We start from the raw sequence: 55,205 nt of genomic DNA on the forward strand, positions 1-55,205 counted from the left end.
GAGGTGTTGAATTCGGCCAAGACACTGTCGAGCGAAAGCACCCGCCTTCGCGCCGAACTCGACCGCTTCATGGCGAATATCAGGGCAGCGTAGCTCTCCGCGACGCGTCAGATCCTCCGCAGCCATCGACACTCCGGCGCGGCCGTTTTGCGCGAATGTGTCGTCTTTCTGACGTGAGCCATGCGTCAACTCCTTGCGGCCCCGTCGGAAACGGACGGCCCTCGGTGCTGTTCATGTGGGAACCTGCTGTTGCCGCAGACGTTGTCGCGGGTGGCAGGCGGAACGCCGCACCCGCATGATTGGATCGACCCCGTCCACGTCTTGCGACATTCGGGGCTGATCGCATTGGTCAAACGCAACAACGCGATGGAATTGCAGCAAAGCCCAGCGCTGAACCTTGGCCCTGTCGTCTCCGCGGTGGCAGCGGCCGATCGCATCGTCGAGACCAGCATTCCTGCGCGGCTCGATGCGCTACCGTGGAGGGGATTTCACACCCGCGTCGTGCTGGCGCTCGGCATCACCTGGATCCTCGACGGGCTTGAGGTGACGCTCGCCGGGGCGCTCTCAGGCGCGCTGAAGCAGAGCCCGTCGCTGCATTTCTCCAATCTCGATCTCGGCATCGCCAATTCCGCCTACCTTGCCGGCGCCGTGCTCGGCGCGCTCGGCTTCGGCTGGCTCACCGACCGCATCGGCCGCAAGAAGCTGTTCTTCATCACCCTCGCGCTGTATCTCACCGCGACCGCCGCAACCGCGCTGTCCTGGAACGTCGCCAGCTACGCCCTGTTCCGTTTTCTTACCGGAGCCGGCATCGGCGGCGAATACACCGCGATCAACTCGACCATCCAGGAATTGGTCCCGGCGCGCTATCGCGGCTGGACCGATCTCGTCATCAACGGCAGTTTCTGGATCGGCGCCGCGATGGGCGCCGTGGCGGCCATCGTCCTGCTTGATCCCGCAACGATCGGACCCGATCTCGGCTGGCGTCTCGCCTATCTCATCGGCGCCACCATCGGGCTCGTCGTGCTGCTGATGCGGATGTGGATCCCGGAAAGCCCGCGCTGGCTGATGATCCATGGCCGGCCCGAGCAGGCCCACGATATCGTCGACGAGATCGAGCGCTCGGTGCTCGGACACGACCAGAACGCAAGCGACAGGCGCTTCGCAAGGATTCGCATCAAGATGCGTGACCACACCCCGATCAGCGAGGTCGTGCATACGCTGTTCTTCACCTATCGCCAGCGCACGCTGGTTGGGCTGACCTTGATGGTCGCGCAGGCGTTCTTCTACAACGCGATCTTCTTCACCTTTGCGCTGGTTCTGATCGACTTCTACGGCATCAGTGCCGATCACGTCGGCTGGTACCTGCTGCCTTTCGCTGCCGGTAACTTCCTCGGTCCGCTGCTGCTCGGCCACCTGTTTGATACGCTCGGTCGCCGGGCCATGATCATGTTCACCTATGGCGTGTCGGGCCTGCTGCTGGCGCTGTCGGGTTATCTGTTCTCGATCGGTGCGCTCACCGCGCAGGGACAGACCATCGCCTGGATGGTGATCTTCTTCTTTGCCTCGCCGGCAGCGAGCGCGGCCTATCTCACCGTCAGCGAGAGCTTTCCGCTGGAGGTCCGCGCGCTGGCGATCGCGGTGTTCTATGCGGTCGGCACCGGCATCGGCGGCGTGATCGGGCCCGCGCTGTTCGGCGCACTGATCGACACCGGATCACGCACCAGCGTATTTGCCGGTTACCTGCTGGGAGCATTCCTGATGATCGCGGCCGCGATCGTGGCGTGGCGCTACGCCATCTCCGCGGAGCGCAAATCGCTCGAAGAAATCGCCCGGCCGCTCGCCTTCATGGAGTAGACTATGACATCTGAACTGGCGGAAATGGCATTGGACCAGAAGCGCATCATGCCCGATGGCGACGAGGCGCCCGACGCAGTCCCGGTGCCGCATGCGCTCGTGCCGCATCTCGACGAGATCGCGATCCTGCTCGACGTCGACGGCACGCTGCTCGAGTTGATGCCGACGCCACGCGAGGTCTGGGTGCCGCCGGGCCTGTCTGAAACGCTCCAGCGGCTGGTGGAGCGCACGTCCGGTGCGCTGGCGCTGGTCAGCGGCCGGTCGCTCAACGACATCGACCTGATCTTCGCGCCTGACGTATTTCGCGCCGTCGCCGGTCATGGCGCGGAGATGCGCCTGTCCGTCGGCAATGAAGCCGACGACGTGCATGCTCCGCCGATGGACAAGGAGCTGAAGCGGCGGCTCGCGGCCATCGCAAAGCTCAGCCCGGGCATTCTGCTCGAGGACAAGGGCTATTCGCTGGCGCTGCATTACCGCCTCGCGCCACATGCGGAGAAGGCGATCTACGAAGCCGTCTCGCTGATCCGCGCCGATCTGCCCAATGCACCGATCGAGGTGCTGCCCGGCAAGTTCGTCTGCGAGATCAAGCATTCCGGCTTCACCAAGGCGACCGGCGTGCGCGAATTGATGACGCATGAACCATTCAGGGGGCGCCGCCCGATCTTTATCGGCGACGACGTCACCGACGAAACCGTATTCGCGATCATGCCCGACATGAGCGGCCTCTCCTTCTCGGTCGGCCGCCGTGCCATGGGCGTCAACGGTCACTTCGACGCGCCCAGCGATGTGCGCGCGTTTCTTGCGCGCCTGCTTGACGATCCAAGGTAAAAGCAAGGCGGCGCCACTGACGGGACACAATGCGGCTCGCCCGGTTCCGTTGCGCCTGCAATTCATGCTGCGCAAACAGCCGCAAAAACTGTGTTCTCCATTGAAATTCGTGGGTTCCGCCGGCGAAACCAGTTCCAACGCGCGCGCCCGATTTTGGTTTCATTTGGTTGGAACGATGGTCAGGAACCATATTGATGAACATCAGTTAAACAGGGTGGAATGAACAGGAGGGGACGACCTGTGAACTTGATCGTCGTTTCGAACCGCGTGGCCCGCAGCAAACCCAACGAACCGATGACGGGGGGCCTCGCTGCGGCGTTGCTCCCGGTGGTGGAGCATTCGGGCGCGATCTGGGTGGGTTCCTCCGGCCGCGTGCGGGACGGCCATCAGAAGGAACCGTTTGCGGAGATCGAGGCGCTCGGCTCGGGTGCGATCGCGACGCTGGATCTGCCGGCCGCGCATTACGGCGGCTATTATGAAGGTTTTGCCAATTCGGCGCTGTGGCCGGCACTGCATTCGCGCAGCGACCTGATCCGCGTCTCGCGCGACGATTATGTCAGCTATCGTGAGGTGAACGCCTTCATGGCGCGCGCCTTGATGCGGTTCCGAAAGGCCGGGACGGCATTCTGGGTGCAGGATTATCATTTCCTCGCGCTCGGCGCGGAGCTGCGCGATCTCGGCGTCGATGATCCGATCGGCTTCTTCCTGCACACGCCCTGGCCGGTGGCCGCGGTGATGCAGGGCGTGCCCAACCATCGCGAGCTGATTACGGCGATGCTGGCTTACGATCTTCTCGGCTTCCAGACCGAAGAGGATTGCCAGAATTTCGTCGGCTATGCTGCCACTGAGCTCGGCCTGTCCGTCGAGGACGGGGTCGTCATCTCACAGCACGGACGCACGCGTTGCGAAGTGTTTCCGATCGGCATCGATGCGGAGAAGTTTGCACAATATGCGGCGAAATCGGTCTCGCATCCCGACGTGTCGCGGCTGCGCCGCAGCCTCAACGGCGAGCGGCTCGCGATCGGCGTCGACCGGCTCGACTATTCCAAGGGCCTCGTCAACCGCATCAGCGCGTTCGACCGGCTCTGGACCGAGCATCCGCAGTTTGCGCGCAGCATCTCGCTGTTACAGATCGCCAATCCCTCGCGCGGCGCCATCGAAGCCTATGGCAATCTCCAGAACGAAGTTGCGCGCCTCGTCACGGACGTCAACGGTCGCCATGGCGAGGTCGACTGGACCCCGATCCGCTACCTCAACAAGGGTTTCAGCCAGGCCGTGCTCGCAGGTCTTTATCGCACGGCGCAGATCGGCGTGGTGACGCCACTGCACGACGGCATGAACCTGGTCGCGAAGGAATATGTCGCCGCGCAAAACCCGGCCGATCCCGGCGTGCTGGTGCTGTCAAAGTTTGCGGGTGCCGCCAACGAGCTCGATGCCGCGCTGCTCGTCAATCCGCACGACATCGACGGCATGGCCCGCGCGATCGCGATCGCAGCCGCGATGCCGCTCACCGAGCGCAAGATGCGCTGGGAAGCGATGATGAAGACATTGCGCGGCCATACCATCCAGCAATGGTCCGCCGATTTTGTCGCCAGGCTCGAGAAGTGCCGCATCGAAAAGGCCGCGGTCGCACCGCTTGCCGCTCAGCCGCCGCAAGCGTTGCGTTGGCTCAAATCGGCGATCTCGGGCGTGCGGTTGACTAGTCTCTGATTTAGTCTTGGACCCTTCTCCTTCGTCTTGTTCTTGCGGGGAGAGGGGCGCGGGGCTGTTTCCGAAAAAAGTGAGAAAGACGGCGCCCTCAATAACAATACGACACGCCGTCCAGAATCGCGCAGCGCCGCTTGTTCGGCGCGTTGGGGTCATCCATCGGAACCATGCCGTTGCCTTGGCCGACGAAGACGCCGGGCCCGACATGGACCGAACTCTTGTTGCCGATGATCACGCTCTGGTGCGGCGTGGTGCTGGAGCGCGTGCCGTCCGGCCAGAGGATTGCATCGCCCGACAGCACCCCGCGCCGTCCGTCGTCGCAGCTCACATCGACCCCTTGGCGCGTGCAGATTTGCGCGGCGGCGGACCCAACGAAGCCGGCGCCAAGGGCCGAAATCAGGCTCAGCGCGGCGGTGGTGTTGCGGATGGTCATGGCGTCCCCAGGGGATGGTTTGGCGGCCTCTTGTGAATCGTCGCAGCAGAGCCGCCTCCGGTTCAGCCAGCGGGTTCGCCAAGTCCATTGCGCCGGCCGGATATTTACCTGTCAACATAATGACTTAGGGAAAATTCGCCCCGATTTACCCGCGATCCCTTGCAAAATCACCAGCGTCCCTTCAAGAGAGGGCGCTCCGGAGAGATGGCCGAGTGGCTTAAGGCGCACGCTTGGAAAGCGTGTGTGCGGGAAACCGTACCGTGGGTTCGAATCCCACTCTCTCCGCCATCAGCCTCATTTCGCCATTTTCCGTCCCCCCCGCGCTTCAGCGCGGAACGCGGTCGTGTCGATCTCAGCGAGGAAGCCATGAGGGCTGCGCAGGCGGCGGATTAGTTTGATTCAAGTTTTAGCCAATTCCCCAACAACCATTAGGGTTACTTCCTCGATCTCTAGACGAATTATTGCCCGCTTTACCACCCGCCTCTAACACGGGGACGGCGGACAACGCACATCCTCATCCAGGCCAATAAGTGCGGCCCGCCCCACGCGGAGGTGGACGATGCGCAACGAGACGATCGCTATTCACGCCGGCTACGAACCCGAAGCCACCACGCACGCGGTGGCCGTGCCGATCTACCAGACAGCAGCCTATGCCTTCGACAGCGCCGATCATGGCGCGGCGCTGTTCAATCTCGAGGCCGAGGGATATCGTTACAGCCGCATCGCCAATCCGACCAGCGCGGTGCTGGAGAAGCGCATCAGTGAGCTCGAAGGCGGCGTCGGCGCGCTCGCGGTTGCAACCGGCCAGGCCGCATTGCATTTCGCCTTCGTCAACGTCGCCGATCACGGCGGCAATATCGTTTCCGTGCCGCAGCTCTACGGCACCACGCACACGCTGCTCTCTCACATCCTGCCGCGCCAGGGCATCACTGGCCGCTTTGCCGAGAGCGACAAGCCCGAGGCGATCGAAAAACTCATCGACGAGAATACGCGCGCTGTGTTCGCCGAGACCATCGGCAACCCCGCCGGCAATGTCTGCGACATCGAGGCGCTGGCGAAGATCGCACATGCGCATGGCGTGCCGCTGATCGTCGACAACACCGTCGCAACGCCGATCCTGCTCAAGCCCTTCGACCACGGTGCAGATATCGCCGTGCATTCGCTGACCAAGTTTCTGGGCGGCCACGGCACCACGCTCGGCGGCGCCATCGTCGATTCCGGGAATTTCCCCTGGGCGAAGCACGCCGACCGCTTCCCCGGCTACAACAAGCCGGACGCGTCCTATCACGGCCTCGTCTACGCCGAGCGCTTCGGCAAGACCGCCTATATCGAGCGCGCGCGCAGCATCTATCAGCGCACCATGGGCTCGGTGCTGTCGCCGTTCAACGCCTTCCTGCTGCTTCAGGGCATCGAGACCGTGGCGCTGCGCATGGAGCGTCACTGCGAGAACGCCAGAAAGGTCGCGGAATTCCTGCGTGCGGATCCGCGCGTGGCCTGGGTCAACTACACCGGGTTCCCGGATAGCCCCTATTATCCGCTGGTCCAGAAATATCTCGACGGCAATGCCTCCTCGCTGTTCACTTTCGGCATCAAGGGCGGGATGGAAGCGGGCAAGAGCTTCTACGATGCGCTGAAGCTGATCACGCGTCTCGTCAATATCGGCGATGCCAAGTCGCTGGCGTGCCATCCGGCGTCGACCACGCACCGCCAGATGTCGGCGGAGCAGCAGCGCACCGCCGGCGTGTTGCCGGAGACGATTCGCCTCTCGATCGGCATCGAGCATGCGGCCGACATCATCGAGGACATCGACCAGGCGCTGGAAAAGGCCTGTTCGACCGCGCGTCTTCAGGCCGCGGAGTAGGCGACCGCCCCGATGAGCATCTTGATCGACAGGGATCAAGGTATCTCGAGCCCGGCCTTGGTGCCGGCCGAAGTCGAGCTCGCGCGCGACCACAGCCGCGGCGAGCTTACCATCGGCTTGATCAACAACATGCCCGACCCGGCGTTGAAGGCCACCGAGCGGCAGTTCATGAAGCTGCTCCAGGCCGCGGCGGGGCCGCGCCGCATCCGTTTCCATTGCTTCTCCCTGCCGTCGGTCATGCGCTCGCCCGAAGCGAAGTGGCACGTCGAGAGCGAATATTCCGATCTCTCCGATCTCAAGCGTCAAAAATTCGACGGGCTGATCGTGACCGGGGCCGAGCCGGTCGCGCCCGAGCTCGAGCAGGAGCCGTATTGGCGCGACCTCACCGACCTCATTGACTGGGCCAGGACCAACACGCGCTCGACGATCTGGTCATGCCTCGCCGCGCACGCGGCGGTGCTGCATCTCGATCGGATCGAACGGCAGCGGCTGCCGGCGAAATGCCACGGCATCTTCGACTGCGACGCCGTGACGAACGATACGCTGACGCGCGGGGCGCCGGCGCCCCTGAGGATCTCGCACTCGCGCCTGAACGAAGTCAGGGAGCGCGACCTCGCGCAGGCCGGCTATCAGGTGCTGACACGTTCGGCCCTGGCCGGCGTCGACATCTTCGTCCGCCAATATGCCAGCCGCTTCGTGTTCCTCCAGGGCCATCCCGAATATGACGCGCTGTCGCTCCAGCGCGAATATTTGCGTGACATCGGCCGCTTTCTTGCGCGTGAGCGGGAGGCTTACCCGCACCTGCCCGTGAGCTATTTTGACGCAGCAACTGAAGAGAGACTTGCGCGATTCGAGAAGTGCGCGAGGCACCAGCGCCATCCCGCGCTCACCAACGAATTGCCCGCGCTGAATTTGCGCGCCGATATCGCGGCCGGCAGCGCGGCGGCAGTGCTGTTTCGCAACTGGTTGCGCGATCTTGCGGCGGACACCAAGGCGCCGCTGCTCGCGCGCTAGCTGAAGAGCGCGGGTTCCGCGTTAGGATTAACCAGGTGTGAAGCTTGCCTCATCCGGCGCACGAATGCTTCAGTAGCGCCGCACCGAAAGACAGGGAATGCAATCGTGTGGTCGGTACTCCAGCAGCGCGTGAGCAATCGTCTGTCCCGGCATTTCCGCGGCGTACCGCACCGTTTGGCGGCGCATGCGCCGATGGTGAGCTTCACCTTCGATGACGCCCCCGACAGCGCCGCAGGCGTGGGCGCGTCACTGCTGGAAGAGCATGGCGGGCGCGGCACGTTTTATCTCGCCGGCAGCCTGATCGATCAGCCGGGAGATCACTGGCACGGCCTGTCCAACGACGCGATCGTGGGGCTGCATCGCAGCGGCCACGAGATTGCCTGCCACACCTTCTCGCATCTGCGCGCCGTCGATCTCGACCAGGCCGCCATGGCGCGCGAGATCGAGCAGAACCGGAACTACTTCCATCGCCTCGATCCCTCGATCAGGCTGGAGAATTTTGCTTATCCGTATGGCCTCGCCTCGGTCTCGCGCAAGCCGCAGCTCGCGAAGATCTTTCGCTCCGCGCGCGGCATCCTTCCCGGCGTCAATCGCGATGTCATCGACCTGCAGTTCTTGCGCGCATCGCCCCTCGTCCATTGCGAGATCGATACGGCAGGCGTGGATCGCTATTTCGACGAAGCGACCGCAAGCGGCGGCTGGCTGATCTTCTATGGTCACGACGTCGTCGACCAGCCGAGCCCTTATGGCTGTACGCCGACCTTGCTCCGCCACGCGCTTGAGGCGGCCGAGACGCGCAACATGCCGATCGTGACGGTTGCGGAGGCCTTGCGAAGGATTGGGGCGTAGACCGCCGCCTTGCCGCGCAAACAGTCTTGCCATGCCCGCGCGGTCATGCGACTGGCGTTGTGACGAATCTCACGGCCCGGTCCAGTTCCGCCCATGTCCGCTCCCTCCACCGCTTCGCTGCCTGCCTCAGTCGATGGCCGCGACGCGCTGTCGGTGCTGCATTCGGTGTTTGGCCTGCCGGGCTTTCGCGGCGCGCAGGGCGAGATCATCCGGCATGTCACCGACGGCGGCAATTGCCTGGTGCTGATGCCGACCGGCGGCGGCAAGTCTCTGTGCTACCAATTGCCGGCTCTGTTGCGTCAAGGCTGCGGCATCGTGGTGTCGCCCTTGATCGCGCTGATGCGCGACCAGGTCGCGGGCCTGATCGAGGCCGGAGTCAATGCTGCCGCGCTGAATTCCTCGCTGACGCCGCAAGAGGCCTCCGACATCGAGCGCCGCCTGATCGCCGGAGATCTCGACCTGCTGTATGTCGCGCCGGAACGGTTGGTCACGCCGCGCTGCCTGTCGATGCTGGCGCAGGCGAAGGTGGCGCTGTTTGCGATCGACGAAGCGCACTGCGTTTCGCAATGGGGCCACGATTTCCGGCCCGAATATGTCGGCCTCTCCATCATCGCCGAGCGCTTTCCCGACGTCCCGCGCATCGCGCTGACGGCGACCGCCGACGAGTTGACGCGCAAGGAAATTGTCGAGCGGCTGCGCCTCGCAGGCAGCCCGCAATTCGTCTCGAGCTTCGACCGGCCCAACATTCGCTACGAGATCGTCGACAAGCGCAACGCGGTGTCGCAGCTGAAGGAGTTCATCCGGGAGCGCCATGCGGGCGACGCTGGCGTGGTCTACTGCCTGTCGCGCAATCGCGTCGAGGAGGTCGCCGCTGCGCTCGACGACGCCGGCATCGCGGCGCTGCCCTATCACGCCGGGCTCGATGGCGGCGTGCGCTCGCGCAACCAGGACCGCTTCCTCAACGAGGACGGCATCGTCATCGTCGCGACCGTCGCCTTCGGCATGGGCATCGACAAGCCGGACGTGCGCTTCGTCGCCCATCTCGACCTGCCCAAGAGCATCGAGTCCTACTACCAGGAGACCGGTCGGGCCGGACGCGACGGCAAGCCATCGGCGGCCTGGATGGCCTACGGCCTCTCGGACATCGTGCAGCAGCGCCGCATGATCGACGAGTCCACCGCATCGGACGAGTTCAAGCGGGTCTCGATCGGCAAGCTCGATGCACTGGTGGGGCTCGCGGAAACCGCGCAGTGCCGGCGCAAGCGGCTGCTCGGCTATTTCGGCGAGACCATGCATGGCGAGAGTTGCGGCAATTGCGACAACTGCCTGACCCCGCCGCGGATGCGCGACGGCAAGGTGCTGGCGCAAAAGTTGCTCTCGTGCGCCTATCGCACCGGGCAGCGTTTTGGTGCCATGCACCTGATCGACGTGCTGATCGGACGCTTGACCGAGAAGGTGACGCAGTTCGGCCACGACAAGCTCTCGGTGTTCGGCATCGGGCGCGAGCTGAACGAAAAGCAGTGGCGCACCGTGCTGCGGCAGCTGGTGGCGATGGGGTACTTGCAGAGCGACAGCGAGGCCTTTGGCGCGCTGAAGCTGACGGAGTCCTCGCGCGGCGTGCTGCGCGGCGAGACCGAGGTGTGGTTGCGCGAGGAGGCGCCCGGCACCCGGATCAGGTCAAGCCGCGCAAAATCGCGCCGCGGCGACCTCGCGCCCGCGGCCAATACGCCGCAAAGCGACGTCGATCCTGAATTGCGTGCCCGACTGCGCGCCTGGCGTTCGGACATCGCACGCGAGCGCGGCGTGCCGGCCTATGTCGTGCTGCACGACGCCACCATCGACGGCATCGTCCGGGCCTGGCCAACCACCCCGGACGAATTGCGCAACGTGCCGGGTATCGGCGACAAGAAGCTCGAGCATTACGGGGACGAGTTGCTCCAGATCGTGCGGACGCGGTAGGACAGTCACGGATGTCGTAGCCCGGATGGAGCGCAGCGAAATCCGGGATTGCCACAGCGACCGTCCCGGATTGCGCTACGCTCCATCCGGGCTACAGATCTCAGCCGTTCCGGAACGCGTAGCCGTAACCGTTCAGCGCCGGCGCACCGCCGAGATGCGCGTAGAGGATCTTCGCGCCCTTCTCGAAATAGCCCTTCTGCGTCAGGTCGATCAGGCCCTGCATCGACTTGCCCTCGTAGACGGGGTCGGTGATCATTGCTTCGAGCCGCGCGGTGAGGCGGATCGCCTCCTTGGTCTCCTCCGACGGCACGCCGTAGGCGGGATAAGCGTAATCCTCGATCAGCACGACGTCGTCAGCGACGAGGTCCTTGCCGAGTTCGACCAGCTTGGCCGTGTTCTGGGCGATCGAAAGCACCTGCGCCTTGGTCTGCGCCGGCGTGAACGAGGCATCGATGCCGATCACCTTCCGCGCGCGACCGTCGGCCGCGAAGCCGACCAGCATGCCGGCATGCGTCGAGCCGGTGACGGTGCAGACCACGACGTAATCGAACTTGAAGCCGAGCTCGGCTTCCTGCTTGCGCACCTCTTCGGCGAAGCCGACATAGCCGAGGCCGCCAAATTTGTGCACGGAAGCGCCGGCGGGAATCGCGTAAGGCTTGCCGCCCGCCGCCTTCACTTCTTCAATGGCGTCCTCCCAGCTCTTGCGGATGCCGATGTCGAAACCATCGTCGACCAGGCGCACGTCGGCGCCCATGATGCGCGACAGCATGATGTTGCCGACGCGGTCGTAGACGGCGTCCTCGTGCGGCACCCAGGCTTCCTGCACGAGGCGGCATTTCATGCCGATCTTGGCGGCGACGGCCGCGATCATGCGGGTGTGGTTCGACTGCACGCCGCCGATCGAGACCAGCGTGTCGGCGTTGGAAGCGATCGCGTCGGGGATGATGTATTCGAGCTTGCGCAGCTTGTTGCCGCCATAGGCGAGGCCGGAATTGCAATCCTCGCGCTTGGCGTAGATCTCGACATTGCCGCCGAGATGCTTTGAGAGCCGCTCCAGCTTCTCGATGGGAGTCGGGCCGAAGGTCAGCGGATAGCGCGCGAATTTTTCGAGCATGGTCAGGTCATCCCGATTGGCGTTAGTGTCTGGATGCCAACTAGCATTTCTCGGGAGAAAGGTGATCTCGAATGCTGCGGCCATATTGCGCCAGACCTTGCGTCGTGTGCTAGCTTGGTTAGTATTTCATCCAGATAGTACCTAAATTTCGGAAGGTTCTTCCATGTCCGCGCGACTTGACCGCACCGACCTTAAGATATTGAGATTGCTTCAGAATAACGGCAGGCTCAGCAATGCTGAACTGGCCGAAACCGTTGCGATCAGCCCGGCGACCTGCCATCGCCGCACCCAACGCCTGTTCGCGGATGGTTTCATCGTCGCCGTCCGCGCCATGGTCGCGCCGAAAAAGGTGGCGAAGGGCGCCCTCGTGATGGTCGGCGTCGTGCTCGACCGCTCGACGCCGGAGAGCTTTGCCACCTTCGAGCAGGCGATCGCAAAGCTGAAATTCGTGCTCGACTGCCACCTCGTCGCCGGCGACTTCGACTACTTCCTCAAGATCCGCGTCGGCGACATGGAGGATTTCAACCGCATCCACGGCGAGCAGCTCATCGCGCTGCCCGGGGTGCGCCAGACCCGCACCTTCTTCGTCATGAAGGAAGTTGTCGACAACGCGCCGCTGGAGTTTTGAGCCGCGCGGACGAGGCCTCCCGTGGTAGCTTGACGTACGCTTTCAAGGAATCACCCGATCATGCCGATGGAGCCGCCTGCCTTCCGCCAGCACAATCCGGTCGGGCCGGCTTACCAGCGCGGCTGGGTCGACGACGCCGTGGCCGCCATCGAAGCCGACCAGTGCCGCACGGCCGACACGCATCTGATCAAACTGATCGTGCCGGCGCTCGCCGGCATCGATATCTATCTGAAGGACGAATCCACGCACCCGACCGGCAGCCTCAAGCATCGGCTGGCGCGATCGCTGTTCCTCTACGCCCTCTGCAACGGCCACATCCGCGAAGGCACGCCTGTCGTCGAAGCCTCGTCGGGATCGACCGCAGTTTCGGAAGCCTATTTCGCGCAGATGATCGGCGTGCCCTTCTATGCCGTGATGCCGCGCACGACCTCGGCTGAGAAGATCGCCGCGATCGAGCATTATGGCGGCAACTGCCATCTGATCGACGACGGCCGCGCGCTCTATGCCGAGGCCGCCGCGCTCGCCGTTGGCCTGAACGGCCACTACATGGACCAGTTCACCTTCGCCGAGCGTGCCACCGATTGGCGCGGCAACAACAACATCGCCGAGTCCATCTTCACGCAATTGAAGGGCGAGCCGCGCCCGCTGCCGGACTGGATCGTGATGGGCGCTGGTACCGGCGGCACCTCGGCCACCATCGGACGCTATTTGCGCTATCGCCAGTATCCGACGCGGCTGTGCGTGGCCGATGTCGAGCATTCCGCTTTCTTTGACTGCTTCCGCACCCAGGATCGCTCCCATGTTTGCGAACGTCCCTCGCTGATCGAAGGCGTCGGCCGGCCGCGTTGCGAACCCTCCTTCGTGCCAGGCGTGGTCGACCGCATGATGAAGATCCCGGATGCGGCGACGATCGCGGCCATGAACGTGCTGTCGCGCCGGCTGCGCCGCGTGGTGGGCGGCTCCACCGGCACCAACTTCCTGGCGCTGTGCCGGCTTGCCTCGGAGATGCGCAAGGCCAACCAGACGGGATCGCTGGTGACACTGATCTGCGATTCCGGCGAACGTTACCGGCAGACCTATTACGAGCCCGAATGGCTGAGAAAGCGTGGCCTCGATCCGGCGCCGTTCGAGGCGGCGCTGTCGTCTTTCCTCGCGACCGGCGAGCCGCTGACGCTCGCCTTCGACGACGTCGCCAATCCACAAGCCCAATAGGGCGTTGGGCATCATCACCGATGCCGTCGGGGCACTCGCCCGAGCTGTGGATGTCACGGCAACTTCACTTGCCTTGCACGCCTACGCAGGCGACGGTCGCGACTTCTCAACGAGGAGAGCCTGCGGTGCGCCTTCCCATTCTCGATCCGAAAGACCTGAGTGCCGAACAGAAGCCGCTCTATGACGACATGCGCGCGGGTATCACGGACCACTTCAAGGGCTTCGTGAACATGCGCGACGACGGCGCGCTGCTCGGGCCCTGGAATCCCTGGGTTCGCGAGCCGCGATTCGGCAAGCCGGTGTGGGAGCTGGTCAAGGCGATCGCATCGAATCCGCTGTTGCCGGCGCCGGTGCGCGAGGTCGCCATCCTCGTCACCGGTTCGCATTTCCGCTCCGGCTACGAGCTCTATGCCCATGTTCTGGTCGCCGAGCAGCGCGGCCTGACCGACGAAAAACTCGCGACCATCGTCGCCGGGCAGCGTCCGGTCGATCTTACCAAGCAAGAGGCGGTCGCCTACGACGTCGCGTCTGCGCTGGTGAGCGGCGGCGTGCTGCCGGAGCTGACCTATCGGGCCGCGGTGAAGGAGTTCGGCGAGCACGGCGCGGCCGAGCTGTCCTATCTCGTCGGCATCTACTGCATGGTGTCCGTCACGCTGAACACGTTCGACGTACCGGTGCCGGAATAGCTGGCCGATCTAGACTGCTGGACCCGACGCAAGCGCAAGGCTACCCTGCCGCCGCCACGGCGGTGGATTCGCCATGCACGATCCAACTGCAGGATAATTGAGATGAAAGCGACGAAGCCCTCACGCCGCATCTTGCTCGCTGGACTGGCGGGACTTGCTGTGATTCCAACCGAGGCGTCCGCCTTCGCGGCGCCACAGGCTGCCAATGACGCGACGGTGGCCGAAGAGCGCTTCGCGCGCATGATCGCCGCGGCGCATGCGCCAGATATCAACTGCGCGCGCCAGGCCGAGCGTTATGCAGACGCGCATTGGCACGAGTATATCGTGGCGGCGCAGGCCGTGATCGACGCACGCGCGTAGCTCCTTCGCCCCTCGCGCAGGGCCATCGCATATGATGGCCAATTTCTCTGTGGCCACCCTTCGAGACGCCCGCCTTTGGCGGGCCCTCAGGATGAGGACCGAGTGTGCGGCAGCAATTTTAACGGGCTCCGATTCCCGCTTAGCCTCATCCTGAGGAGACCGCGAAGCGGTCGTCTCGAAGGACGAGGCGCGCGCTTGGCCGGCCACAGCCATATGCGATAGCCCTGTCCTCTTCGCGGGAGGATCTCACCTCTTCACCGCCCGCCGCACCTGCTCGCCGATCTGCGACAGCACCAGCTGCGCTTGCGGCAGGATGGCGCCCATGGCGTGGAAATTGTGAACCATGCCGTCGTGACAGACGTGCTCGACGACGACGCCGGCTCCGAGCAGCTTGCGGGCATAGGCGTTACCTTCGTCGCGCATCGGGTCGAACTCGGCGGTGTGCATGATCGTCGTCGGCAGGCCTGTGAGTCGCGTCGCGCGCAGCGGCGAGACGCGGGGATCCGCGGCATCGATGCCCTCCGGCAGATAGTCGGCGAGATCGGCCTCGATCGTGATGCGGTCGATGAGATAGCCTTCCGCGAACGCCTCGCGCGAAGGCGATGCCTCCTCGAAATCCAGTACGGGACAGATCAGGCATTGCGCCACGATCGATAGGCCGGCGCTTTGCTGCGCCTCCTGGCACACGATCGCAGCCAGCGTGGCACCGGCGGAATCGCCGCCGATCACCAGCCGTTCGGCGTCGATGCCGAGCGATGCCGCTTCGCGGGCGACCCATTCGGTCGCGGCCAGCGCGTCGTCGACGGCGGCGGGGAATTTGTGCTCGGGCGCGAGGCGGTAGTCGATCGAGACGAGGCGGCAGTTGGTCGCATGGGCGAGGGCTGCGGCGATGCGGTCGTGGGTCAAAATGCTGCCGGCGACGAGACCGCCGCCGTGAAAGAACACGAAGCCGGGTGCGCGCTCGCCGGCACCCGCGGGCGTGTAGAGGCGATAGGGAAGCTCGCCGCCCGGGCCGGGAAGCGCGCCGTCGGACGTCGTTACATCCGGCGCATCAGTACGCGCGAACTGCATCAGCTTCGCCAGCGACTGCCGCCGGGCCTCGACGCTGGGCCGGCTCCGCGCCTCCGGCGCAGCCGCAGCCATCATGGTCAACAAGCGCTTGGCAAGCGGATCGAGTGGCATGGAACACTCCGTAAGGTAACCCGCATTATAGCCCGCTTTGTGCTCGATTTGGTGTCGCCCCGGCACTACCGGCCGAGCTCCCCGGGGGAGGTGCCTTTCCCGCAGGAAATCGTTTAGAAGTTGGGAGAATAGTGTGCGGGATATTACCCAAGGAGGGCGGTCATGGCCAATATCGCAAAGCCCATCGCATATTCGCCGAGCTGGACCTTCTTCGAGGGCGAATGGCATGAGGGCAACGTGCCGATCATGGGGCCGCGCACTCATGCGGCCTGGCTCGGCTCGGTGGTGTTCGACGGCGCGCGCGCGTTCGAGGGCGTCGCGCCTGATCTCGATCGCCACATCGCGCGCGCCAATCAATCCGCGATCAATTTCGGTCTGAAGCCGGTGGTCGATGCCGGCACCTGGCTCACGCTCGCGAACGAAGGCATTGCGCGCTTCGCGGCGAAGGCCGAGCTCTACATCCGGCCGATGTACTGGGCGCAGAACGGCGCCGGCGGCGGCGTGCTGTTCGACCCCGACACCACCAATTGGTGCCTGTGCATCTACGAGGCGCCGATGCCCAAGCCGGTCGGCAACGCGATCACGCTGTCGCCGTTCCGCCGGCCCACCGCCGAATGCGCGCCGGTCGAAGCCAAGGCGGCCTGTCTCTATCCCAACAATTCGCGCGCGCTGGCGGAGGCCGCCTCGCGCGGCTTCCAGAACGCGCTGATGCTCGACATGCTCGGCAACGTCGCGGAGTTCGGCAATTCCAACGTGTTCATGGCAAAGGACGGCGTGGTCTTTACGCCGGCGCCGAACGGCACCTTCCTCAACGGCATCACACGCCAGCGCGTCATCGGCCTGCTTCGCGCCGACGGCGTGACGGTGGTCGAGACGACGCTGCGCTACGCCGACTTCGTTGCCGCCGACGAGATCTTCTCCACCGGCAATTTTGCGAAGGTCGCGCCCGTGATTCGCATCGACGAGCGCGAGCTGAAGCCGGGTCCGCTCTACACCAGGGCGCGCAAGCTCTATTGGGATTTTGCGCATGCGGTGAAACTGGCGGCGTAGGCCTTCAGGCGCGTCCTGTTTTTCGCCGGGACGATACTGACAGTGCGGCAGGCGCACGCGGTAGCTAACCGGTTTTCCGTCGAAATCGGCTGAACTGAAAGGCCTGCGTCGAACGCCACGGCGTATGATGCGTCTCGCCGCGCGTTTCGACGAGTTTGAATCCCGGTCCGAGCTCCATCGAAAGGCTCGCGCTGTCATGCCGCTGGACCGGCAGGCCGCTGCACCTTTCGGGACCATCCGGCGCGAAGGTGCCGATGATGACGTGGCCGCCGGGCGCGACCGCCGACCGCAGGCGGTCGACGTAAGCTGCCCTGTCGCCCGGATCTGTCAGGAAGTGGAATGCAGCGCGATCGTGCCAGACATCGTATGCCTTCGCCGGTCGCCATGTCGTTGCGTCGGCCACGATCCAGTCGATCGCTGCGGCGGCCGCCCCGATTCGCGTCTTTGCGGCCTCAAGCGCGCTGACCGAGAGATCCAGCACGGCGATGTTGCGATATCCCGCCTGCAAAAGGCTGTCGGCCAATCGTGACGCGCCACCGCCAATATCGATGATCGCGGCAGTATGATCCGGATTGGCCGCGCGGATCATCCCCAGCGAGATCGTCGGCGTGTCCTGAAACCAGCTGACCTCCGTCTCGCCTTTGGTGGTGTAGACGTGGTCCCAATGCGTGGTTCGGTCGGACATGGCGTATGCCTTGGCCCTCCGGCGTGTCAGCAGGCCTTCGGGGACGACCCAGACCGGTTGGCGGCGTCCGGTAAAAGCGGCCGCTGCCCGCGGGCACTCTCGCGCGAATGAAGGATCTACTCTTCCTTCTTCGACATCTTCTCGAGGCGTTCCTGCATCTCCTTCATCTGCTGACGCAGGTCGTCGATGTTGGTGTCCTTTGCCGGCTCGGCGCTGGCCTCGGGCTCGGCCTCCGGTGGGGCTCCCGCCGGGCGGCCCGGAGTGGGGACAAAAGGCTTGAACATCGAGAAGGTCTGCTGAAACAGCTCCATGTTGCGGCGAACCTGTTCTTCGAGCGGGGCAAATGGGGTCCCGGAGAGCGAGGTGGCGATCTGCTTACGGAACTTTTCCTGCTCCTGGGTCAGCGATGCGATGGCCTGCTCCAGATATTTCGGCACCACCATCTGCATGCTGTCGCCGTAGAAGCGGATGAGCTGGCGCAGGAAAGTGGTCGGCAACAGGTTCTGGCCGGCCTTGTTCTCCTGCTCGAAGATGATCTGGGCGAGCACGGAGCGGGTGATGTCGTCGCCCGTCTTGGCGTCGTAGACCAGAAAATCTTCGCCGTCCTTGACCATGGACGCGAGGTCTTCCAGCGTCACATAGGTGCTCGTTCCGGTGTTGTAGAGCCGGCGGTTCGCGTATTTCTTGATGGTTGTGGGTTGGTCTGATTTCGCCATGGGCTCTCACTTGCAAGCACGGAGAACGGGAACCTGACGGGCAATGCCGCAGGGCGGGAAGAGTACGCAACGCAACAAAATAAGCATTTTCAACGGGGGCACGCTACCGTTTTGTGCGGCACGGTTAACTGCACAGCAAAAACGTGCTTGCGAAATCGCCAAGAACGCTATTTTGAATGCGCTGCGGCATGAATTCGATCGCCAGCCGATTGACATGCCTCAACGACGTTAACAGGATGCCGTCCGAGACTGGCGAGCCGTTTTCCCAGCCCCGTCTGCCCCCATACAACCCAGGAGATGCCCATGTCAGACGATGTCGTCATCGTCAGCGCCGCCCGCACCCCGGTCGGAAGCTTCAACGGAGCGTTCGCGACCCTTCCCGCCCATGATCTCGGCGCGATCGCCATCAAGGCCGCGCTCGAGCGCGGTGGCATCGAGCCCGGCCGGGTCTCCGAAGTCATCATGGGCCAGATCCTGACTGCTGCCCAAGGCCAGAACCCCGCCCGTCAAGCCTCGATCAATGCCGGCATTCCCGTCGAGAGCCCGGCCTGGGGCGTGAACCAGCTCTGTGGCTCGGGCCTGCGGACCGTCGCGCTCGGCTATCAGGCGCTGCTCAACGGCGATTCCGAGATCGTGGTCGCCGGCGGCCAGGAATCCATGAGCATGGCCCCGCACGCCCAGTATCTGCGCGGCGGCGTCAAGATGGGCCCGGTCGAGTTCGTCGACACCATGATCAAGGACGGCCTTTGGGATGCCTTCAACGGCTACCATATGGGCAACACCGCGGAGAATGTCGCGCGGCAGTGGCAGATCACCCGCGCCCAGCAGGATGAGTTCGCGGTCGCCTCGCAGCAGAAGGCGGAGGCCGCACAGAAGGCCGGCAAGTTCAACGACGAGATCGTCCCCGTCACCATCAAGTCCCGCAAGGGCGACATCGTCGTCAGCGCCGACGAATATCCGCGCCACGGCGCAACGCTCGACGGTATGGCAAAACTGAAGCCAGCTTTCGAGAAGGAAGGCACGGTCACCGCGGGCTCGGCCTCCGGCATCAATGACGGCGCCGCCGCCGTGGTGCTGATGACCGCCAAGCAGGCCGCCAAGGAAGGCAAGAAGCCGCTCGCGCGCATCGTGTCCTGGGCGCAGGCCGGCGTCGATCCGAAGATCATGGGCTCGGGCCCGATCCCCGCCTCGCGCGCGGCGCTGAAGAAGGCCGGCTGGAACGTCGGCGATCTCGACCTGATCGAGGCCAATGAGGCCTTCGCGGCGCAGGCCTGTGCCGTCAACAAGGACCTCGGCTGGGATACCGCCAAGGTCAACGTCAACGGCGGCGCGATCGCGATCGGCCATCCGGTCGGTGCCTCCGGTGCGCGCGTGCTGGTGACGCTGCTGCACGAGATGCAGAAGCGCGATTCCAAGAAGGGCCTCGCCACGCTGTGCATCGGCGGCGGCATGGGCATTGCCATGTGCATCGCCCGCGATTGATGCGGGCGAGGCACCAAACGAGGACATGCATCGCGCGCGACTGAAACAGCTGACGCGCAGCTTACGCCTCATCTGTGCGTGCGTTGCACACATGAGTGAGTGCATTGCACGCGATTAAAAAGGCGGCGGTTGCAAATCAAATATTCTTCGCAATCGCGCAAGCCTCGACTAAAGAGAAACGCCCGGCTCGATGCCGGGCGTTTTGTTCTTGATGTCCATCAAACGTCCCGCATAATCCGCATCTAAAACGATCACTCAGAAACGTCCGAAGAGTCCTAGGGAAGGAATACGATATGACACGTGTTGCATTGGTGACGGGTGGTACGCGGGGCATCGGAGCTGCGATCAGCAAGGCGCTGAAGGCGGCCGGCTACAAGGTCGCGGCGAGCTACGCCGGCAACGATGCGGCTGCGGACAAATTCAAGGCTGAGACCGGCATCGCCGTCTACAAATGGGACGTCAGCAGTTTCGATGCCTGCGCCGAAGGCGTGAAGAAGGTCGAAGCCGAGGTCGGGTCAATCGATGTGCTCGTCAACAACGCCGGTATCACCAAGGACGGCGCCTTCCACAAGATGAGCCTCGAGCAGTGGAACGCCGTGATCGGGACCAATCTCGGTTCGCTGTTCAACATGTCGCGCCAGGTCATCGAAGGCATGCGTGGCCGCAAGTTCGGCCGCATCATCAACATCTCCTCGATCAACGGACAGAAGGGCCAGTTCGGCCAGGTGAACTATTCCGCAGCCAAAGCCGGTGAGATCGGCTTCACCAAGGCGCTCGCGCTGGAGAACGCCAAGGCCGGCGTCACCGTGAACGCGATCTGCCCGGGCTACATCAACACCGAGATGGTGCAGGCCGTGCCGAAGGACGTGCTGGAGAAGGCCATCCTGCCGCTGATTCCGATCGGCCGTCTCGGCGAGCCCGAGGAAATTGCACGCGCCGTCGTGTTCCTGGCCGCCGATGAAGCCGGCGCCATCACCGGCTCAACGCTGACCGTCAACGGCGGCCAGTACATGGTGTGATGGGATCGCATCACACTTGATCATATCGGTAACTTCGTCATGCCCGGGCAAAAGCGCGAAGCGCGTCTTCGCGCTAGACGTCCCGGGCATCCACGGCCTTACGACAGCCGTCGCCATGAAAGAACGTGGATGGCCGGGACATAGGCGAGCGCAAGCGACGCCGTTCCTCGGACGGCTACGCCCGGCCACGACGAGGGTATTTGGCCAATGACTCCCCGCACGGCGACGTTGATCGGATTGACCGCGATCCTGATGTGGTCGCTGCTCTCCGTGATGACGGTGGCGACCGGAAGGATTCCGGCGTTCCAGCTCGCCGCGATGACGTTCGCGATCGGCGGTCTGGTCGGCCTCCTCACCTGGATCGGCCGCAGCGAGGCGGCAAAAAGCCTGCGCCAGCCAGCCGTCGTGTGGGCCGTCGGCGTTGGCGGATTATTCGGCTATCACGCGCTGTACTTCCTTGCGCTGCGCTTCGCGCCACCGGCCGAAGCGGGCCTGTTGAATTATCTCTGGCCGCTGTTGATCGTGCTGTTCTCGTCGTTGCTGCCGGGCGAGCGGCTCGCCCCGCATCACATCATCGGCGCCGTGCTTGGCCTCGTCGGCACCGTGCTGCTGTTCGCCGGCAACACCGTTGGCTTCGCGCAGGGGCAGTGGCCCGGACTGATCGCGGCCTTTGTCGCCGCGTTCGTGTGGGCAACCTATTCGGTGTTGTCGCGCCGGCTCAAGGCGGTGCCGACCGATGCGGTCGCGGGATTCTGCCTTGTCACCGCAGCGCTCGCCGCGCTGATGCATGCCGCGCTCGAGACGACGGTGTGGCCGGAGACGAAACTGCAATGGCTCTCCGTCATCGCGCTCGGCATCGGCCCGGTCGGTGCCGCGTTCTACGCCTGGGACATCGGCATGAAGCGCGGCGACATCCGTGTGCTCGGCGCGGCATCCTATGCGACGCCGTTGCTCTCGACCGGCTTCCTCATCGCTGCCGGCTTCGCCAAGGCGAGTGCAAACATCGCGATCGCCGCGATCCTGATCGCCGGCGGCGGTCTGATTGCGGCGAAAGACATGGTGCTGCGGAAGCGATGAGGCGTTCGTTCGCCGTACTGTTGATCTCGATGCTCGCTGCTCCGGGCGCCATGGCGCAAGTCCGTGCGACGCCTGAAACGTTCACCGGCATTTATCAGAACGAGCACGCGAATGGCCGGCCCGAGACGGTTACGATAAGCGATCGATCAGGATTGATCCGCGGCTAAGGCGCCGGCTGCCAGCCGGGCGGTCGATACATCGCTTCCGGAATCTGCCCGAGCTCGGAGCGCTGCAAGCGCTGCGGCGTCAGGCTGTAAAATTCCTGGAAGCTCAGGATCAGTGGCCGCCATTTGTCGGGATCGATGCGATTGCTCGCTCCTTCCATCATAATGTCGGGATGCGCATGGACCCGCGTGATACGGACCTCGATTGCGGCGAGATGACCACGCCAGACGGCGTCGTCCTGCGCCATCTCATGCACATGCGCGACCTTTGCTTCCAGCTGCACCGGACACTCGGCGGCGCGTGGCGCGCCGACCGTCTCGCCCGCTAGCGCCGTCAATCCGCTAAGACCGAACTTGTCCTTCTCGTGCCGGTAACCGCGATGGAGCTTTCCCGGCGGCACCGGATCCGAGCCTGTGGTACGGGCGAGGCGGTCGACGGCAGCGACGAGGTCCGCGGACGGCAGGTTGAGCACGCATTCCCCGGTGCGAATCATGTTCTCCGTGGTCTTGGAATTGCGCGCGAGCCCGAGCATGCCGCGCCATCCCACCCACCATGCCGACGACATTGGCGCGAGATTGGAGGAGCCGTCTTCGTTGGTTGAGCCAATCAAAACGACGGGCGTTCCGAAATACAAAATGGCCGGGTCTATCTGAATTACTGGCGGATCAAATGTTCCGTGCATCACGCGCTCCTGTTCACTGGATGCGCTGTGTTATGCTGTGCAACGGATCGAACCCACCCGATTCCAGATCAGGCGTTACGGCTCCCAGCCCTTCGGCGCGAGCTCGAATTTTGCGAACTCGAAAGCCGGCGCCACGGTGCAGCCGAGCAATGTCCATTCGCCGGTCGTCTCCGCCATTTGCCAGGCATCGGCCGGAACGATCGCCTGCGGCCGCTCGCCGTTGGCGAGATCGGTGCCGAGGCGCACCTCGTGCTGCGAGCAGCCATCGTGCGCGATGCGCAGCGCAAGCGGGCTTCCGGCGTAGTAGTGCCAGATCTCGACCGCATCGATGCGATGCCAGTGCGAGCGCTCGCCACGGGCGAGCAGAAAATAGATCAGGGTCGAGCGCGAACGGCCGTTGGCGTCGGTAGCCTGATCGCGAAAAGTCTCGCGGTAATGTCCGCCCTCGGGATGCGGGCGGAGTTCGAGACGTGCGATGATCTCGGCTGCGGTCGGCATCGATCCCCGTCCGGATTTTTCTTCAGGATTTGTTCTTCAGGACTTGTTCTTGCGCTCTCGCAATTCGCCGAACACCGTGGCGGCATCCGCGCCCTTCATGTGCAGCCTGGCAGCGACCGAGGGTTCATCAGCGCGCAGGAACACATTCGCTCGCTTCTCGTCACCAAGCAGCGAGGGAATCGTCGGCTTGTTCTCTGCCCGCAGCTTCGCCACCTCCGCCGCGCGTGCCTGGAGCGCCGCATTGTCGGGCTCGACGGTGAGCGCGAACTTGACGTTGGACGCGGTGTATTCGTGGCCGCAATAGAGCATGAAGTCGTCGGGCAGCGCGCGCAGCTTGAGAAGCGAGTCCCACATCATCGGATAATTGCCCTCGAACACGCGGCCGCAGCCGATCGAGAACAGCGTGTCGGCGGCGAACAGCGTCTTTTCGGTGTCGAACACGTAGGAGATGTGGTCGAGCGTATGGCCGGGCGTCTCCAGCACGCGGGCGAGCAGGTTTCCGATCTTGACCACGTCGGCGTTGGCGACCCGCAAGTCGACGTTCGCAATCCTGGTCGTCTTGTCATGCGGCGCGACGACGCGGCAATTGTATTTCTGCTTGAGTTCGGCGACGCCTCCGACATGATCGCCGTGATGATGGGTGATCAGGATGTCGGTGAGCTGCCAGCCCTCGCGATCCAGAGCGTCAAGGATGGGACCGGCCTCCGGCGCGTCGATCGACGCCGTCGCGCCGGTTTCCAGATCGTGGATCAGATAACCGAAATTGTCGTTTAAACAGTTGAAAGTACGAATTTCGGCGGCCATGACATCTCCATCGGGCTCAGCCCCGCCAGACAAATATGGCGTTAGCGTTGCTCAGGCAATGCAATATTCAGCGCGCAGCCGCTGCCTTGTGCATGTTACATTGCCCGCATGACCATCGATGTCGTCGACCTTCGCGAGTTTTATTCCCGGCGCCTCGGCATCGTGGCGCGGCAAATGATCAATCGCGGCATCAAGGAGCGCTGGCCCGGCGCCAAGGGTCAGCGTGTGCTCGGCATCGGCTATCCCACCCCCTATCTTGGCTTGTTCCGCGAAGACGCGGAGCGCTGCATCGCCTTCATGCCGGCGGCCCAGGGTGTCCTGAAATGGCCGACAGGGCGCCCGGCGCTGGCCTCACTGGTGGATGAATTCTCGCTGCCGTTGCCGGACGCCGCGGTCGACCGCATCCTGCTGGTGCATGCACTGGAGATGTCCGACGATCCGGCGGCGCTGCTCCGCGAGATCTGGCGGGTGCTGTCGCCGTCCGGGCGGGTGATCGCGGTGATCCCGAACCGGCGCGGGGTGTGGACCCGCAGCGACAACACGCCATTTGGCCACGGTCGGCCCTATTCGCGTTCGCAGATCACGGACTTGTTGCGCCAGACCTGGTTCACGCCGACCTCGTGGGGCGAGGCGCTGTTCATGCCGCCTTACGCCGGTGGCTGGGTGCTCAAATCGGCGCAGATGTGGGAGCGCGCCGGTGCGGCGCTGTCGCTGCCCTTTGCCGGCGTCCACATCGTCGAGGCCACCAAGCAGGTCTATCGGGCGATCCCCGCCAAGCGCGAGCGGGCGCGGCTGATTCCGTCGTTGAAGCCGGTTCTGGTGCCGTCCTCGACCGTGACACGCACATAAAAGCAAATCGTCCCGGCGAGGCCGGGACGATGCGGTTCGGGACATCAGAAGAGGCGCTGCGGCTCACTCGCTGGGGGCGAGATCGTCGCCGGAAGCGGCCGGCGCTGCCTCGCGCTCGGGGCGCGGGCCGGCATGCGGCCGGCGGCGCCGCCGCGGGAAGCGCTCGCCAGCACCACCGCCTTCCACGCTCTGGCCGCCGTTCAACTGCGGCTGCGGGCCGGTGATGAAAGAGGGCAGGCGATCCACGTTGCCGGCCTCGGCGATCGCGGGCTGCGGCTGGTTCGGCGGTTGGGGCTGCGGCTGAGGCTGGTATTGCGGCTGCGGACGGTGGTCGCGCTCGCGGTGCTCGCGCGGCTGCTGATTGTCACGCTGATAGGGGTGGTTGTCACGCGGCTGAAAATCGCGCTGGTGCTCGCGCTGGCCCTCGCGCACATAAGGCTGCGGCGGCGGTTGCGGCACGAAGCCCGGCTCCTGGCCGAAATTCGAGAAATTCTCGCCGTCGTCCTCGCTGTCGTCGCTGCTGCTGACGGGCTCGTCGCCGCGCGGCTGCTGGTTTTGGCGGAACTGCTCCTGGGCCGTCGCGATCAGGCGGAAATAATGCTCGGCATGCTGGTAGTAGTTTTCGGCGGCGACCGGGTCGCCTGAGGAGCGTGCATCGCGCGCGAGCTGAAGATATTTCTCGGCGATGTGCGAGGCGGTACCGCGGATCTTGATGTCGGGTCCGTTCGATTCGTAGACCCGGGTCATCGGGTTCTGGCCGCGCCGGTTATGATTGTTGTTGCTGTTATTGTTGTTGTTGCGGTTGCGCATCCGCTGCTTGTTCTGACCGTTTCTCATGTCCTGCCTTTAATTCCAGCCCTAAAGGTTGTACGCATTACTGATTGCTGAGACTGACCCAGCGGTTCACACGTCTCGCGCGCACTGCGCACAAGAGCGGACTAGACCCTGCCGATGTTCGTCGACCGTCGCGTTCAACAAAGACGCGTTCCCCATCCGCCAGCATTCAGCGCCAGCGAACCCATTCATTTTGCTTGCCAAAACAAGCCCTGTTTTCTTGCGTTAGTCTTCGCGCGCAATATCAGGCTTTCGTTCACGTTGCGGTCGGAAAGCAGCGCACCTCAAGGGCTATCGCGCTTAACGGGACCTGCGGCTTGGAACCTAAAATCAGTGAAGCTCTCGCTCGAGAGCCCGGCTTTCGCCCGTAGTTCTACGGGGCCGACACCGATGTGCTAAGCAGAAGGTAGTCGTTCCCATAGGATATTCCAAGAGGTTTTTTGGCGCCCAATCCGGCTTTTATGGGGGCATTTTTCGGGCCGAAACGGCCCTCGGGATTCCCGCCAGATCGGCCTTGGGCGGCCTGTCCACCACCAACGCGGCGGCGGCCATCAAGGTTTCAATGTTTCGCGCCTGGCCTTGGCCTGCCTCGACGATCAGCGCTCCGCCGGGGGCGAGGCGCTCGGCCGCCTGGGGCATCAAGGCGCGGTAGGCGTCGTATCCGTCGTTGCCGCCATCGAGCGCCAGATGGGGATCGTGCGCGCGGACTTCGATGCTCAATTTCGGAATTTCAGCCGAAGGAATGTAGGGTGGATTCGACACGATGAGATCGAACGGGCCCGAGAGCGCGGTCGCATAGGAGCAGGCGACGAAGGCCGCGCGGTCGGCAAGACCGAGAGCCGCGGCATTGCCCCTGGCGGTGTCGAGCGCGGAGAGGCTGAGATCTGTGCCGACCCCGAAGGCGTCTGGAATTTCGTGCAGCAGCGCGAGCAGGATCGCCCCGGACCCGGTGCCGATGTCGGCGATGCGCGGGCGCCGACCCGATATGGTGAGCTCGCGGAAAATCTCGAGCGCCAGTTCGACCACCGTCTCGGTGTCGGGGCGCGGCACCAGCGTCGCTTCGGACAAGCGAAACGGCAGGCCCCAGAATTCCCTCGCGCCGACAATGCGCGCGACCGGCTCATGCGCGAGCCGGCGCTCCGCATATCCCTCGAGCCGCACAGCCTCCTCGGGCGTGAGCTGTCGTCCCGCCTGCGTGACCATCGCGGTCAGATCGAGACCCAGCGCGGCGCCGACCAGCAGGCGCGCGTCGAGCGCGGCTTCTTCAATGCCGGTCGATTGCAGCCGTGCCGCAAGCGCACGCCGCGCACTCTCGATGCTGGATCCGGACCCGGAATCTGCCAATGGAACCATCCTGCCTGGCATCGTGGATAGATCGGCGGGCCTGCTTGCGTCAACGGACATGGTGACGTTTGATCGCGGCGGCAGCGGCGGTGAGACCATGACGGCCTATGACGATCAGAACGTCTTTGCGAAAATCCTGCGCGGCGAGATTCCCTGCCTCGAGGTGTTCAGGGACGACCGCAGCCTCGCCTTCCTCGACATCATGCCGCGCTCGCCCGGGCACACGCTGGTGATCCCCAGGGCGCCGGCGCGCGGCATCCTTGACGTCGCGGAGGACGATCTCGCCGCCGTGGCCCGAACCGCCAAACGGGTTGCGATCGCGGCAATGAAGGCTTTCGATGCCGAGGGCATCATCCTCCAGCAGTTCAGCGAGCCGGCCAGCGGGCAGGTGGTGTTGCACCTGCACATGCACGTCATGCCGGTCAAGGCTGGTGTCGAACTGTTGCCGGCGCAGACGCGCAAAGAGGACCCCGTCGTGCTCGCCGACCACGCCAGGCGCCTGATCGCGGCGATCGGCGGCTGACGAAATCTAGACGCCGAGATAGCGCTGCAGCAGTTCCGGCTGAGCCTTGAGTTCTTGCGCCGGGCCCTCGTGCACGATGTGGCCATTGTTGATGATGTAGATGCGGCTTGCCAGCGCCAGCGTCGCCGCGAGGTTCTGCTCGACCAGCACGATGGTCTGGCCGGCGGCCGCGAGCTCGCGGCAGGCCTTGATGAGGTCATGGACGATGACGGGTGCCAACCCTTCAAAGGGTTCGTCCAGCAGGATGATCTTGGGATCGCGCACCAGCGCCCGGGCGATCGCGAGCATCTGCTGCTCGCCGCCGGAGAGCTCGGTGCCACGGTTGTTGCGACGCTCCTTCAATCGCGGAAACATCTCGTAGATGCGCGCGAGCGGCCAGCGTTTCGGCGCGGTGATCCCGGCGATGACGATGTTCTCCTCGACCGACAGGCTGCCGAAGATGCGGCGCTCCTCGTGCACCAGCTGCATCCCGGCCTGAGCGATCTTGTGGCTCCTGCGTCCGGCGATATCGATGCCGTCGAATTTCACGGTACCGCTGCGCGGCGTGACGACGCCCATCAGGCTCTTCAGCGTCGTGCTCTTGCCGGCGCCGTTGCGGCCGAGCAGCGCGACCACCTCGTGCTGTTCGACGTGCATGGCGACGTCGAACAGGATGTGGGAGTCCCCGTAATAGCTGTTCAGGCCGTTGACCTCGATCAGGCTCATGCGGCGATCTCTCCATGCACGCCGCCGAGGTAGGCTTCCTGCACCGCGGCGTTGGTCCTGATCTCCTCCGGCGTGCCGTCGAGCAGGACCCGACCCTCCTGGAGCACCGTGACGCGCTCGACCAGCTCGAACAGCGAATCCATGTCGTGGTCGATGATGATCATGGTGCGGCCGCGGGCGATTGATTTGAGCAGCTTGACGGTCTCGACCCGTTCGCGCGGACTCATGCCGGCGAGCGGTTCGTCGAGCAGGAGCAGGCGGGGCGAGGTGGCGAGCGCGAGCCCGATCTCCAGCCGCCGCTTTTCGCCATAGGCGAGCTCTGCGACTTCGGTGTCGGCGCGGCCGGTCAGGTTGACCAGCGCCAGCGTGTGCTCCACCTGCTCCGACAGGCCTTTGACACTGGAGAGCTTCCGGAACAGGTCGAGCCGGAACTTTCCGCGCAACTCGGCGAGCGCGGCGATCGTGAGGTTCTGCCGCACCGTCAGTCCGGTGAAGAGCTGGTTGACCTGGTAGCTCTTGGTGAGCCCGAGCTGGCAGACGTCGGTGATCTTCAATCCGGTGATGTCGCGCCCTTCGAACATGATTCGGCCGGAGCTCGGCGCGATCTCACAGGTCAGCATCTTGAAGAAGGTCGATTTGCCGGCGCCATTGGGGCCGATGATGCCGCGCAGCTCGCCCTGATTGACGCTGAAGTCGATGTTGCTGTTGGCGAGGAGGCCGCCATAACGTTTGGTGAGGCCGCTGGCTTTCAGGATCGGTCCGGAAAAGGCGGGTTTTTCGATCTGCTTCGCCTGCATCGGAGCCGGCAGGGATTGCTGGGCGCCCTCGACGTGGGCGCTCTGTTGTTCCGGCTCCCTATCCTGCCGCGACCGCTTGCCGAACACAAAGTGATAGAGGTCCACGAGACCGCCGATGATGCCGCCACGCAGGAAACAGACCAGCAGCACGAATACGACGCCCAGCACGAGCTTCCAGGCCGCTCCCAGGCCCACCGCTCCCTGGAGGAAGTCCTGGAGGAAGAGCCAGACAGCGGCGCCGACCAGCGGGCCGAATAGTGTGCCTCTGCCGCCGATCGCGGTCTGCATCACGAGCTGGCCGGAGGTGTCGAAGGTGAAAGCATCGGGCGGCATGAAGGCCTGGAGCACGCCGAGAAGGCCGCCGGCGAATCCAGCATAGGCCGCGGCGATCACGAAGGCGGTCAGCTTGTAGCCGTGGATATTGTGGCCGACCGCGGTGGCGCGCAGCGGGTTGTCGCGGATCGCGCTGAAGATGGCGCCGACCGGCGAGCGAACGATCCTGAGCGCGATCACGACACCGATGAAATAACAAAGGGCAATGAACTGATAGAGCGACCAGCCGTCGGTGAAGTGGATCGCGGTGAAGCCGAGATTGAAGCTCGGCATCGGAACACCCGGCAGGCCGTTCTCGCCGCCGGTGAAGTCGGAGAGCGGATTGAACTCGACGAAGAAGAACACCTCCGCGATGGCGACCGTGATCATGGCAAAGTAGATGCCGGTCCGGCGCAGCGCGACCAGCCCGACCAGATAGCCGGTCGCAGCCGCAGCGATCATGCCGATGACCAGCGCGCCCAGCACATTGCTGAACCCGGCGCGGGTCAGCAGATAGGCCGCGACGAAGCCGCCGGTGCCGTAGAAGGCGGATTGGCCGAACGACAGCAGCCCGGTGAAGCCGAACAGAATGTCGAAGCCGAGCCCGAATAGGCCCCAGACCAGGATTCGGTTCACGGTGTTCGGTGCGAAGCCGAGATGAGGCAGCACGAAGGGAGCTACGATCAGCCCGGCCGCGGTCAGGATCTCGATCAGGAACGGGCGTTGCTTGAGCATCTGGGGGTCACTTATTCGCGGCCCTGGACGCCGAGCAGGCCGTGCGGACGTACCACCAGTACGAGCGTCATGGCCGCAAACAGCATCACATAGGCATAGCCGGGGTTGAACATGGAGGTGACGCTGATGATCTCGCCGGCGATCAGGCCGCCGAGGATGGCGCCCGGGAACGAGCCGACGCCGCCGATCACCACCACCACGAAGGTTTCGACGAGGATGTCGTCGCCGACACCCGGCGTCAGCGACACCACCGGCGCGTTGACGATACCGGCGAACCCGGCGGCCATGGCGCCGATGCCGAACACCACCATGAAGACGCGATAGACGTTGATACCGAGCGAATCCACCATCACGGAGTCCTCGATGCCGGCGCGCACGATCATGCCGAGCCGGGTGCGGTAGAGGACGAGGAACAGCGCGCCCAGCGCGATCGCGACGATGCCGACCAGCGCGAGGCGGTAGGTCGGGTAGAACATGAAGCCAAGATTGGTGATGCCCTGGAACAGCGCCGGGGGTGGCACGACCAGCGACTGGCTCGAGAAGATCAGGCGCACGGTCTCGACGAAGCAGATGCCGAGCCCGAAGGTGACGAGCAACTGGTCTTCGTGCGGACGGTGATAGAAATGACGGATGATGATTCGTTCGATCAGAACGCCCAGCAGCATCACGAACAGCGAGCCGGCGAGGACCGCGAGAATGAACGAGTCGGTGTACTGGAAGGCGACGAAGCCGGCATAGCCACCGATCATGAACATCGCGCCATGCGCAAGGTTCAGCACGCCGAGCGTACCGTAGATGATCGTCAGGCCGGAGCTGATCAGCGCAAGCAACGCGCCGAGCGCGAGGCCGTTGAACAGCTGCGAAACGAGATTGGGCCAACTAATCATGCATGACGGTCGCGGTTGGGCGCAGGGAGCGCACGAAAGCAGGAGCGACGAAAAAACGTGACGCCGCAGGAGCAGATGCGGCCCGCGGCGTCACAGGGATGAAGACGGGATCAGGTGTAGGCGCCGAGATGGCAACCGAACGCGTCCGGCTTCTGCATCAGGCCTTCGCCCGGGACGATCTCGACGACGTCGTACCAATCTTCCTTGTTCTTCATGTCCTTCTGCATCTTGCCCTTGACGATGATGACGGGACGGACGCACTGGTGGTCCTCGGGCCGGTAGTGCACGTCGCCGACCAGGGAAGGCAGGGTCTCGCCCTTCTCATAGGTCTTGATCACATCGGGCGGATCAAAAGTGCCGGCTTCCTCGCACATGTGGGCCCAGTGCGCGAAGCTGACATAGGCGTTCTCCGCGCCCCATTCCGGCTTGTAGCCGTACTTCTTCTCGAAGGCCTCGTTGAACATCTTCGCCAGCGGGAACTTGTCCTCGACCGTCCACCAATAGTCCGTGGCGGCATAGACGCCCTGCATCAGCCCGCCGGTCTCGCGCGCGATGAACGGTACCTGATAGGGGACGACCAGCTTCATCCTGTCGAGCACGCCGAACTGCTTGGCCTGCTGGGTCGACAGCACCGCGTCGTGGCCCCAGTTGACGTTGATCAGCACGTCCGCGCCGGAGTTCGCGACATTGAGGAGATAAGAGGAATAATCGGGAGCGCCGAGCGGCGCGACCTGATCGGTCGCCGTGGTCCAGCCCGCGGTCGCGAGGAAATCCTGCATCGACTTGGTGACCGTGTGGCCGTAGGTGTAGTCCGGCGTCAGATAGGCGGCCTTCTTGTTCTTTCCGAACTCCCTCACCATCACCGGCCCGATCGCCGCGGCCGCGGTCTGACCATAGAAGTTTTGCCGGAAGCCGTAGCGAACGCAGTCCTTGCCGGTCGTGTCGTTCGAGCCGGAAATGCCGCACACGAACAGGACACGCTCGCGCTGCGCGAGCTTGTTGAGCGCAACCGCAACGGCGCTCGATGTGCCGCCGGTGATCATGATTGCCTTGTTCTCGCTAATGAAGCGCTGCTGCGCCTGCACCGCTTCGTTCGGTTTGGCGGCGGAGTCCGCAACGCCATATTTCAGCTCCTTGCCGAGCACGCCCTTGCTGGTCTTGGGCGATATCTTCTTGATCAGGTCGTGCCCCTCGTTGATGTGCTCGATCGCAAGCTGATAGCCCTTGAGCTCGTCTTCACCCTGCACGGCATAGGTGCCGGTGCGCGGCACCGAGATCCCGATGAACGCCGTGGAACCCGACACGCCTGCGGGATAAGTGCCGATCGCCGGCTGGTCTTCTGCAAATGCCGGCAGCGCGGGCAGCAGCGTGCCGCCGATGATGCCAGCGCCGCCCTGGAGCAGGCGGCGGCGCGAGATATCGTAGGCCAAGCCGCGGTGGATGAGTGTGTCCTTCATGATCGGTTCCTCCTGAATGACGGTCTTGCGTGCCGGCGAGACGGAACCCGCCCGGCGTGTCCGGTCTCGATCGCCGAACGCCGGGCGCGTCACATCCGCGTGTAGTTCTTGCCCTATGCATTGCTTGTGAAGGCTTTCTGTCAATTTCGCCTTTGGTCGAACGACGAAAATTATCTCGTGAAAACATATCGTCTCACGATATACATTAGCCTTTGTGAGTACGAGACCGGCGGGTTTGGCGAGCGCGATGACACGGCAGAGGAGAGCAGCGGAAGGTCGGAAGCGGCAGTCCTGGCCGCAAGTGGCGGAGCGGCCGGCGGCTGAGGGAGGCGACCAGCGCACGGGCCCGCAGCCCGGCGACACGCCCCAAATGTCCGAGCTGCGCAACCGCCCGGGAGGTTGGCGCGGCACGTCCGCAGGCTCGGTTCAGGGGAAGCGGGCGCCCGGCCCGATGATGACGCTGAGCGTGCGCGCCCAGAACGTACTCAAGGAACTCGCGGTCGAGCTCACCGGCGAGCAGCCGCCGAAGGGGAAATGGTCGCCCTCTCGCGAGTTGCTGCTGGCGCTGACCGCCGAGCGCCTCGCAACTGCGCGCAATTGCGGCCCTCGCACGATGCGCGAGATCATCGTCTGGGCGCAGGGATGCGGGGTGACCATCACGCCGGTGCTCCGGCCCGGCGGCTCGCTCTCGAAGATGTGGGAACGGTTGATCGCCAACGCGGCTTCCGGCGCTCTGACCAGCGCTGAGGTCGCCAGTGCGCTGCAGCGGTCGATCCGGCGGAAGAGCGTCCGCATACCGATCGCATTCCAGGTCATTCTCGTAAAAATCCTGCTCTCCAGCTTCGAGTAGGCGACCGGATATCTGTGTATCGCCACACCGGCCGGTTGGTCCGGAGCCGGTGGCTTGTTACTTTGCCAAGCTGCCCGCCTCGCCGGGCAGCAGAGTCGGGACAGCGCGGCATGGCGGAGGCGAAGAGGCCACAGCGATCCAAGGCGGCAGCGTCCGCTCGCCGTCCGAGCAAGCGCACGATGCGCGACGCCGATTACACCGCACTGGCGCAGTTTCGCTACCAGATCCGGAGCTTTCTGGCGTTCAGCGAGGCGGCCGCCGCGCAGCAGGGATTGACGCCGACGCAGCATCAGGCGCTGCTCGGCATCAAGGGCTTTGCTGGTCCGGGCCCCTCGACCGTCGGCGATGTCGCACGGTTCCTGCTGATCCGGCATCATTCGGCGGTCGAGTTGATCAACCGTCTCGCCAAGCTCGGCTTGGTCAGCCGGCTTGCCGATCCCGAGGACGCCAGGCGCGTTCATCTCAAGCTGACGAAGAAGGGAGAGCAGAAGCTCCACGCGCTCTCGCGGAAAAACCTGGAGGAGCTTCGCCGCGCCGCGAGCCCGGCGCTCAGCCGGTTGCTGAAATCGTTTCGAGAGTTCAAGGAGCTGTGAGCATCACGCCGCCGCGCCTTGCGCGGCGAGTTGCGCGGCCTGGTGCTCGGTGGTCAGCGCGTCGATCAGCTCGCCCAGCGCTTCGCCCGCGATCACTTGCGGCAGCTTGTAGAGCGTCAGATTGATGCGGTGGTCGGTGACGCGTCCTTGCGGGAAATTATAGGTGCGGATGCGCTCGCTGCGGTCGCCGGACCCGACCTTTTCCTTGCGCTCGGCCGAGCGCGCCGCGTCGAGCCGCTGTTGCTCGGCGTCGTAGATGCGCGAACGCAGGATGTTCATGGCGGACGCGCGATTCTTGTGCTGCGAGCGGCTGTCCTGCATCATCACCACGATGCCGGTCGGGATGTGCGTGATGCGGATCGCCGATTCGGTCTTGTTGACGTGCTGCCCGCCGGCGCCTCCCGCGCGCATGGTCTCGATGCGCAAATCGTCGTTCTTGACCTCGACGTCGACCTCCTCGACCTCCGGCATCACGGCGACGGTAGCTGCGGACGTGTGAATGCGCCCTTGGGTCTCGGTGTCGGGCACGCGTTGCACCCGATGCACGCCGGACTCGAACTTCAGCTTCGAGAAGGCGCCGCGACCCTGCACCTCCGCGATGATTTCCTTGTAGCCGCCGACCGTGCCCTCGCTCGCCGAGATCACCTCGACCTTCCAGCCCTGCAAGCTCGCAAAGCGCTCGTACATCCGGAACAAATCGCCGGCGAACAGCGAAGCCTCGTCGCCGCCGGTGCCGGCGCGAATTTCCAGCACCACGTTGCGGTCGTCCATGGCATCCTTGGGCAACAGCGCGACCCGGATCTTCTGGACCAGATCCTCGATCTTCGGACGTAGCTCGTCGCGCTCGGCCTCCGCCATGCCGCGCATCTCGGCGTCCGTGGCGGGATCGGCGATCAGCGCCTCGGTATCCGCGAGCTCCTTGACGGCAGAACGATAAGCCTTGACCGCCTCGATCAGCGGACCGATCTCGGCGAGCTCGCGTGTGATCTGCACATAACGCTCGGAGGAGAGCTGGCCGAGCGATTCGGCCTCGAGGGAGGCGTGATGGGCGAGCAGGACATCCAGTTTGGCTTCGGGGAGTGACGACATCGGTATGGTCTCAAAAGGGCGGACGGAGGCGAGGCGGCGAAGAAGGGCGGACAGGCCCGCTACAACGCCAGCCCCTCAGCCTCGGCGAACTCCGTCAGCTTCTGCCGGATCGAGACGCTGCCGGCGGGCGCGTCCAGCAACGGGCCGAGCATCGCTTCGGCCTTTTTGGCGTCGAGGTCGATCACCATCGCCTTGACCGGGCCGAGCGCGGTCGCCGAGAGCGACAGCGAACGATAGCCCATCGCGATCAGCGCCAGTGCACCGATCGGCTTCGAGGCCATTTCGCCGCAGAGCGAGAGCGATTTCTTCGCCGCGTGCGATTTGCGGGCGATGTCGCGCAGCGCACGCAGGATCGGCGCCGACATGGTGTCGAAGCGCTCCGAGACCTTAGCGTTGCCGCGGTCGACCGCGAACAGGAACTGGAACAGATCGTTGGAGCCGACCGAGATGAAGTCGACCTTCTTCAGAAGCTCGTCGAGCTGGTAGAGCAGCGCCGGCACCTCGACCATGGTGCCGATGTCGATCCGCTCCGGCAGCGTATGGCCGTGCTGGCGAAGATAAGTGAGCTCGCGTTCGACCAGCGCCTTTGCCGCATCGAACTCGGCGACCTCGGAGATCATCGGGAACATGATGCGCAGCGCACGGCCGCCGCCGGCGCGCAACAGCGCGCGGATCTGGCCGCGCAGCAGCCCGGGACGGTCGAGCCCGAGTCGGATCGCGCGCCAGCCGAGCGCCGGGTTCTCCTCGATCACCGTCTCCATATAGGGCAGCGCCTTGTCACCACCGATGTCGAGGGTGCGGAACGTGACCGGCTTGCTGCCGGCGGCATCCAGCACGGCGCGGTAGAGCGCGAGCTGGTCGCTGGTGCGCGGCAGGCTCTGGCCGACCATGAATTGCAGCTCGGTGCGAAACAGGCCAATGCCGGCGCTGCCGGTGTCCTCGATATGCGGCAGGTCGATCGCCAGCCCTGCGTTGATCAGCAGCTCGACCTTCTCGCCGTCCTTGGTGACGCAAGGACGGTCGCGGAGCGCCAGATACTGCGCCTGCCGGCGGGCGCGGAAGCGCACGCGCTCGGCGAAGGCCGCCTCGACTTCCTGCGACGGGCGCACATAGATCGAGCCCGACGTGCCGTCGACGATGACGGCATCGCCGGGATCGGCGATGCCCGGCGCATTCGGGACTTCGCCGACCGCGGGAATGCCGAGCGCGCGCGCCACGATCGAGACGTGGGAATTGGCGGTGCCTTCCTCCAGGATGATGCCGCGCAGGCGCTTGCGGTCGTAGTCGAGCAGCGCCGCCGGTCCCATCGCGCGCGCGATGACGATGGCGTTGTCGGGCAGTTGCTCGCGCGAGGGCGCGTGGTCCTGGCCGACCAGCTGCCGCATCAGCCGGTAGCCGAGATCCTCGAGGTCGTGCAGCCGATCGCGCAAATAGGGATCGGTCGAACGCAGCATGCGGGCGCGGGTGTCGGATTGCACGCGCTCGACGGCGGCCTCCGCCGTGAGGCCGGTGGCGACGGCCTCGTGCAGCTTGTGCGACCAGCCCTGGTCGTTGGCGAACATGCGGTAGGCTTCGAGCACGTCGCGATGCTCACCGCCTTCGGCGACGTCGCCGCGCTCCAGCATGCGGTCGAGGTCGGAGCGCAGCTTGGCGAGCGCGGTGTCGAGCCGTTTGATCTCCTTGGGCAGATCCTCTGCGATGTAATCCTTGATGACGACGCGCGGCTCGTGCAGCACGACATGGCCGAGCGCGATGCCTTCCGACAGAATGGCGCCGACCTTCTGCATGGAATGCCGCGCAGCCGGCTCCTGGCCGGGCTGGGCCAGCGCGGACAATTCACCGGAGGCGATCAGCTCCGCCAGCACCATGGCGGTGGTCTGCAGCGCCTCGAGCTCTTCCTCGACATAGGTGCGCTTGGCGCGGTTCTGCACCACCAGCACGCCGAGCGTGTTGCCGGCACGCAGGATCGGCACGCCGAGGAAGGAGTGGTAAATTTCTTCGCCGGTCTCGGGGCGGAACGAGAAGGCTGGATGGCTCTGCGCGTCGTTCAGGTTGAGTGGCGTTGCCTCGCTGGCGACGAGACCGACCAGGCCCTCATGGGCAGTCAGCACGGTGTGGTGCACCGCTTCGCGGTTGAGGCCTTCGGTGGCGTAGAGCTCGAGCGTGTTGTCGACGCGCAGCACGTAGACCGAGCACACCTCGGCCACCATGTTGGCGGCGATCAGCACCACGATCTTGTCCAGCCGCTCCTGGGCCGAGACCTGCTCCGCCATGGTTTCGCGGAGCCGTCTCAACAAGACGCGGGGACCTCCCGACGCGCTCCGCATGTCCCCTCAATCTCCCTCGTCAGCCGGGCCCGAAAGGGACGCCGGCGGCTCACCCGAAAAATCCAGAAAAACAACGAATTTGCTCATCCGGCGCCGGCCCAGGCAATCGTCCGGGCCCACGCCTGAGCCGAATCAGCACCGCCTCAACTGGGGCGCAGTCTGTGGCAGACCACCCTGTTCGCCGTATAGCGAATTGGGGCTTGTTTTGCCAAGCAAAACGCCTGCCAAACGCGAAGGTGTCTACACCTTCGCGTTTGCTGCGGCCGCTAAGAGAAAATTAGTCTAAGATTGATCGAGGCCGTAGAGCGTGTGCAGCGTGCGCACCGCAAGCTCGGTGTAGGCAGTGTCGATCAGAACCGAGAATTTGATCTCGGAGGTTGTGATGGCCCGGATGTTGATGTTCCGTCCGGCGAGGGCCGAAAACGCCTGGGCGGCGACGCCGGCATGGCTGCGCATGCCACTGCCGATCACCGAAATCTTGGCGACGTCGGTCGCAGTGTCGAGCCTGTGGTAGCCGATCTTGGCCTTGGCACCGGTGATCGTGTCCCTGGCGCGGGTGTAGTCGGCCGCCGGCACGGTGAAGGTGAGGTCGGTGGTCTTGCCGTCCTCGGAGACGTTTTGCACGATCATGTCGACGTTGATGTTGGCATCCGCGAGCGGGCCGAAGATCGACGCAGCCACGCCGGGCTTGTCCTCGATCTGGCGCACCGAGATCTGGGCCTCGTCCTTCGAAAAAGCGATGCCGGTGACGACGTGGCTTTCCATGATCTCCTCCTCGCTGCAGATCAGCGTTCCGGGCGGCTGGTTGGCATGCGGGTCGATATCCTCGGGCTTGTCGAAGCTCGAGCGGACGAAGATCGGCATGTTGTGGACCATGCCGAGTTCCACCGAGCGCACCTGGAGCACTTTCGCGCCCTGGGAAGCCAGTTCCAGCATGTCTTCGAACGCGATTTTGTCGAGCCTCTTGGCCTTCGGCACGATTCGCGGGTCAGTGGTGTAGACCCCATCGACGTCAGTATAGATGTCGCAACGGTCGGCCTTGACGGCGGCGGCGATCGCCACCGCCGAGGTGTCGGAGCCGCCACGGCCGAGCGTGGTGATGCGATTGGTTTGCGGATTGATGCCCTGGAAGCCGGCGATCACCGCGACTTCCTTCTGCTCCTTGAAGCGGCTGATGATCTCGGTGCCGTCGATCTCCTCGATCCGGGCCGAGGCATGGGCGTCGCTGGTCTTGATCGGGATCTGCCAGCCCTGCCACGAGCGGGCCTGGATGCCCATGCCCTGGAGCACGATGGCGAGCAGGCCCGAAGTGACCTGTTCGCCGGAGGCGACCACCGCGTCGTATTCGCGCGCGTCATGCATCGGCGAGGCCTCGGTGCACCAGGCCACCAGCTCGTTGGTCTTGCCAGACATCGCGGAGACCACCACAGCCACCTCGTGGCCGGCGTCGACCTCACGCTTCACATGGCGTGCGACGTTGCGGATACGTTCGATGTTGGCGACGGATGTGCCGCCGAATTTCATCACGAGGCGGCTCATGACGATGCGTGCATTCCCTTATAATGATAAGTATGGTGACCCGCGCGAGACGGGGCCACGGATGCCGACCGCGCGTATACATAGCGGCGGGGCCGGGGGCAAGCGGGTTCCTGCGGGGGCAGGCTTCAGGTCAAGCTTGGGGTAATGGGTTAACCGAGATCATGGCGCGCTATATCGACGAGATCCTCCAGCCGGGCGAGCGGGTGCTGTATTCGACCAATGCGCACTGGATCTTCTATTTCCCGGCCATTCTGGCCTGGATCGCAGCCCTCATCCTATTCTTCCTGTCCCGGCAAACCATCGTCGAAGGGCTCGTGCTGCTGTGCCTCGTCGCCTCCGGCCTGGTGGCGCTGGCGGCACTCTATTGGACGGTGAGGGGCTGGTTCCACCGCTTCACCACCGAGACCGACGTCACCAATCTGCGGGTCGTGCACAAGACCGGGTTCATCAAACGCCGCACCTTCGAGATGGCGTTGGACAAGGTCGAGAGCGTCGACGTCAACCAGTCGATTCTCGGACGAATTCTCAACTATGGCGACGTGACCATCAACGGCGTCGGCGAGGGGCGCGAGACGATCGCGACGATTGCCTCGCCGCTCGCCTTCCGTAGTTCGATCACCACGCGGTAGGACCGCGCGTAACCATGAGCATGCAGCAAGATATTTCCGCAACCGCAAGCCCGCAGCCGGGCTCGACCGTCGACGCCGCCGAGATCGCAAAATTCTCAAAGCTCTCCGCGGAGTGGTGGGACCCCAAGGGCAAGATGGCGCCGCTGCATCGGATCAATCCGCTGCGGCTCGGCTACATCCGCGATGCCGCCTGCCGCAAGTTCGAGCGCAATATGCGCAGCCTCAACTGTCTCGGCGGCCTGCGCGTGCTCGATATCGGCTGCGGCGCCGGCCTGTTATGCGAACCGCTGTCCCGGCTGGGCGCGCAGGTCATCGGCGTGGATCCGTCGGTCAGCAACATCGCGGCCGCAAAGCTGCATGCGGACAAGAGCCATCTGTCGATCGACTATCGCTGCACCACGGTGGAGGAGATCGACCCCCGCGAGCGTTTCGACATCGTGCTGGCGATGGAGGTCGTCGAGCACGTCGTCGATGTCGGGCTTTTCCTGAAGCGCTGTGCGTCGATGCTGAAGCCGAACGGGCTGATGGTGGTCTCGACGCTCAACCGGAACTGGAAGAGCTTTGCGCTCGCAATCGTCGGCGCCGAATACGTCCTGCGCTGGCTGCCGCGCGGCACCCACGAGTGGAACAAATTCGTCACCCCCGACGAGCTGACGAAGCATCTCCTCGACAACCGTCTCGTCATCACCGAGCAGACCGGCGTCGTGTACAGCCCCTTCGCCGACAAATGGACGCTCTCCTCCGACATGGACGTGAACTACATGTTGGTGGCGGAAGCGATGGTGTGAGGCGGCGCGGCTCGCAAACATTCGGTGTCGTCCTGGCGAAAGCCAGGACCCATTACCCCAGGGAGCAGTCGTGGCGCGAAGCTCATAACCACGAGTCTTCGCCAAACCATATCCTGTGGTTATGGGTCCCGGCTTTCGCCAGGACGACAGCGTATTCGAGACGCCGGCATCGCTCCCATGACGTTCGTGCAGTTGACCTGCCGAACTGCTGACGGCACGTTGGCCGCAATCTTCCTCTCCCCATCGCACACACCCCCATGTTCACCGTCACCAGCCTCTGGATTCCCTTCACCGTTATTGCCGCGCTCGGGCAGGTCGCGCGCAATGCGATGCAGCGGTCGCTGACCAAGCCACTGGGGACCTGGGGCGCGACCAATATCCGCTTCCTGTTCGGCTTCCCGTTCTCGCTGTTGTTCCTCGGCGCGGTGCTGGTCGCGACCGGCGATCATCTGGACATGCCGCCGTCGGTGTTCTGGCCGTGGCTCCTGCTCGGCGCGCTCAGCCAGATCGTTGCCACCGGGTTGATGCTGCTCGCGATGAACGACCGCTCGTTCGTGGTGACGACGGCGTACCTCAAGACCGAGGCGATCCAGACCGCGATCTTCGGCTTCGTCTTCCTCGGCGATCACCTGACATGGCTGAAGGTGCTGGCGATCGTGATCGCGACCGTCGGCGTCGTCATCACGGCGCTGCGGCCGGGCGGTGAGAAGAGCTTTGCCGAATTGAAGCCGACCATCACCGGCCTCGTCGCCGCAGCGGCATTCGCGCTCTCAGCAGTCGGCTTTCGCGGCGCGATCATCAATGTGCCTGATATCTCGTTCGTGACGGCGGCATCGTTCACGCTGGTGCTCGGCCTGTTCGTGCAGACGCTGATCCTGACGATCTACCTGCTCTGGCGCGCGCCGAAAGTGCTTCAGGCGATCTTGGGCTTGTGGAAACCGTCGCTGCTGGCGGGCTTCATGGGCGCCTTCGCCTCGCAGTTCTGGTTCCTGGCGTTCGCGCTGACGGCCGCCGCCAATGTCCGCACGCTCGCACTGATCGAGGTGCTGTTCGCGCAAGCGGTGGCGTACTACTCGTTCAAGCAGCCGATCGCCCCGCGCGAAATTTTCGGCATCGTGCTGATCGTGATCGGCGTCGCAGTGCTGGTGGGCGCCTAATTCCGGTCTTCCGGCAGCGTCGGCAGCGGCGACACTTCGATACCCTCGTCGATCAGCGACTTCGCCTCGTCCGGCGAGGCTTCGCCGTAGATCGGGCGGTGCTCCTTGTCGCCGTAATGCATCGCGCGGGCTTCATTCGCAAAGCGCTCGCCGACATTGTCGGCGTTCTTGACGATATGGTCGCGCAGCTCCTTCAGCTTGCTGCGCAGCTCGCGCTCCTGCGCCATCAGCAGCGAGGTCGATCCGGACGGCGCAGCCTCTGGTGTGGGGGGCGTGGTGGTCGTGGTGGCCGGCTCCGGCGGCGGCGTTGCCCGTCCGCGGCCCTTCTTGCCGACGATGCGTGGCGCCATGATCGCCTTTTCGATCTTGGCCGAACCGCAGGCTGGACAGGTCACGAGCTTGCGCTTCACCTGCGAATCGTACGCGGCCGAACTCTGGAACCAGCTTTCGAACGCGTGGTCGTGGTCGCAGTGGAGCGCGTAGCGGATCATGCCGATCCCCGCACCAGATGCAGATGATCCGGCCCGGCCTTGGGGTCGGCGACACCGAAACGGCGGCCGTGCTGGAGCGACGGGATCGCCCGGCGCGCGGTCTCGACCTTGGCCGGGTCGATCTTCGCCATGATGATGCCGGGCTCGACATCGCCTTCGGCGAGAATCTCACCCCAGGGATCGATGATCAGCGAGTGGCCGAACGTCTCGCGCTTGTTTTCGTGCAGGCCGGCCTGTGCCGCGGCAAAGATGAAGCAACCGGTCTCGATCGCGCGCGACCGCAGCAGCACGTGCCAGTGGGCTTCGCCCGTCTTGCGGGTGAAGGCGGAGGGCACGGTGATGAAGGAGGCGCCGCTCTCGGCGAGCGCGCGATAGAGCGCTGGGAAGCGCACGTCGTAACAGATCGTCAGTCCGATGCGGCCCCACGGCAGGTCGGAGATCACGGCGGTCTCGCCCGGCTGGTAATTGGCGGATTCGCGATAGCTCTCGCCGTCCGGCAGCTCGATGTCGAACATGTGGATCTTGTCGTAGCTCGCGAGCAGATCGCCCTCGGGCCCGATCAGGAAGGAACGGTTGACCGCTTTTTCCTCGGAGAAGCGCAGCGCCAGCGAGCCGACATGGATGTGGATCTTCAGCTCGGCTGCGAGCGCGCGGTAGGCTTTCAGTGAGGTGTCGTCCTCTTCGCGCTGGAGATGCTCGAATAGCGCCTTGCGGTTCAGCTGCATCATATTGCTGACTTCGGGCGTCTGCACGTAGTCGGCGCCATTCGCCGCCGCCTGGCGGATCAGCCTGGTTGCCTGCGCGAGGCTCGGCACGGGCATCAGGCCGGTGCGCATCTGCACCATGGCAGCGGTGAAGCTCCGATTCTCGCTCATGATACGGCTTTCACGCTCTCAAGCAGGGCGTCGAGCTTGCCTGCGCGGTCGAGTGCGTAAAGTTCGTCGCAGCCGCCGACATGGGTTCCGCCGATCCAGATTTGCGGGAATGTCGCGCCATCGCCGGCGCGATCGTACATCTCGTCGCGCCAGGACGGGTTCTTGGCGACGTCAAATTCCGTGAAACTGGCCTTCTTGCGGGCCAAGAGCGACCTGGCGGCGGAACAGTAGCCGCAGCCCGGCCTGGTGTAGATCTCGACAGCAGCGGTCATGTTGCCTGGCGCTCTCATGTCATGAATTCATTGAATTATATGGGACTTCACCGGCTCTCGACAACCCGGGCGAAGACCAGCACGTCGACCTGCGCCGCTTTGGCCCGGAGCAAGGCCCGCGCACAGGCGTCCAGCGTCGCGCCGGAGGTCAGAACGTCGTCGATCAGGATGATACGGCGGCCCTGAACCTCGGGCTGACGGTCAGCAGATACCTGGAACGCGCCCTGCACGTTGGTGGAGCGCTGGGCCCGCGACAGGCCGATCTGCTGCTCGGTGGCGCGCACCCGGCGCAGCACCTCGCCGCGCACCCTCACGCCGCTCTGGCGCTCGATGACGCGCGCCAGCGCCCCGGACTGGTTGTAGCGGCGGCGCCAGGCCCTTCGCCAATGCAGCGGAACGGGCACCAGCATGTCGGCACCGGTGAGCAGCTCGCCCCCCGCCCGCGCCATCCAGCGGCCCATGGCCGGCGCCAGATCGGTGCGGTCCTGGTATTTCAGCGCATGCACCAGCGTGCGCGCGACATCGTCATAGCGCACCGCTGCGCGGGCCCGCTGATACGCCGGCGGGCTTGCAATCGCCTCCATCGACAGCATGTCGGGGCCGGGGTCGTAGACGAAGGGAATGCCGAGCCGCGGACAATAGGGCGGGGCGATGAACGACAATTTTGCCCAGCAGGCCGCGCAGACGCCTTCGCCATCGACCGGCTCGCGGCAGGATACGCACAAGGTCGGCAGCGCAATGTCGAGCGCGAGCCTTGCCGCGTGCGACAGCACGTGGCGGCCGGCCGTCCACGCGCTGCGCAGGGGCGCAGCGATGGAACGCAAGCGAGCGGTGTCGACTTCCATAGGGGAAGGCTAGCGCCACACGCAGTGGATTGCCAGAACCGTCCTGATCGGCGTAACCAGCGGCATGGCTCAAGACCCGCAAACCCCGCCCGCTCTGTTCGATCGTGCGTTACTGCATGCGCGGCAACGGCGCGCGCAGGCGCAAGGTGCGGTGAGATTTCTGCTCGATCGCGTGGCCGAGGACATGTCGGACCGGCTGGGCGCGGTGATGCGCGAGTTTCACGCTCCGGCCGATCTCTGGACGTCCGGCGAGGGGCTCGCAGCCTTGCGTGCACAGTTGCCCTCTCTTCAGCGGATTGCGCCTGGTGCAACCGGCGAGGAGAAGCTGCCATTCGCGCCCGAGAGCCTCGACCTCGTCGTCTCGGCGCTGGCGCTGCAATTCGTCAATGACCTGCCGGGCGTGCTCGCGCAGATCCGTCGCGCGCTGAAGCCGGACGGGCTGCTGCTCGCGGCGATGATCGGCGGCGACAGCCTGACCGAGTTGCGCCAGGCTTTCGCGGCAGCCGAAGCCGAATGCGAGGGCGGCGTATCGCCGCGCGTGGCACCCTTCGCTGATCTCAGAGACATCGGCGCGCTGTTGCAACGGGCGGGCTTCGCGCTGCCCGTCACCGACGTCGACCGCGTCGTGGTGCGATATTCCAACGCCTTTGCGCTGATGCAGGATCTCCGCCGCATGGGCGCGGCCAATGTGTTGATCGAGCGGCGCCGCACACCGACCCGGCGCGCGACGCTGCTGCGCATGGCCGAAATCTATGCCGAGCGCTTTGCCGATGCCGACGGCCGCATCCGCGCGACCTTCGACATCATCTGGCTTTCCGGCTGGGCGCCGCATGCAAGCCAGCAGCAACCGCTGAAGCCGGGATCGGCGAAAGCCAGTCTGGCGGAGGCGGTGAAGAAGGCGAGGGAGACATAGCCCGGCGAAGGCCGGGACCCATAGCCACAGGAAGCAGTTGTTGCCACGACTCGGAGTGACCACTTCCTCTACAATATGACCCTGTGGTTATGGGTCCCGGATCTGCGCGCGCTTTGGGCGGGCTTGTCCGGGACGACGATGGAGATTGAGGCGTGCTGTGCGTATCGTCTCACATCAGCAAATCAATCAAATGCGGGATCAGCGGGATGTCGGCGGGCGGCATCGGATAGTCGCGCAGCTTGTTGGCGCGGACCCAGGCCAGCGTCTGGCCCTCGCGCGCCGTCACCAAGCCTTCCCAGCGGCGGCAGACGTAGAGCGGCATCAGCAGGTGGAAGGTCTCGTAGGCGTAACTCGCAAAGGTCAGCGGCGCGAGGCAGGGTTCGGCGACGGTAATGCCGAGCTCCTCGTCGAGCTCGCGGATCAGACTCTGCTCCGGCCGCTCGCCGGGCTCACACTTGCCGCCCGGAAATTCCCACAGGCCGGCCAGCGTCTTGCCCTCGGGACGCTGCGCGATCAGCACGCGCTTGTCGGCGTCGATCAGTGCGCAGGCCACCACCAATGTCAGTTTGAGATCGGCCATGCTGGGAAAGACTGCCCGCGTTTGGGTTGAGGGAGAGGATTTACGACCTGTAATCCCCGTTGATCGCGACATATTCCTTGGTGAGGTCGCAGGTCAGCACGCGGTCGCGGCCCTTGCCGAGGCCGAGCGAGACCTTGATCGCGATCTCCGGCGCCTTCATCGCTTCCGACACCTGCGCCTCGTCATAGGACGGATCGCGCGCGCCGCTCTTGGCGACGCGGATGCCGTTGAAGGCGATCGAGAGCTTGTCGCGATTGGCCGGCTCGCCGGCCTTGCCGACCGCCATCACCACGCGGCCCCAATTGGCGTCCTCGCCGGCGATTGCGGTTTTCACCAATGGCGAATTGGCGATCGACATCGCGATCTTGCGCGCCGATGCCTTCGAAACGGCGCCCTCGACCGTGATCTCGACCAGCTTGCGCCCACCTTCGCCGTCGCGCGCCACCTGTTCGGCGAGATTGGCGAGCACGCGATGGAACGCCTTGGTGAAAGCTTTCAGGCGCGGATCGCTGGCACGGCTGATCTTCGGCGCGCCCTGTTCGGCCGCGGCGCCCGTCGCGAAGGCCAGCAGCGTGTCCGAGGTCGAGGTGTCGCCGTCGATCGTCACGGCATTGAAGGTGTCCTCGACGCCGCTCTTGAGCAGCGCCTGGAGCGCGGCGGGCGCGATCGGCGCGTCGGTGAAGATGAATGACAGCATCGTCGCCATATCGGGGGCGATCATGCCGGCGCCCTTGGCCATGCCGTTGATGGTGACTTTGGCCTTGCCGAGCTTGACGGTGGCGGTCGCGACCTTCGGGAAGGTGTCGGTGGTCATGATCGCCTGGGCCGCGCCGAGCCAAGAGGCCGGCTCGGCGGTCTCGGCCAGCCGTCCGAGCACGCCATCAAACTTGGTCGCGTCCAGCGGCTCGCCGATCACACCGGTCGAGGCCAGGAAAATCTCGCTCTCGCTGCACCCGACCGCCTTCGCCGCGATCTTCGCGGTCAGCGCGGTCGAGCCGCGGCCGGTCTTGCCGGTGAAGGCATTGGCGTTGCCGGAATTGACGACGAGGGCGCGGGCCTTGCCGCCCTTCAGTTTCGCGCGGCACCATTCCACCGGCGCGGACGGGCATTTCGACTTGGTGAAGACGCCCGCGACTGCGGTGCCCTTGTCCATCACCGCCAGCAGCACGTCGGTGCGGTTCTTGTAGCGGATGCCGGCCTCGGCCGTGGCGAGACGGATTCCCGCGATTGCGGGCATCTCGGGGACATGTGTCGGGGCGAGCGGGGAGACGGCTGAGGACATCGGAGGGCGCCTTGGTAGGTCTGGACATGCAGATGGCCGGGCAAAGCCCGGCCATTGCGACGTTAGATACTATTGGCGTCCGCGAAGTGACAGCGAATTCTTACTTCTTCGCGGGCGGCGCCATCTTGCTGTCGGACGGCTTGGCATCCGCAGGCTTGGCAGCGTCGGCCGGTTTGGCGTCCTTCGCCGCATCCGCCGGCTGATCCAGCCGCTCGACCTTGGCGTCGGCGCGCAGCTTGGCGACATAATCGGCCTGGGCCTTGCGGGTCACATACTGCTCGATCTGGGGCTTGACCTGCTCGAACTCCGGCGCCTTGCGGTTGCGCTTTTCCTCGACCTTGATGATGTGCCAGCCGAACTGCGACTTCACCGGGTCGGAGATCTTGCCCGGCTCGAGCGCGAAGGCGACCGCAGAGAATTCCGGCACCATCTGCTCCTTGGTGAAGAAGCCGAGGTCACCGCCGTCGGCAGAGCCCGGATCCTTGGACTTCTTCTTGGCGAGTTCGGCAAAATCGGCGCCCTTGTCGAGCTCGGCCTTCACCGCCTTGGCCTCGTCCTCGGTCTCGACCAGGATGTGGCGGGCGCGCACCTCCTGCTCCCCGGTGATCTGCTTGGAGGCCTCCTCATAGACCTTCTTCATGGCGTCATCGTTGGTGGCGGCCTTGCCCTCCTGGGCGAGCAGGCTGTCCATCAGCAGGCGGTTGCGGGCGAACGCCATCCGCTTCTTGAACTCCTCGCCGTCGGCGACCTTCTTGTCCTCGGCGGCCTTGGACACGATCTTCATGTCGATCAGGAAGGACAGGACGTTCTCGTCCTTGGTCGCGGGGTCCATCTGGGCAAGGCTCGGCCCGAGTTCCTCCTCCGCCATGGCGACGTCGCTCTTCTTGATGTCAACGCCATTGACCTTCGCCAGAACAGGGTCGTCGGCGGCCCGGCCGGGACCTGCGATCAGCGCCAGCGCAAGGCAGCCCGCGAGGGCGGTGGCGAGGCCGAAGCGCAGGCCGGTTTTGGTTACCGGGAACGAGGTGGTCATGGAAAATCCTTTTGTTGAAGCAGGGGGCTGCTCGAGCGGGGCGGACACTCGCCCAATTCAGGGGGGCTTGGCAACGCGAAAACTCTGTCAAAATGATGAATTAGCTGCAATGCGGCTGCCGTTGACAAGGCCCTGACCGGGCCATATCTCTGCCCGGTCGCGACCATGGCGATGGCGTTTATTTTGCTGCGTTTTTGGCCGTTGAACCCGGACTTGCTCAATTCCCACCCATATGGCGGATGAACCCCGCGGTCCGGGCTCTGGTGCCATCGGGCGTCACGGCGAGTTGATGGGCAGGCGGACGACAACTTCTTGGCCGCAACGCGGTTGAATCGCGAACACAGGAACTAGGTATGATCGGCGCGCTCGCCCGCAAGTTTTTCGGCTCCGCCAACGACCGGCGGGTGAAGGGATATCAGTCCCGCGTCAACGCGATCAACGCGCTGGAGCCCGAGCTCGTCAAGCTCTCCGACGAGGAGCTCAAGGCGCGCACCGCCGACTTCAAGAAGCAGCTTGCCGAGGGCAAGACGCTGGACGATCTGCTGGTGCCGGCCTTCGCCACCGTGCGCGAGGCCGCCAAGCGCACGCTCGGTCAGCGCCATTTCGACGTCCAGCTGATCGGCGGCATGGTGCTGCACGAGGGCGACATCGCCGAGATGAAGACCGGCGAAGGCAAGACGCTGGTTGCGACGCTTGCGGTCTATCTCAACGCGCTGGCCGGCAAAGGTATCCACGTCGTCACCGTCAACGACTATCTCGCCCGCCGCGACTCCGCCTGGATGGGCCAGATCTACAGTTTCCTCGGTTTGACCACCGGCGTCATCGTCCACGGCCTCGACGATTCCGAGCGCAAGGCGGCCTATGCCTGCGACATCACCTATGGCACCAACAACGAATACGGCTTCGACTATCTGCGCGACAACATGAAGTACCGGCTCGAGGACATGGTCCAGCGGCCGCATTTCTACGCGATCGTCGACGAAGTCGACTCGATCCTGATCGACGAAGCGCGCACGCCGCTGATCATTTCCGGCCCGCTCGACGACCGTTCCGACTTCTACAACACCATCGATGGCTTCCTGCCCAAGCTCGACAAGACCGATTACGAGGTCGACGAGAAGCAGCGCACGGTGACGCTGACCGAAGCCGGCATGGAGAAGATCGAGACGCTGCTGCGCGACGCCGGCCAGCTCAAGGGCGAATCGCTCTACGACGTCGAGAACGTCTCCGTCGTGCACCACATCAATCAGGCGCTGCGCGCCCACACGCTGTTCACCCGCGACAAGGACTACATCGTCCGGGATGACGAGGTCATCATCATCGACGAGTTCACCGGACGCATGATGCAGGGCCGCCGCTATTCCGAAGGCCTGCACCAGGCGCTGGAAGCCAAGGAGCATGTGCAGGTTCAGCCGGAAAACCAGACCCTGGCCTCGATCACGTTCCAGAACTATTTCCGGATGTACGAAAAGCTCGCCGGCATGACCGGCACGGCGTTGACCGAAGCCGACGAGCTGTTTGACATCTACAAGCTCGAAGTGGTGGAGATCCCGACCAACGTGCCGGTCGGCCGCCTCGACGAGGACGACGAAGTCTATCGCACCCAGAAGGAAAAATACGGCGCCATCCTGGCCGAGATCGAGCGCGCCAATTCGCGGTTGCAGCCGGTGCTGGTCGGCACCGCCTCGATCGAGAAGTCGGAAGTGCTCGCCGAATTCCTCAAGGCGCACGGCTACAAGCAGATCGATTTCGGCAAGGACAACGCCCTCGACAAGCTCTATGCCGCGGCCCGTGCCGGCAAGCCCGCAAAATTGTTCGCGGTGCTGAACGCGCGCTTCCACGAGCAGGAAGCCTATATCGTTGCCGAAGCGGGCGTGCCCGGCGCGATCACGATCGCGACCAACATGGCCGGCCGCGGCACCGACATCAAGCTCGGCGGCTCGCTCGAGATGCGCATCCCCAAGGAGACTGCGGGCATCGAGGACGAGGCCGAGAAGGCCAGGAAGATCGAGCAGATCAAGGCCGACGTCGAGCGCTTCCGCGAGATCGTGCTGAAGGCCGAGGAGACCGTCGAGATCGAGCCGGCCAAGGGATCGAAGCCCGCCAAGACCGTGACGAAGCCGGGCGGCCTCTACATCATCGGCTCCGAGCGGCATGAATCCCGCCGCATTGACAACCAGCTCCGCGGCCGTTCCGGCCGTCAGGGCGACCCCGGCCGCTCGAAGTTCTTCCTCTCGCTGGAAGACGATCTGATGCGCATCTTCGGCTCGGATCGTCTCGACAGCATGCTGCAGCGTCTCGGCCTGCAGGAGGGCGAGGCCATCATCCATCCCTGGATCAACAAGGCGCTCGAAAAGGCCCAGCAGAAGGTCGAAGCCCGCAACTTCGACATCCGCAAGAATCTGCTCAAGTTCGACAACGTCCAGAACGACCAGCGCAAGGTGATCTTCGACCAGCGCGTCGAGCTGATGAGGGACGAGAGCGTCGCCGAGACGGTCGCCGACATGCGACACGCCTTCATCGACGACCTCGTCGCCAAACACGTGCCCGAGCATGCCTATGCCGAGCAGTGGGACGTCGCCGGTCTGAAGGAAGAGCTGAAGCGCGTGCTCGATCTCGACCTGCCGGTCCAGGACTGGGCCAAGGAAGAGGGCATCGCCGACGAGGAGCTGCTCAGCCGCATCGAGACCCGCGCCGACGAGCACATGGCGGCCAAGGTCGGGCAATGGGGCCCCGACGTGATGCGTTACGTCGAGAAGACCATTTTGCTCCAGACGCTCGACCATCTCTGGCGCGAGCATCTGATCATGCTCGACCATCTGCGCCAGGTGATCGGCCTGCGCGGCTACGGCCAGCGCGATCCGTTGCAGGAGTACAAGACCGAGGCCTTCAACCTCTTCCAGGAAATGAGCGCTCACCTGCGTGAGGCTGTCACCGCGCAGCTGATGCGGGTCGAGATCGTCCCGCCGGAGCAGGAAGCCCCGGTGCTGCCCGCGATGGAAGCGCACAAGTTCGACCCGAACACCGGCGAAGACGAGATGGCGCTCGCCAGCGTCACGCTGGGTGCGCAGGCCACCGACGCCGCGTTGCGCGATCCGAAGAATCCCGCAAGCTGGGGCAAGATCGGCCGCAACGAGGATTGCCCGTGCGGCTCAGGCAAGAAGTACAAGCACTGCCACGGGCGGTACGCGTAAGCTGCGTTACGTTTGAGGCGCGAAGCTCGCGCCTCACTCTCCGCTGTCGTCGCCCGGTTTAGCCGGGCGACCCAGTACGCCGCGGCTTCTCGGCTCAAAACACATCAGTCTCTGGAATACTGGATCGCCCGATTAAATCGGGCGATGACAGCTGTGTGTGGTGCTCAGCGCTCTCACCACGTCGTCCTGGCGAAAGCCAGGACCCATTATCCCGGGGAGAGGTTGTGGCGCGAAGCTGGCGACGGCGAGTTTTCGCCAAGCCACGTTCTGGGGTAATGGGTCCTGGATCGGCGCTCCGCTTCGCTGGTCCAGGACGACGTGTGTTGAGATGGCGTGCGCTAACCAACACTCAATTCGAGCTGTCGATCAAACTCTCCAACAACCGCTTGAGCTCGCTCGTCGACTTGTCGCCGTAGCTCTCCAGGATGTGCTCCTCCTGGTCCACCGCGAGCGTGTTGAGCTTCTTGCTCAGCACCTTGCCGCGGTCGGAGATGAACATCAAAACCTTGCGGCGGTCGTTGGGGTCCTGCACGCGATAGACCAGCGTGTCGGAGACCATGCGGTCGATCATCTTGGTCAGCGTCGGATGGTTGAGCAGCACGGCATCCGCAAGCTCGCCCATCGAATGGCCGTTGCCATCGGAGAGAACCTTGAGGATGCGCCACTGCTCGACGGGGACGCCTTCCTTGCTCAGCCGCAGTTCCAGCTGCCGGTTGATCTCCCGGTTGGCTTGCGCGAGCAAATAAGCGAGGTGTTCGGTGATCGGGGAGTTCGGTTTTGCCACGGCTAAGGCTTCGTCTTGACCCAATTGAGTGAATGTCTTGCAATCAATGCTGCATCTATATGCACTTCAATTCTTGAATATTCAATATTTTCAAAATAGGATGATTGCACAACAAAAGGGCGGATGCCGCGGCCGCCTGCCTCAATGGGCTTTCAAGTCTGGTGCCAGACAGGAGTTGGCGTGCACGCGACGGTAAACTTCCCGGCTCACGGCGGTCCGGCGTTGCCGCCGTCCTTGCTGTTGCGGAATCTGTCGTCGGCGGCCGACGGCGCGCTCTCGCCGGGTGATCATGCCTTCCTCAAACGGCGCGGCGCCAACAAGCTTCGCATCGGCGGCTTCATCTGTTGCACCGGCTCGCCCGGCGTCTGGGGTCCGTGTGCGACCAGCAGTGCGCAGCTCGCGGTCGCCGAGATCAACAAGCGCGGCGGCATTCTCGGACGCGAGATCGAGCTTTCGATCTACGACGCCGGCGGCCCGCTCGACGACATCCTGGACCGCGCCGAGCAGGCGATCGCGTTCGACGAGGTCGATCTCATCGTCGGACTGCACACCAGCGCGGTACGGGTCGGTCTGCGCAAGGTCACCACGCGGCACCGCATTCCCTACATCTACACGCCCGTTTACGAGGGCGGCGAGCAGACGCCGGGCGTCATGGCGATCGGCGAGACGCCGCGCTGGCAGAGCCGGCCGTCGATCCACTGGCTTGCCGACGTCAAGAAGGCGGCGCGCTGGTACCTGATCGGCAGCGACTATGTCTGGCCATGGCAGTCCCACCGCGCGGTCAAGCGCTACATCAAGGAGGCTGGAGGCCAGGTCGTCGGCGAGGAGTTCGTTCCTCTCGGTGAAGACAATCACGAGCCGCATCTGGCGCGTATCCGTGCCGCGAGGCCGGACGTCGTCCTGATCTCGCTGATCGGCACCGACAGCATCACCTTCAACCGCGCGTTCGGCGAATGCGGCCTTGCCGCCACGACGCTGCGGCTGGCCGGTGCCATGGACGAGACCGTGCTGCTCGGCATCGGCGCCGACAACAGCGAGAACATGTTCTGCGCCTCCGGCTATTTTCCCGGCATCGGCTCGCGGGCCAATGACGACTTCCAAAGCCGCTATCGGCTGATGTTCGGGCCGAACGGGCCGCCGATCGGCTCGCTCGGCCAATCCACCTATGAAGGGCTGCGCTTCCTCGAAGCCGTCGCGAACAAGGCCGGCACGTTGGCGATGGGGCCGATGCTCGCGGCGGGCCGCAACATCGTCTATGGCGGCGCGCGCGGCCCCGTCACCGTTCGCAACGGCCATGCCCGGATGCAGATGTATCTCGCCGAAGCCGACGGCCTCGACTTCAAGCTGATCAAGCCGGTCTGACGCCGGCGCGGCCATTTCGATACGACCTCGATCCAAAATAATACTTGAAAAGGAAAATATTTCCGTCTGTAATATCGACGTGACGCCGATTGGGCCGCGCCGCGCAGGCGCGACCCGAGAGGCTGTCCGTCCAAAGCCAGGGATCAAGAAGCCTCAAGGAGAGCGCCGTGACAGTTGCCCTTCCCACGCCCGCCCAACTTCGCAGCGTCGCCGAGCAATGCGGCCTCGCGCTGACAGATGAAGATGTCGCCTCGTTCCGCGGCCTGATGCAAGGCTCGATCGAAGCCTACAATCTCGTCGGCGCCATGCCGGACGAGGTGCCGGAGGTGAAATATCCGCGTACGCCGGGCTACCGGCCGTCGGCTGAAGAGAACCCACGCAACGCCTGGTATCGCAAATCCACCGTGAAAGGCGCGGCGACCGGCAAACTCAAGGGCAAGACCATTGCGCTGAAAGACAACATCATGCTCGCCGGCGTTCCCATGATGAACGGCTCGGCGACGCTCGAGGGCTACGTCCCCGATTTCGATGCGACCGTCGTCACGCGCATCCTGGACGCCGGGGGAGAAATCCTCGGCAAGACCCATTGTGAATCCTTCTGCATGTCCGGCGGCAGCCACACCGGCGCGGTCGGCGCGGTGCATAATCCTTACAAGATGGGCTATTCGGCCGGAGGCTCGTCCTCGGGCAGCGGCGTTGTCGTCGCCCTTGGCGAAGCCGATATGGCGATGGGCGGCGACCAGGGCGGCTCGATCCGCATGCCGTCCTCGTTCTGCGGCACCTACGGCATGAAGCCGACTTGGGGCCTCGTGCCCTACACCGGCATCATGCCGATCGAGATCTTCGTCGATCACACCGGCCCGATGACGGCCAATGTCGCCGACAACGCGCTCATGCTCGAAGTGCTCGCCGGCGACGACGGCTACGATCCTCGCATCAAGGCCCCGAAGGTCGAAGAGTACACCAAGGCGCTCGGCCAGGGCGTGAAGGGGATGAAGATCGGCATCCTCAAGGAGGGCTTTGAGCAGGCGAATGCGGAAGCGGCGGTCAATGAAAGCGTGCGCGAGGCGGCAAAACGCTTCAAGGATCTCGGCGCCAATGTCGAGACCATCTCCATCCCGATGCACCTCATGGGCCCTGCGATCTGGACGCCGATCGGGACCGAGGGCATGACCCAGACCATGATGTATGGCGATGGCTATGGTCTCAGCCGGTCCGATCTCTATTCGACCTCGCTGATGGATTTTCATCGCGGCTGGCGGCGTCAGGCGGATTCGCTGTCCGAGACGACGAAGCTGTTCCTGCTGCTCGGGACCTACATCAACAACAATTTCGGTCCGCGCTACTACGGCAAGGCGCTCAACATCTCCCGCCGCCTGACCGCCGCGTATGACAAGGCGTTCGGGGAATATGACCTGCTGCTGCTGCCGACGACGCCGATGAAGGCGACCAAGCTGCCGGAGCCCACCGCGAGCCGCGAGGACTATGTCGCCCGGGCGCTGGAGATGATCTCCAACACCGCGCCGTTCGACATCACCCATCATCCCGCGATGTCGCTGCCCTGCGGCATGGTCGACGGCCTTCCCGTCGGCTTGATGCTGGTCGGCCGCATGTTCGAGGAATCCACCATCTACCGCGCCGCGCACGCTTTCGAGCAGATCGGCGACTGGAAGAAGATGTGAGCGAGACATTGATGCAGGCGAACGGAACAGCATCACATGGCTAACGCGTTCGTCGCGGCGTTCGAGATCCTGAGCTTTGGCGCGATCATCGTCCTGATCGTGCTCGGGCTCGGGATCATCGCCAGCATGATGGGCATCTTCAACTTCGCGCAGGGCGAGTTCGTCCTGCTCGGGGCCTACATCACCTATCTGGCCTATGCCAAAGGCCTGCCGATCTGGACCGGCATGGTCGCGGCGCCCTTCCTGGTCGGCGCGCTCGGCTTCGTGCTGGAGGCGCTGATCATCCGCCGCTTCTATGCCGCACCGATCGTCGCGATGCTCGGCACCTATGCGCTTGGCCTGATCATCCGCGAGACCGTGCGCGGCCTGATCGGCGGCTTTTATCTGACCGTGCCCGAGCCGATCGGCGGCTCCATCGATATCGGGGCCATGCACATCTCGGCATGGCGCTTCACCATCATCGTCATCACGCTGCTGGTGATGGGCTGCTGCTATCTGCTGCTGTCACGCACCAGCTTCGGCCTGCGCGTGCGTGCCACGCTGGAAAATCCTGCGCTGGCCCGGGCGTCCGGCATCTCGACGCCGCTGATCTACGGCGCAACCTTCGCGTTC

At 64.4% G+C, this 55,205-nt stretch carries 53 protein-coding genes and 1 tRNA gene (1 of these 54 running past the window's edge); 29 read left to right on the forward strand and 25 right to left on the reverse strand.

Features of this window, described 5'->3' with window-relative positions:
- The first annotated feature begins 366 nt into the window (after nt 1-366).
- From AC0L2O_RS27940 to AC0L2O_RS27955, 4 genes are read left to right on the forward strand one after another with little or no spacing between them, the layout of a single operon-like run.
- On the forward strand, nt 367-1,854 hold the full coding sequence (locus AC0L2O_RS27940) for an MFS transporter (RefSeq protein WP_473372046.1): 1,488 nt from the start codon (nt 367-369) through the stop codon (nt 1,852-1,854).
- A gap of 3 nt (nt 1,855-1,857) precedes the next feature.
- The gene (gene otsB / locus AC0L2O_RS27945) at nt 1,858-2,682 is read left to right on the forward strand and encodes a trehalose-phosphatase (protein ID WP_369719866.1); all 825 of its coding nucleotides are present in this window, start codon (nt 1,858-1,860) and stop codon (nt 2,680-2,682) included.
- Nucleotides 2,666-2,905 carry a hypothetical protein gene (locus AC0L2O_RS27950; RefSeq protein ID WP_473371986.1) on the forward strand — a complete coding sequence of 80 codons (240 nt, stop codon included), beginning with the start codon at nt 2,666-2,668 and terminating at the stop codon, nt 2,903-2,905. Before otsB ends, AC0L2O_RS27950 begins: the two co-directional genes overlap by 17 nt.
- A gap of 17 nt (nt 2,906-2,922) precedes the next feature.
- Entirely contained in the window at nt 2,923-4,392 is a 1,470-nt protein-coding gene (locus AC0L2O_RS27955; RefSeq protein WP_473371987.1) for a trehalose-6-phosphate synthase, read from the forward strand.
- Nucleotides 4,393-4,480: 88 nt separating this feature from the next.
- Here the strand turns inward: AC0L2O_RS27955 and AC0L2O_RS27960 are convergent, their stop codons facing one another.
- Entirely contained in the window at nt 4,481-4,822 is a 342-nt protein-coding gene (locus AC0L2O_RS27960; protein ID WP_473371988.1) for a hypothetical protein, read from the reverse strand.
- 198 nt (nt 4,823-5,020) lie between these two features.
- On the opposite strand from AC0L2O_RS27960, the gene AC0L2O_RS27965 reads away from it, so the two are divergent.
- The 5 genes from AC0L2O_RS27965 to recQ all read left to right on the forward strand — a co-directional run bounded on the left by AC0L2O_RS27965 (nt 5,021) and on the right by recQ (nt 10,505).
- A tRNA-Ser gene (locus tag AC0L2O_RS27965) sits at nt 5,021-5,110 on the forward strand.
- 271 nt (nt 5,111-5,381) lie between these two features.
- On the forward strand, nt 5,382-6,683 hold the full coding sequence (locus AC0L2O_RS27970) for an O-acetylhomoserine aminocarboxypropyltransferase/cysteine synthase family protein (RefSeq protein WP_473371989.1): 1,302 nt from the start codon (nt 5,382-5,384) through the stop codon (nt 6,681-6,683).
- 12 nt (nt 6,684-6,695) lie between these two features.
- Entirely contained in the window at nt 6,696-7,697 is a 1,002-nt protein-coding gene (metA, locus tag AC0L2O_RS27975) for a homoserine O-succinyltransferase MetA (RefSeq protein WP_473371990.1), read from the forward strand.
- Nucleotides 7,698-7,802: 105 nt separating this feature from the next.
- Nucleotides 7,803-8,546 (forward strand): polysaccharide deacetylase family protein, encoded by a 744-nt coding sequence (locus AC0L2O_RS27980; protein ID WP_473371991.1) that lies wholly within the window; start codon nt 7,803-7,805, stop codon nt 8,544-8,546.
- 93 nt (nt 8,547-8,639) lie between these two features.
- Nucleotides 8,640-10,505 (forward strand): DNA helicase RecQ, encoded by a 1,866-nt coding sequence (recQ, locus tag AC0L2O_RS27985; RefSeq protein ID WP_473371992.1) that lies wholly within the window; start codon nt 8,640-8,642, stop codon nt 10,503-10,505.
- Nucleotides 10,506-10,605: 100 nt separating this feature from the next.
- Here the strand turns inward: recQ and AC0L2O_RS27990 are convergent, their stop codons facing one another.
- Nucleotides 10,606-11,619: a 1-aminocyclopropane-1-carboxylate deaminase gene (locus tag AC0L2O_RS27990; protein WP_473371993.1), complete on the reverse strand. Its 1,014-nt coding sequence runs from the start codon at nt 11,617-11,619 to the stop codon at nt 10,606-10,608.
- Nucleotides 11,620-11,782: 163 nt separating this feature from the next.
- Between AC0L2O_RS27990 and AC0L2O_RS27995 the strand changes: the two genes are divergently transcribed.
- The 4 genes from AC0L2O_RS27995 (at nt 11,783) to AC0L2O_RS28010 (ending at nt 14,505) form a co-directional block, all read left to right on the forward strand.
- On the forward strand, nt 11,783-12,247 hold the full coding sequence (locus tag AC0L2O_RS27995; RefSeq protein WP_473371994.1) for an Lrp/AsnC family transcriptional regulator: 465 nt from the start codon (nt 11,783-11,785) through the stop codon (nt 12,245-12,247).
- A gap of 66 nt (nt 12,248-12,313) precedes the next feature.
- Nucleotides 12,314-13,459, forward strand: a complete 1,146-nt coding sequence (locus AC0L2O_RS28000; RefSeq protein WP_473372047.1) for a PLP-dependent cysteine synthase family protein — start codon at nt 12,314-12,316, stop codon at nt 13,457-13,459.
- A gap of 125 nt (nt 13,460-13,584) precedes the next feature.
- Nucleotides 13,585-14,145 carry a carboxymuconolactone decarboxylase family protein gene (locus tag AC0L2O_RS28005; protein ID WP_369719862.1) on the forward strand — a complete coding sequence of 187 codons (561 nt, stop codon included), beginning with the start codon at nt 13,585-13,587 and terminating at the stop codon, nt 14,143-14,145.
- A gap of 102 nt (nt 14,146-14,247) precedes the next feature.
- Nucleotides 14,248-14,505 carry a hypothetical protein gene (locus tag AC0L2O_RS28010; RefSeq protein WP_473371995.1) on the forward strand — a complete coding sequence of 86 codons (258 nt, stop codon included), beginning with the start codon at nt 14,248-14,250 and terminating at the stop codon, nt 14,503-14,505.
- Between the two features lie 246 nt (nt 14,506-14,751).
- Here AC0L2O_RS28010 and AC0L2O_RS28015 read toward each other — a convergent pair whose 3' ends face one another.
- Nucleotides 14,752-15,687 (reverse strand): alpha/beta hydrolase, encoded by a 936-nt coding sequence (locus AC0L2O_RS28015; RefSeq protein ID WP_473371996.1) that lies wholly within the window; start codon nt 15,685-15,687, stop codon nt 14,752-14,754.
- 162 nt (nt 15,688-15,849) lie between these two features.
- Here AC0L2O_RS28015 and AC0L2O_RS28020 point away from each other — a divergent pair, with 162 nt between their 5' ends.
- On the forward strand, nt 15,850-16,737 hold the full coding sequence (locus AC0L2O_RS28020) for a branched-chain amino acid aminotransferase (RefSeq protein ID WP_473371997.1): 888 nt from the start codon (nt 15,850-15,852) through the stop codon (nt 16,735-16,737).
- 64 nt (nt 16,738-16,801) lie between these two features.
- Here the strand turns inward: AC0L2O_RS28020 and AC0L2O_RS28025 are convergent, their stop codons facing one another.
- Both AC0L2O_RS28025 and phaR read right to left on the reverse strand, forming a co-directional pair.
- A complete protein-coding gene (locus AC0L2O_RS28025) occupies nt 16,802-17,422 on the reverse strand; it encodes a class I SAM-dependent methyltransferase (RefSeq protein WP_473371998.1) in 621 nt (206 codons plus the stop codon).
- A gap of 116 nt (nt 17,423-17,538) precedes the next feature.
- Entirely contained in the window at nt 17,539-18,138 is a 600-nt protein-coding gene (gene phaR / locus AC0L2O_RS28030; RefSeq protein ID WP_369719858.1) for a polyhydroxyalkanoate synthesis repressor PhaR, read from the reverse strand.
- A gap of 303 nt (nt 18,139-18,441) precedes the next feature.
- On the opposite strand from phaR, the gene AC0L2O_RS28035 reads away from it, so the two are divergent.
- The 3 genes from AC0L2O_RS28035 (at nt 18,442) to yddG (ending at nt 21,716) form a co-directional block, all read left to right on the forward strand.
- A complete protein-coding gene (locus AC0L2O_RS28035; RefSeq protein ID WP_473371999.1) occupies nt 18,442-19,620 on the forward strand; it encodes an acetyl-CoA C-acetyltransferase in 1,179 nt (392 codons plus the stop codon).
- Nucleotides 19,621-19,913: 293 nt separating this feature from the next.
- A complete protein-coding gene (gene phbB / locus AC0L2O_RS28040) occupies nt 19,914-20,639 on the forward strand; it encodes an acetoacetyl-CoA reductase (protein WP_473372000.1) in 726 nt (241 codons plus the stop codon).
- Between the two features lie 207 nt (nt 20,640-20,846).
- Nucleotides 20,847-21,716: an aromatic amino acid exporter YddG gene (gene yddG / locus AC0L2O_RS28045; RefSeq protein WP_473372001.1), complete on the forward strand. Its 870-nt coding sequence runs from the start codon at nt 20,847-20,849 to the stop codon at nt 21,714-21,716.
- Between the two features lie 163 nt (nt 21,717-21,879).
- Here yddG and AC0L2O_RS28050 read toward each other — a convergent pair whose 3' ends face one another.
- From AC0L2O_RS28050 to gloB, 3 genes are all read right to left on the reverse strand, one after another.
- On the reverse strand, nt 21,880-22,563 hold the full coding sequence (locus AC0L2O_RS28050; protein WP_473372002.1) for a flavin reductase family protein: 684 nt from the start codon (nt 22,561-22,563) through the stop codon (nt 21,880-21,882).
- Between the two features lie 75 nt (nt 22,564-22,638).
- Complete coding sequence (locus AC0L2O_RS28055; RefSeq protein ID WP_473372003.1) at nt 22,639-23,061, reverse strand: cupin domain-containing protein; 423 nt, start codon at nt 23,059-23,061, stop codon at nt 22,639-22,641.
- Between the two features lie 36 nt (nt 23,062-23,097).
- Nucleotides 23,098-23,865 (reverse strand): hydroxyacylglutathione hydrolase, encoded by a 768-nt coding sequence (gloB, locus tag AC0L2O_RS28060; RefSeq protein WP_473372004.1) that lies wholly within the window; start codon nt 23,863-23,865, stop codon nt 23,098-23,100.
- Nucleotides 23,866-23,973: 108 nt separating this feature from the next.
- Here gloB and AC0L2O_RS28065 point away from each other — a divergent pair, with 108 nt between their 5' ends.
- On the forward strand, nt 23,974-24,714 hold the full coding sequence (locus AC0L2O_RS28065; RefSeq protein WP_369719851.1) for a methyltransferase domain-containing protein: 741 nt from the start codon (nt 23,974-23,976) through the stop codon (nt 24,712-24,714).
- Between the two features lie 63 nt (nt 24,715-24,777).
- Here the strand turns inward: AC0L2O_RS28065 and AC0L2O_RS28070 are convergent, their stop codons facing one another.
- Nucleotides 24,778-25,551: a DUF4167 domain-containing protein gene (locus tag AC0L2O_RS28070; RefSeq protein ID WP_369719850.1), complete on the reverse strand. Its 774-nt coding sequence runs from the start codon at nt 25,549-25,551 to the stop codon at nt 24,778-24,780.
- A gap of 456 nt (nt 25,552-26,007) precedes the next feature.
- The gene (gene prmC / locus AC0L2O_RS28075) at nt 26,008-26,901 is read right to left on the reverse strand and encodes a peptide chain release factor N(5)-glutamine methyltransferase (RefSeq protein WP_473372005.1); all 894 of its coding nucleotides are present in this window, start codon (nt 26,899-26,901) and stop codon (nt 26,008-26,010) included.
- Nucleotides 26,902-26,989: 88 nt separating this feature from the next.
- Here prmC and AC0L2O_RS28080 point away from each other — a divergent pair, with 88 nt between their 5' ends.
- Nucleotides 26,990-27,415: an HIT domain-containing protein gene (locus AC0L2O_RS28080; protein ID WP_409192741.1), complete on the forward strand. Its 426-nt coding sequence runs from the start codon at nt 26,990-26,992 to the stop codon at nt 27,413-27,415.
- A 6-nt stretch (nt 27,416-27,421) separates the two neighbouring features.
- On the opposite strand, the gene AC0L2O_RS28085 is transcribed toward AC0L2O_RS28080, so the two are convergent.
- From AC0L2O_RS28085 to AC0L2O_RS28100, 4 genes are all read right to left on the reverse strand, one after another.
- Nucleotides 27,422-28,120: an ABC transporter ATP-binding protein gene (locus AC0L2O_RS28085; RefSeq protein WP_369719848.1), complete on the reverse strand. Its 699-nt coding sequence runs from the start codon at nt 28,118-28,120 to the stop codon at nt 27,422-27,424.
- Nucleotides 28,117-29,964 (reverse strand): branched-chain amino acid ABC transporter ATP-binding protein/permease, encoded by a 1,848-nt coding sequence (locus AC0L2O_RS28090; protein WP_473372006.1) that lies wholly within the window; start codon nt 29,962-29,964, stop codon nt 28,117-28,119. The genes AC0L2O_RS28085 and AC0L2O_RS28090 overlap by 4 nt, the downstream gene beginning before the upstream one ends.
- A gap of 11 nt (nt 29,965-29,975) precedes the next feature.
- On the reverse strand, nt 29,976-30,851 hold the full coding sequence (locus AC0L2O_RS28095) for a branched-chain amino acid ABC transporter permease (protein WP_369719846.1): 876 nt from the start codon (nt 30,849-30,851) through the stop codon (nt 29,976-29,978).
- Nucleotides 30,852-30,961: 110 nt separating this feature from the next.
- Complete coding sequence (locus AC0L2O_RS28100) at nt 30,962-32,308, reverse strand: substrate-binding protein (RefSeq protein ID WP_473372007.1); 1,347 nt, start codon at nt 32,306-32,308, stop codon at nt 30,962-30,964.
- A 247-nt stretch (nt 32,309-32,555) separates the two neighbouring features.
- Here AC0L2O_RS28100 and AC0L2O_RS28105 point away from each other — a divergent pair, with 247 nt between their 5' ends.
- Nucleotides 32,556-33,158, forward strand: a complete 603-nt coding sequence (locus AC0L2O_RS28105; RefSeq protein ID WP_473372008.1) for a hypothetical protein — start codon at nt 32,556-32,558, stop codon at nt 33,156-33,158.
- 110 nt (nt 33,159-33,268) lie between these two features.
- Complete coding sequence (locus AC0L2O_RS28110; protein WP_473372009.1) at nt 33,269-33,751, forward strand: MarR family winged helix-turn-helix transcriptional regulator; 483 nt, start codon at nt 33,269-33,271, stop codon at nt 33,749-33,751.
- A 3-nt stretch (nt 33,752-33,754) separates the two neighbouring features.
- Here AC0L2O_RS28110 and prfA read toward each other — a convergent pair whose 3' ends face one another.
- From prfA to AC0L2O_RS28125, 3 genes are all read right to left on the reverse strand, one after another.
- Nucleotides 33,755-34,840: a peptide chain release factor 1 gene (gene prfA / locus AC0L2O_RS28115; RefSeq protein ID WP_473372010.1), complete on the reverse strand. Its 1,086-nt coding sequence runs from the start codon at nt 34,838-34,840 to the stop codon at nt 33,755-33,757.
- Nucleotides 34,841-34,899: 59 nt separating this feature from the next.
- Nucleotides 34,900-37,167 carry a phosphoenolpyruvate--protein phosphotransferase gene (gene ptsP, locus AC0L2O_RS28120; protein ID WP_473372011.1) on the reverse strand — a complete coding sequence of 756 codons (2,268 nt, stop codon included), beginning with the start codon at nt 37,165-37,167 and terminating at the stop codon, nt 34,900-34,902.
- A 282-nt stretch (nt 37,168-37,449) separates the two neighbouring features.
- Nucleotides 37,450-38,706: an aspartate kinase gene (locus AC0L2O_RS28125; RefSeq protein WP_473372012.1), complete on the reverse strand. Its 1,257-nt coding sequence runs from the start codon at nt 38,704-38,706 to the stop codon at nt 37,450-37,452.
- Nucleotides 38,707-38,867: 161 nt separating this feature from the next.
- Between AC0L2O_RS28125 and AC0L2O_RS28130 the strand changes: the two genes are divergently transcribed.
- The 3 genes from AC0L2O_RS28130 (at nt 38,868) to AC0L2O_RS28140 (ending at nt 41,280) form a co-directional block, all read left to right on the forward strand.
- Nucleotides 38,868-39,335, forward strand: a complete 468-nt coding sequence (locus AC0L2O_RS28130; protein WP_473372013.1) for a PH domain-containing protein — start codon at nt 38,868-38,870, stop codon at nt 39,333-39,335.
- Between the two features lie 14 nt (nt 39,336-39,349).
- Nucleotides 39,350-40,123 (forward strand): bifunctional 2-polyprenyl-6-hydroxyphenol methylase/3-demethylubiquinol 3-O-methyltransferase UbiG, encoded by a 774-nt coding sequence (ubiG, locus tag AC0L2O_RS28135; protein ID WP_473372014.1) that lies wholly within the window; start codon nt 39,350-39,352, stop codon nt 40,121-40,123.
- Between the two features lie 257 nt (nt 40,124-40,380).
- A complete protein-coding gene (locus AC0L2O_RS28140) occupies nt 40,381-41,280 on the forward strand; it encodes an EamA family transporter (RefSeq protein WP_369719840.1) in 900 nt (299 codons plus the stop codon).
- Here AC0L2O_RS28140 and AC0L2O_RS28145 read toward each other — a convergent pair.
- Genes AC0L2O_RS28145 through AC0L2O_RS28160 form a run of 4 tightly spaced genes read right to left on the reverse strand, consistent with a single transcriptional unit; the run spans nt 41,277 to nt 43,763 of the window.
- Nucleotides 41,277-41,771, reverse strand: a complete 495-nt coding sequence (locus tag AC0L2O_RS28145; RefSeq protein WP_473372015.1) for a DUF1178 family protein — start codon at nt 41,769-41,771, stop codon at nt 41,277-41,279. The genes AC0L2O_RS28140 and AC0L2O_RS28145 overlap by 4 nt on opposite strands.
- Nucleotides 41,768-42,646, reverse strand: coding sequence for a carbon-nitrogen hydrolase family protein (locus tag AC0L2O_RS28150; RefSeq protein WP_473372016.1), 879 nt, complete (start codon nt 42,644-42,646; stop codon nt 41,768-41,770). Before AC0L2O_RS28150 ends, AC0L2O_RS28145 begins: the two co-directional genes overlap by 4 nt.
- On the reverse strand, nt 42,643-42,918 hold the full coding sequence (gene grxC / locus AC0L2O_RS28155) for a glutaredoxin 3 (RefSeq protein WP_369719837.1): 276 nt from the start codon (nt 42,916-42,918) through the stop codon (nt 42,643-42,645). The genes AC0L2O_RS28150 and grxC overlap by 4 nt, the downstream gene beginning before the upstream one ends.
- Nucleotides 42,919-42,965: 47 nt before the next feature.
- Nucleotides 42,966-43,763, reverse strand: a complete 798-nt coding sequence (locus AC0L2O_RS28160; RefSeq protein ID WP_473372017.1) for a ComF family protein — start codon at nt 43,761-43,763, stop codon at nt 42,966-42,968.
- 64 nt (nt 43,764-43,827) lie between these two features.
- Here AC0L2O_RS28160 and AC0L2O_RS28165 point away from each other — a divergent pair, with 64 nt between their 5' ends.
- Nucleotides 43,828-44,676 (forward strand): methyltransferase domain-containing protein, encoded by an 849-nt coding sequence (locus AC0L2O_RS28165; protein ID WP_473372018.1) that lies wholly within the window; start codon nt 43,828-43,830, stop codon nt 44,674-44,676.
- A 169-nt stretch (nt 44,677-44,845) separates the two neighbouring features.
- Here the strand turns inward: AC0L2O_RS28165 and AC0L2O_RS28170 are convergent, their stop codons facing one another.
- From AC0L2O_RS28170 to AC0L2O_RS28180, 3 genes are all read right to left on the reverse strand, one after another.
- Nucleotides 44,846-45,256, reverse strand: coding sequence for a (deoxy)nucleoside triphosphate pyrophosphohydrolase (locus AC0L2O_RS28170; RefSeq protein ID WP_369719835.1), 411 nt, complete (start codon nt 45,254-45,256; stop codon nt 44,846-44,848).
- A 40-nt stretch (nt 45,257-45,296) separates the two neighbouring features.
- On the reverse strand, nt 45,297-46,538 hold the full coding sequence (gene argJ, locus AC0L2O_RS28175) for a bifunctional glutamate N-acetyltransferase/amino-acid acetyltransferase ArgJ (protein ID WP_473372019.1): 1,242 nt from the start codon (nt 46,536-46,538) through the stop codon (nt 45,297-45,299).
- A gap of 100 nt (nt 46,539-46,638) precedes the next feature.
- Nucleotides 46,639-47,571, reverse strand: a complete 933-nt coding sequence (locus AC0L2O_RS28180; RefSeq protein WP_473372020.1) for a peptidylprolyl isomerase — start codon at nt 47,569-47,571, stop codon at nt 46,639-46,641.
- 353 nt (nt 47,572-47,924) lie between these two features.
- Here AC0L2O_RS28180 and secA point away from each other — a divergent pair, with 353 nt between their 5' ends.
- Complete coding sequence (gene secA, locus AC0L2O_RS28185; protein ID WP_473372021.1) at nt 47,925-50,765, forward strand: preprotein translocase subunit SecA; 2,841 nt, start codon at nt 47,925-47,927, stop codon at nt 50,763-50,765.
- A gap of 349 nt (nt 50,766-51,114) precedes the next feature.
- On the opposite strand, the gene AC0L2O_RS28190 is transcribed toward secA, so the two are convergent.
- The gene (locus AC0L2O_RS28190; RefSeq protein ID WP_369719832.1) at nt 51,115-51,549 is read right to left on the reverse strand and encodes a MarR family winged helix-turn-helix transcriptional regulator; all 435 of its coding nucleotides are present in this window, start codon (nt 51,547-51,549) and stop codon (nt 51,115-51,117) included.
- Between the two features lie 180 nt (nt 51,550-51,729).
- Between AC0L2O_RS28190 and AC0L2O_RS28195 the strand changes: the two genes are divergently transcribed.
- From AC0L2O_RS28195 to AC0L2O_RS28205, 3 genes are all read left to right on the forward strand, one after another.
- The gene (locus AC0L2O_RS28195) at nt 51,730-52,911 is read left to right on the forward strand and encodes a substrate-binding domain-containing protein (protein ID WP_473372022.1); all 1,182 of its coding nucleotides are present in this window, start codon (nt 51,730-51,732) and stop codon (nt 52,909-52,911) included.
- A 167-nt stretch (nt 52,912-53,078) separates the two neighbouring features.
- On the forward strand, nt 53,079-54,593 hold the full coding sequence (locus tag AC0L2O_RS28200; RefSeq protein ID WP_473372023.1) for an amidase: 1,515 nt from the start codon (nt 53,079-53,081) through the stop codon (nt 54,591-54,593).
- Nucleotides 54,594-54,629: 36 nt separating this feature from the next.
- Nucleotides 54,630-55,205, forward strand: the 5' portion of a protein-coding gene (locus AC0L2O_RS28205) for a branched-chain amino acid ABC transporter permease (protein ID WP_409191066.1). Its footprint extends 282 nt past the window's final position; the window shows 576 of its 858 coding nt (coding positions 1-576); it begins with the start codon at nt 54,630-54,632; its stop codon lies off the right edge, out of view.

This window comes from Bradyrhizobium sp. Kon10, assembly GCF_055807395.1.

Excerpts from the sequence above, each read along its gene's own strand:
- AC0L2O_RS28010 (WP_473371995.1), top strand. The coding sequence starts at position 14,248 with ATGAAAGCGACGAAGCCCTCACGCCGCATCTTGCTCGCTGGACTGGCG.
- AC0L2O_RS28165 (WP_473372018.1), top strand. The coding sequence starts at position 43,828 with ATGGCTCAAGACCCGCAAACCCCGCCCGCTCTGTTCGATCGTGCGTTA.
- recQ (WP_473371992.1), top strand. The coding sequence starts at position 8,640 with ATGTCCGCTCCCTCCACCGCTTCGCTGCCTGCCTCAGTCGATGGCCGC.
- metA (WP_473371990.1), top strand. The coding sequence starts at position 6,696 with ATGAGCATCTTGATCGACAGGGATCAAGGTATCTCGAGCCCGGCCTTG.
- AC0L2O_RS27960 (WP_473371988.1), bottom strand. The coding sequence starts at position 4,822 with ATGACCATCCGCAACACCACCGCCGCGCTGAGCCTGATTTCGGCCCTT.
- AC0L2O_RS28085 (WP_369719848.1), bottom strand. The coding sequence starts at position 28,120 with ATGAGCCTGATCGAGGTCAACGGCCTGAACAGCTATTACGGGGACTCC.
- AC0L2O_RS28090 (WP_473372006.1), bottom strand. The coding sequence starts at position 29,964 with ATGCTCAAGCAACGCCCGTTCCTGATCGAGATCCTGACCGCGGCCGGG.
- ptsP (WP_473372011.1), bottom strand. The coding sequence starts at position 37,167 with ATGCGGAGCGCGTCGGGAGGTCCCCGCGTCTTGTTGAGACGGCTCCGC.
- AC0L2O_RS27995 (WP_473371994.1), top strand. The coding sequence starts at position 11,783 with ATGTCCGCGCGACTTGACCGCACCGACCTTAAGATATTGAGATTGCTT.
- AC0L2O_RS28080 (WP_409192741.1), top strand. The coding sequence starts at position 26,990 with ATGACGGCCTATGACGATCAGAACGTCTTTGCGAAAATCCTGCGCGGC.
- AC0L2O_RS28160 (WP_473372017.1), bottom strand. The coding sequence starts at position 43,763 with ATGGAAGTCGACACCGCTCGCTTGCGTTCCATCGCTGCGCCCCTGCGC.
- AC0L2O_RS28180 (WP_473372020.1), bottom strand. The coding sequence starts at position 47,571 with ATGACCACCTCGTTCCCGGTAACCAAAACCGGCCTGCGCTTCGGCCTC.
- AC0L2O_RS28125 (WP_473372012.1), bottom strand. The coding sequence starts at position 38,706 with ATGAGCCGCCTCGTGATGAAATTCGGCGGCACATCCGTCGCCAACATC.
- AC0L2O_RS28050 (WP_473372002.1), bottom strand. The coding sequence starts at position 22,563 with ATGCACGGAACATTTGATCCGCCAGTAATTCAGATAGACCCGGCCATT.
- AC0L2O_RS28035 (WP_473371999.1), top strand. The coding sequence starts at position 18,442 with ATGTCAGACGATGTCGTCATCGTCAGCGCCGCCCGCACCCCGGTCGGA.
- phbB (WP_473372000.1), top strand. The coding sequence starts at position 19,914 with ATGACACGTGTTGCATTGGTGACGGGTGGTACGCGGGGCATCGGAGCT.
- phaR (WP_369719858.1), bottom strand. The coding sequence starts at position 18,138 with ATGGCGAAATCAGACCAACCCACAACCATCAAGAAATACGCGAACCGC.
- gloB (WP_473372004.1), bottom strand. The coding sequence starts at position 23,865 with ATGGCCGCCGAAATTCGTACTTTCAACTGTTTAAACGACAATTTCGGT.
- AC0L2O_RS27940 (WP_473372046.1), top strand. The coding sequence starts at position 367 with ATGGAATTGCAGCAAAGCCCAGCGCTGAACCTTGGCCCTGTCGTCTCC.
- AC0L2O_RS28015 (WP_473371996.1), bottom strand. The coding sequence starts at position 15,687 with ATGCCACTCGATCCGCTTGCCAAGCGCTTGTTGACCATGATGGCTGCG.
- grxC (WP_369719837.1), bottom strand. The coding sequence starts at position 42,918 with ATGACCGCTGCTGTCGAGATCTACACCAGGCCGGGCTGCGGCTACTGT.
- AC0L2O_RS28150 (WP_473372016.1), bottom strand. The coding sequence starts at position 42,646 with ATGAGCGAGAATCGGAGCTTCACCGCTGCCATGGTGCAGATGCGCACC.
- AC0L2O_RS28095 (WP_369719846.1), bottom strand. The coding sequence starts at position 30,851 with ATGATTAGTTGGCCCAATCTCGTTTCGCAGCTGTTCAACGGCCTCGCG.
- AC0L2O_RS28145 (WP_473372015.1), bottom strand. The coding sequence starts at position 41,771 with ATGATCCGCTACGCGCTCCACTGCGACCACGACCACGCGTTCGAAAGC.
- ubiG (WP_473372014.1), top strand. The coding sequence starts at position 39,350 with ATGAGCATGCAGCAAGATATTTCCGCAACCGCAAGCCCGCAGCCGGGC.
- AC0L2O_RS27970 (WP_473371989.1), top strand. The coding sequence starts at position 5,382 with ATGCGCAACGAGACGATCGCTATTCACGCCGGCTACGAACCCGAAGCC.
- AC0L2O_RS28100 (WP_473372007.1), bottom strand. The coding sequence starts at position 32,308 with ATGAAGGACACACTCATCCACCGCGGCTTGGCCTACGATATCTCGCGC.
- AC0L2O_RS28105 (WP_473372008.1), top strand. The coding sequence starts at position 32,556 with ATGACACGGCAGAGGAGAGCAGCGGAAGGTCGGAAGCGGCAGTCCTGG.
- AC0L2O_RS28130 (WP_473372013.1), top strand. The coding sequence starts at position 38,868 with ATGGCGCGCTATATCGACGAGATCCTCCAGCCGGGCGAGCGGGTGCTG.
- AC0L2O_RS28170 (WP_369719835.1), bottom strand. The coding sequence starts at position 45,256 with ATGGCCGATCTCAAACTGACATTGGTGGTGGCCTGCGCACTGATCGAC.
- AC0L2O_RS27990 (WP_473371993.1), bottom strand. The coding sequence starts at position 11,619 with ATGCTCGAAAAATTCGCGCGCTATCCGCTGACCTTCGGCCCGACTCCC.
- AC0L2O_RS28140 (WP_369719840.1), top strand. The coding sequence starts at position 40,381 with ATGTTCACCGTCACCAGCCTCTGGATTCCCTTCACCGTTATTGCCGCG.
- prfA (WP_473372010.1), bottom strand. The coding sequence starts at position 34,840 with ATGTCGTCACTCCCCGAAGCCAAACTGGATGTCCTGCTCGCCCATCAC.
- AC0L2O_RS28025 (WP_473371998.1), bottom strand. The coding sequence starts at position 17,422 with ATGTCCGACCGAACCACGCATTGGGACCACGTCTACACCACCAAAGGC.
- yddG (WP_473372001.1), top strand. The coding sequence starts at position 20,847 with ATGACTCCCCGCACGGCGACGTTGATCGGATTGACCGCGATCCTGATG.
- otsB (WP_369719866.1), top strand. The coding sequence starts at position 1,858 with ATGACATCTGAACTGGCGGAAATGGCATTGGACCAGAAGCGCATCATG.
- AC0L2O_RS28070 (WP_369719850.1), bottom strand. The coding sequence starts at position 25,551 with ATGAGAAACGGTCAGAACAAGCAGCGGATGCGCAACCGCAACAACAAC.
- AC0L2O_RS28000 (WP_473372047.1), top strand. The coding sequence starts at position 12,314 with ATGGAGCCGCCTGCCTTCCGCCAGCACAATCCGGTCGGGCCGGCTTAC.
- AC0L2O_RS28110 (WP_473372009.1), top strand. The coding sequence starts at position 33,269 with ATGGCGGAGGCGAAGAGGCCACAGCGATCCAAGGCGGCAGCGTCCGCT.
- secA (WP_473372021.1), top strand. The coding sequence starts at position 47,925 with ATGATCGGCGCGCTCGCCCGCAAGTTTTTCGGCTCCGCCAACGACCGG.
- AC0L2O_RS28020 (WP_473371997.1), top strand. The coding sequence starts at position 15,850 with ATGGCCAATATCGCAAAGCCCATCGCATATTCGCCGAGCTGGACCTTC.
- prmC (WP_473372005.1), bottom strand. The coding sequence starts at position 26,901 with ATGGTTCCATTGGCAGATTCCGGGTCCGGATCCAGCATCGAGAGTGCG.
- AC0L2O_RS28065 (WP_369719851.1), top strand. The coding sequence starts at position 23,974 with ATGACCATCGATGTCGTCGACCTTCGCGAGTTTTATTCCCGGCGCCTC.
- AC0L2O_RS28055 (WP_473372003.1), bottom strand. The coding sequence starts at position 23,061 with ATGCCGACCGCAGCCGAGATCATCGCACGTCTCGAACTCCGCCCGCAT.
- argJ (WP_473372019.1), bottom strand. The coding sequence starts at position 46,538 with ATGTCCTCAGCCGTCTCCCCGCTCGCCCCGACACATGTCCCCGAGATG.